At 38.5% G+C, this 57,671-nt stretch carries 54 protein-coding genes and 1 tRNA gene (1 of these 55 only partly in view); 45 read left to right on the plus strand and 10 right to left on the minus strand.

Features of this window, described 5'->3' with window-relative positions; translation table 11 throughout:
• The 3 genes from LG336_RS03960 to LG336_RS03970 all read left to right on the plus strand — a co-directional run.
• Positions 1–835 carry the 3' portion of a TAXI family TRAP transporter solute-binding subunit gene (locus LG336_RS03960; protein ID WP_404331260.1) on the plus strand. The gene continues 170 nt to the left of window position 1, outside the view, so only the last 835 of its 1,005 coding nucleotides appear in the window; its start codon lies beyond the left edge, outside the window; it ends in the stop codon at positions 833–835.
• A 174-nt stretch (positions 836–1,009) separates the two neighbouring features.
• Positions 1,010–1,534, plus strand: coding sequence for a DUF1850 domain-containing protein (locus LG336_RS03965; protein ID WP_404331261.1), 525 nt, complete (start codon positions 1,010–1,012; stop codon positions 1,532–1,534).
• Complete coding sequence (locus tag LG336_RS03970) at positions 1,524–3,482, plus strand: TRAP transporter permease (RefSeq protein WP_404331262.1); 1,959 nt, start codon at positions 1,524–1,526, stop codon at positions 3,480–3,482. Before LG336_RS03965 ends, LG336_RS03970 begins: the two co-directional genes overlap by 11 nt.
• Positions 3,483–3,516: 34 nt before the next feature.
• On the opposite strand, the gene LG336_RS03975 is transcribed toward LG336_RS03970, so the two are convergent.
• Positions 3,517–3,738 carry a WYL domain-containing protein gene (locus LG336_RS03975; protein WP_404331263.1) on the minus strand — a complete coding sequence of 74 codons (222 nt, stop codon included), beginning with the start codon at positions 3,736–3,738 and terminating at the stop codon, positions 3,517–3,519.
• Between the two features lie 207 nt (positions 3,739–3,945).
• Between LG336_RS03975 and LG336_RS03980 the strand changes: the two genes are divergently transcribed.
• The 8 genes from LG336_RS03980 (at position 3,946) to LG336_RS04015 (ending at position 8,344) form a co-directional block, all read left to right on the plus strand.
• Positions 3,946–4,018: transfer RNA gene (locus LG336_RS03980), tRNA-Val, on the plus strand.
• Positions 4,019–4,175: 157 nt separating this feature from the next.
• Complete coding sequence (locus tag LG336_RS03985; protein WP_404331264.1) at positions 4,176–4,469, plus strand: hypothetical protein; 294 nt, start codon at positions 4,176–4,178, stop codon at positions 4,467–4,469.
• Between the two features lie 193 nt (positions 4,470–4,662).
• A complete protein-coding gene (locus tag LG336_RS03990; protein ID WP_404331265.1) occupies positions 4,663–5,043 on the plus strand; it encodes a hypothetical protein in 381 nt (126 codons plus the stop codon).
• On the plus strand, positions 5,043–5,303 hold the full coding sequence (locus LG336_RS03995; protein ID WP_404331266.1) for a metal-sensitive transcriptional regulator: 261 nt from the start codon (positions 5,043–5,045) through the stop codon (positions 5,301–5,303). The genes LG336_RS03990 and LG336_RS03995 overlap by 1 nt, the downstream gene beginning before the upstream one ends.
• Before the next feature lie 92 nt (positions 5,304–5,395).
• Positions 5,396–5,623 (plus strand): sulfurtransferase TusA family protein, encoded by a 228-nt coding sequence (locus tag LG336_RS04000; protein ID WP_404333090.1) that lies wholly within the window; start codon positions 5,396–5,398, stop codon positions 5,621–5,623.
• Positions 5,624–5,692: 69 nt separating this feature from the next.
• Positions 5,693–6,172 (plus strand): DsrE/DsrF/DrsH-like family protein, encoded by a 480-nt coding sequence (locus LG336_RS04005; protein WP_404331267.1) that lies wholly within the window; start codon positions 5,693–5,695, stop codon positions 6,170–6,172.
• A 71-nt stretch (positions 6,173–6,243) separates the two neighbouring features.
• Positions 6,244–6,813 (plus strand): sulfurtransferase TusA family protein, encoded by a 570-nt coding sequence (locus LG336_RS04010; protein WP_404331268.1) that lies wholly within the window; start codon positions 6,244–6,246, stop codon positions 6,811–6,813.
• Between the two features lie 430 nt (positions 6,814–7,243).
• Positions 7,244–8,344 carry an AI-2E family transporter gene (locus tag LG336_RS04015; RefSeq protein ID WP_404331270.1) on the plus strand — a complete coding sequence of 367 codons (1,101 nt, stop codon included), beginning with the start codon at positions 7,244–7,246 and terminating at the stop codon, positions 8,342–8,344.
• Between the two features lie 50 nt (positions 8,345–8,394).
• Here the strand turns inward: LG336_RS04015 and cls are convergent, their stop codons facing one another.
• Positions 8,395–9,843: a cardiolipin synthase gene (gene cls, locus LG336_RS04020; RefSeq protein WP_404331271.1), complete on the minus strand. Its 1,449-nt coding sequence runs from the start codon at positions 9,841–9,843 to the stop codon at positions 8,395–8,397.
• Positions 9,844–10,466: 623 nt separating this feature from the next.
• Complete coding sequence (locus LG336_RS04025; RefSeq protein WP_404331272.1) at positions 10,467–10,889, minus strand: Fur family transcriptional regulator; 423 nt, start codon at positions 10,887–10,889, stop codon at positions 10,467–10,469.
• Positions 10,890–11,178: 289 nt separating this feature from the next.
• Between LG336_RS04025 and LG336_RS04030 the strand changes: the two genes are divergently transcribed.
• Together LG336_RS04030 and aroD are read left to right on the plus strand one after the other, a co-directional pair.
• Entirely contained in the window at positions 11,179–11,727 is a 549-nt protein-coding gene (locus tag LG336_RS04030) for a shikimate kinase (protein WP_404331273.1), read from the plus strand.
• A gap of 57 nt (positions 11,728–11,784) precedes the next feature.
• Complete coding sequence (gene aroD, locus LG336_RS04035) at positions 11,785–12,549, plus strand: type I 3-dehydroquinate dehydratase (RefSeq protein WP_404331274.1); 765 nt, start codon at positions 11,785–11,787, stop codon at positions 12,547–12,549.
• A 278-nt stretch (positions 12,550–12,827) separates the two neighbouring features.
• Here the strand turns inward: aroD and yfkAB are convergent, their stop codons facing one another.
• On the minus strand, positions 12,828–13,943 hold the full coding sequence (yfkAB, locus tag LG336_RS04040) for a radical SAM/CxCxxxxC motif protein YfkAB (RefSeq protein WP_404333091.1): 1,116 nt from the start codon (positions 13,941–13,943) through the stop codon (positions 12,828–12,830).
• A gap of 248 nt (positions 13,944–14,191) precedes the next feature.
• Between yfkAB and LG336_RS04045 the strand changes: the two genes are divergently transcribed.
• From LG336_RS04045 to LG336_RS04070, 6 genes are all read left to right on the plus strand, one after another.
• Positions 14,192–15,214 (plus strand): STAS domain-containing protein, encoded by a 1,023-nt coding sequence (locus LG336_RS04045; protein WP_404331275.1) that lies wholly within the window; start codon positions 14,192–14,194, stop codon positions 15,212–15,214.
• Positions 15,215–15,249: 35 nt separating this feature from the next.
• Entirely contained in the window at positions 15,250–16,080 is an 831-nt protein-coding gene (locus tag LG336_RS04050) for an STAS domain-containing protein (protein ID WP_404331276.1), read from the plus strand.
• A 130-nt stretch (positions 16,081–16,210) separates the two neighbouring features.
• The gene (locus LG336_RS04055; RefSeq protein ID WP_404331277.1) at positions 16,211–17,533 is read left to right on the plus strand and encodes an MFS transporter; all 1,323 of its coding nucleotides are present in this window, start codon (positions 16,211–16,213) and stop codon (positions 17,531–17,533) included.
• A 143-nt stretch (positions 17,534–17,676) separates the two neighbouring features.
• Positions 17,677–19,137: an alanine/glycine:cation symporter family protein gene (locus tag LG336_RS04060; RefSeq protein ID WP_404331278.1), complete on the plus strand. Its 1,461-nt coding sequence runs from the start codon at positions 17,677–17,679 to the stop codon at positions 19,135–19,137.
• Between the two features lie 185 nt (positions 19,138–19,322).
• Positions 19,323–21,104, plus strand: coding sequence for a TIGR04190 family B12-binding domain/radical SAM domain protein (locus LG336_RS04065; protein WP_404331279.1), 1,782 nt, complete (start codon positions 19,323–19,325; stop codon positions 21,102–21,104).
• A 373-nt stretch (positions 21,105–21,477) separates the two neighbouring features.
• Positions 21,478–22,053, plus strand: a complete 576-nt coding sequence (locus tag LG336_RS04070; protein WP_404331280.1) for a M15 family metallopeptidase — start codon at positions 21,478–21,480, stop codon at positions 22,051–22,053.
• 123 nt (positions 22,054–22,176) lie between these two features.
• Here the strand turns inward: LG336_RS04070 and LG336_RS04075 are convergent, their stop codons facing one another.
• On the minus strand, positions 22,177–23,400 hold the full coding sequence (locus tag LG336_RS04075) for an NAD(P)/FAD-dependent oxidoreductase (RefSeq protein WP_404331281.1): 1,224 nt from the start codon (positions 23,398–23,400) through the stop codon (positions 22,177–22,179).
• A gap of 387 nt (positions 23,401–23,787) precedes the next feature.
• Between LG336_RS04075 and LG336_RS04080 the strand changes: the two genes are divergently transcribed.
• The 12 genes from LG336_RS04080 to LG336_RS04135 all read left to right on the plus strand — a co-directional run bounded on the left by LG336_RS04080 (position 23,788) and on the right by LG336_RS04135 (position 38,101).
• Entirely contained in the window at positions 23,788–24,597 is an 810-nt protein-coding gene (locus LG336_RS04080; protein ID WP_404331282.1) for a cyanophycinase, read from the plus strand.
• Positions 24,598–24,599: 2 nt separating this feature from the next.
• Positions 24,600–27,215: a cyanophycin synthetase gene (cphA, locus tag LG336_RS04085; RefSeq protein WP_404331283.1), complete on the plus strand. Its 2,616-nt coding sequence runs from the start codon at positions 24,600–24,602 to the stop codon at positions 27,213–27,215.
• A 159-nt stretch (positions 27,216–27,374) separates the two neighbouring features.
• A complete protein-coding gene (locus tag LG336_RS04090; protein WP_404331284.1) occupies positions 27,375–28,109 on the plus strand; it encodes a protein-glutamine gamma-glutamyltransferase in 735 nt (244 codons plus the stop codon).
• Positions 28,110–28,287: 178 nt separating this feature from the next.
• Positions 28,288–28,392, plus strand: coding sequence for a YjcZ family sporulation protein (locus LG336_RS04095; RefSeq protein WP_404331285.1), 105 nt, complete (start codon positions 28,288–28,290; stop codon positions 28,390–28,392).
• Between the two features lie 38 nt (positions 28,393–28,430).
• Positions 28,431–28,559, plus strand: coding sequence for a YjcZ family sporulation protein (locus LG336_RS04100; RefSeq protein WP_404331286.1), 129 nt, complete (start codon positions 28,431–28,433; stop codon positions 28,557–28,559).
• A gap of 220 nt (positions 28,560–28,779) precedes the next feature.
• Positions 28,780–30,462: an alpha,alpha-phosphotrehalase gene (gene treC / locus LG336_RS04105; protein WP_404331287.1), complete on the plus strand. Its 1,683-nt coding sequence runs from the start codon at positions 28,780–28,782 to the stop codon at positions 30,460–30,462.
• 283 nt (positions 30,463–30,745) lie between these two features.
• Entirely contained in the window at positions 30,746–31,939 is a 1,194-nt protein-coding gene (locus LG336_RS04110; protein ID WP_404331288.1) for a DHHA1 domain-containing protein, read from the plus strand.
• A gap of 139 nt (positions 31,940–32,078) precedes the next feature.
• On the plus strand, positions 32,079–33,656 hold the full coding sequence (locus tag LG336_RS04115) for a peptide chain release factor 3 (RefSeq protein WP_404331289.1): 1,578 nt from the start codon (positions 32,079–32,081) through the stop codon (positions 33,654–33,656).
• Between the two features lie 217 nt (positions 33,657–33,873).
• Positions 33,874–35,268 carry a Na+/H+ antiporter NhaC gene (gene nhaC / locus LG336_RS04120; protein WP_404331290.1) on the plus strand — a complete coding sequence of 465 codons (1,395 nt, stop codon included), beginning with the start codon at positions 33,874–33,876 and terminating at the stop codon, positions 35,266–35,268.
• Between the two features lie 299 nt (positions 35,269–35,567).
• The gene (locus LG336_RS04125; protein ID WP_404331291.1) at positions 35,568–36,035 is read left to right on the plus strand and encodes a hypothetical protein; all 468 of its coding nucleotides are present in this window, start codon (positions 35,568–35,570) and stop codon (positions 36,033–36,035) included.
• 264 nt (positions 36,036–36,299) lie between these two features.
• On the plus strand, positions 36,300–37,058 hold the full coding sequence (gene sigI / locus LG336_RS04130) for an RNA polymerase sigma factor SigI (protein ID WP_404331292.1): 759 nt from the start codon (positions 36,300–36,302) through the stop codon (positions 37,056–37,058).
• Positions 37,055–38,101: an anti-sigma factor domain-containing protein gene (locus tag LG336_RS04135; RefSeq protein ID WP_404331293.1), complete on the plus strand. Its 1,047-nt coding sequence runs from the start codon at positions 37,055–37,057 to the stop codon at positions 38,099–38,101. Before sigI ends, LG336_RS04135 begins: the two co-directional genes overlap by 4 nt.
• 59 nt (positions 38,102–38,160) lie before the next feature.
• Here LG336_RS04135 and LG336_RS04140 read toward each other — a convergent pair whose 3' ends face one another.
• Positions 38,161–38,367, minus strand: a complete 207-nt coding sequence (locus tag LG336_RS04140; protein WP_404331295.1) for a small, acid-soluble spore protein, alpha/beta type — start codon at positions 38,365–38,367, stop codon at positions 38,161–38,163.
• A gap of 395 nt (positions 38,368–38,762) precedes the next feature.
• Between LG336_RS04140 and LG336_RS04145 the strand changes: the two genes are divergently transcribed.
• Entirely contained in the window at positions 38,763–40,115 is a 1,353-nt protein-coding gene (locus LG336_RS04145; protein ID WP_404331296.1) for a TrkH family potassium uptake protein, read from the plus strand.
• Between the two features lie 250 nt (positions 40,116–40,365).
• Here LG336_RS04145 and LG336_RS04150 read toward each other — a convergent pair whose 3' ends face one another.
• Positions 40,366–40,713 carry a DUF3905 domain-containing protein gene (locus LG336_RS04150; protein ID WP_404331297.1) on the minus strand — a complete coding sequence of 116 codons (348 nt, stop codon included), beginning with the start codon at positions 40,711–40,713 and terminating at the stop codon, positions 40,366–40,368.
• A gap of 147 nt (positions 40,714–40,860) precedes the next feature.
• On the opposite strand from LG336_RS04150, the gene LG336_RS04155 reads away from it, so the two are divergent.
• The gene (locus LG336_RS04155) at positions 40,861–41,022 is read left to right on the plus strand and encodes a hypothetical protein (protein WP_404331298.1); all 162 of its coding nucleotides are present in this window, start codon (positions 40,861–40,863) and stop codon (positions 41,020–41,022) included.
• Positions 41,022–41,153, plus strand: a complete 132-nt coding sequence (locus tag LG336_RS04160) for a hypothetical protein (protein ID WP_404331299.1) — start codon at positions 41,022–41,024, stop codon at positions 41,151–41,153. The genes LG336_RS04155 and LG336_RS04160 overlap by 1 nt, the downstream gene beginning before the upstream one ends.
• A 33-nt stretch (positions 41,154–41,186) precedes the next feature.
• Here the strand turns inward: LG336_RS04160 and LG336_RS04165 are convergent, their stop codons facing one another.
• Complete coding sequence (locus tag LG336_RS04165) at positions 41,187–42,923, minus strand: B12-binding domain-containing radical SAM protein (RefSeq protein ID WP_404331300.1); 1,737 nt, start codon at positions 42,921–42,923, stop codon at positions 41,187–41,189.
• Positions 42,924–43,024: 101 nt separating this feature from the next.
• Entirely contained in the window at positions 43,025–44,068 is a 1,044-nt protein-coding gene (locus tag LG336_RS04170) for an acyltransferase family protein (protein ID WP_404331301.1), read from the minus strand.
• A gap of 369 nt (positions 44,069–44,437) precedes the next feature.
• Here LG336_RS04170 and LG336_RS04175 point away from each other — a divergent pair, with 369 nt between their 5' ends.
• The 9 genes from LG336_RS04175 (at position 44,438) to LG336_RS04215 (ending at position 53,336) form a co-directional block, all read left to right on the plus strand.
• A complete protein-coding gene (locus tag LG336_RS04175; RefSeq protein ID WP_404331302.1) occupies positions 44,438–45,451 on the plus strand; it encodes a 2-oxoacid:acceptor oxidoreductase family protein in 1,014 nt (337 codons plus the stop codon).
• On the plus strand, positions 45,451–47,745 hold the full coding sequence (locus tag LG336_RS04180) for a thiamine pyrophosphate-dependent enzyme (RefSeq protein ID WP_404331303.1): 2,295 nt from the start codon (positions 45,451–45,453) through the stop codon (positions 47,743–47,745). The genes LG336_RS04175 and LG336_RS04180 overlap by 1 nt, the downstream gene beginning before the upstream one ends.
• Before the next feature lie 81 nt (positions 47,746–47,826).
• Complete coding sequence (locus LG336_RS04185; protein WP_404331304.1) at positions 47,827–48,336, plus strand: methylated-DNA--[protein]-cysteine S-methyltransferase; 510 nt, start codon at positions 47,827–47,829, stop codon at positions 48,334–48,336.
• A 289-nt stretch (positions 48,337–48,625) separates the two neighbouring features.
• Positions 48,626–48,880 (plus strand): aspartyl-phosphate phosphatase Spo0E family protein, encoded by a 255-nt coding sequence (locus LG336_RS04190; RefSeq protein ID WP_404331305.1) that lies wholly within the window; start codon positions 48,626–48,628, stop codon positions 48,878–48,880.
• A 288-nt stretch (positions 48,881–49,168) separates the two neighbouring features.
• Complete coding sequence (locus tag LG336_RS04195) at positions 49,169–49,996, plus strand: electron transfer flavoprotein subunit beta/FixA family protein (protein WP_404331306.1); 828 nt, start codon at positions 49,169–49,171, stop codon at positions 49,994–49,996.
• Between the two features lie 28 nt (positions 49,997–50,024).
• A complete protein-coding gene (locus tag LG336_RS04200; RefSeq protein ID WP_404331307.1) occupies positions 50,025–51,053 on the plus strand; it encodes an electron transfer flavoprotein subunit alpha/FixB family protein in 1,029 nt (342 codons plus the stop codon).
• On the plus strand, positions 51,046–52,341 hold the full coding sequence (locus tag LG336_RS04205; RefSeq protein ID WP_404331308.1) for an FAD-dependent oxidoreductase: 1,296 nt from the start codon (positions 51,046–51,048) through the stop codon (positions 52,339–52,341). Before LG336_RS04200 ends, LG336_RS04205 begins: the two co-directional genes overlap by 8 nt.
• On the plus strand, positions 52,341–52,625 hold the full coding sequence (locus LG336_RS04210) for a ferredoxin family protein (RefSeq protein WP_404331309.1): 285 nt from the start codon (positions 52,341–52,343) through the stop codon (positions 52,623–52,625). Before LG336_RS04205 ends, LG336_RS04210 begins: the two co-directional genes overlap by 1 nt.
• A gap of 183 nt (positions 52,626–52,808) precedes the next feature.
• A complete protein-coding gene (locus tag LG336_RS04215; protein WP_404331310.1) occupies positions 52,809–53,336 on the plus strand; it encodes a hemerythrin domain-containing protein in 528 nt (175 codons plus the stop codon).
• 52 nt (positions 53,337–53,388) lie between these two features.
• On the opposite strand, the gene LG336_RS04220 is transcribed toward LG336_RS04215, so the two are convergent.
• The gene (locus LG336_RS04220) at positions 53,389–54,621 is read right to left on the minus strand and encodes an MFS transporter (protein WP_404331311.1); all 1,233 of its coding nucleotides are present in this window, start codon (positions 54,619–54,621) and stop codon (positions 53,389–53,391) included.
• Positions 54,622–54,893: 272 nt separating this feature from the next.
• On the opposite strand from LG336_RS04220, the gene LG336_RS04225 reads away from it, so the two are divergent.
• A complete protein-coding gene (locus LG336_RS04225) occupies positions 54,894–55,334 on the plus strand; it encodes a MarR family winged helix-turn-helix transcriptional regulator (protein ID WP_404331312.1) in 441 nt (146 codons plus the stop codon).
• Between the two features lie 36 nt (positions 55,335–55,370).
• Entirely contained in the window at positions 55,371–57,065 is a 1,695-nt protein-coding gene (locus LG336_RS04230; protein ID WP_404331313.1) for a M3 family oligoendopeptidase, read from the plus strand.
• The last annotated feature ends 606 nt before the right edge of the window (positions 57,066–57,671 follow it).

A 57,671-nucleotide genomic window follows, 5' to 3' on the forward strand; every position in this document is an offset into this window, starting at 1 on the left:
TACATACTATCCACTAGGCGGAGCATTCGCTAAAATCGTTACGGATGGAACAAGCATTGATACGACGGCTGAAACAACTGGTGCCTCTGCAGAGAATATGCAGTCTCTAAAAGATAACAAGGCTGAAATTGCTTTCACGCAAACGGATATTGCTTCTTATGCATCCGAAGGGAAGTTAATGTTTGAAGGAAATGCGGTTGACAATATTCAAGCTATCGGTACACTTTACCCGGAAACAATCCAAATTGTTACAACAGAAAAAACAGGTATTAAATCTGTAGAAGATTTAAAAGGGAAAAAGGTTTCAATTGGTGCACCTGGTTCAGGTACCGCTGCGAATGCAGAGCAAATTCTTGAAGTACATGGGATTACATTAGATGATATCCAAAAACAGGATCTTAGCTTTGATGAATCTGTAAGTGGAATTCAGGATGGAAACATTGACGCAGCATTCGTTACTGCTGGTACTCCAACAGCTGCCGTTGAACAGCTTTCAGCAACTGAAACTGTTGTGATCGTTCCTGTTGAAGCAGATAAGGCTGATGCATTAATTGAAAAGTATCCTTACTATACAAAGGATGAAGTTCCTTCTGGAACATACAAACTTGGCGCAGCTGTTCCAACTGTTGCTGTCCAAGCAATGCTTGTAGTAAAATCTGATCTATCAGAACAAGTTGTTTATGATGTAACAAAGTCTATTTTCGAGAACCTTGACCAAGTTACCCATGCAAAAGCCAAGCAAATTAGCGCAGAAAAAGCTCTGAATGGTGTAGGAATTGACGTTCACCCTGGAGCACAAAAGTACTTTGATGAAAAAGGAATTACCGCAGAGTAAGCAAGACCATTGACCGGACATAGAGCCTTAAAGAAGGCTACTATGCCCGGTCAATTCACCTTAAAAGCAATTTTTTATATTTTTACAGTAATAATAGACTTAATTTAACTATGGTCCTTTTTCCTTTATTGAATTATTGCCCTCTTTACGAGGAATTGGATAGGCGGTAGCTATATGAAAAATAGCAAAAAACTCAACTTCGTTCTGTTCCTCCTCACCGTTATAATCATCACCATTTCTGTGGTTATTCCTTATAAACAAGCTCTTGTATTCCTACAAATCGAAAATAATATGGCGATTACCTATATTCCACTGGCAACAGGTGATACCTTTAAGATAAAATATAAACATTCGATTCATTTAACGGATGTCATTGAAAGTTATCAAGCAACACCCCAGGGTAACATTAGGCAGTATGAATTGGAGTATGAAAATTACGCGATTGGTATGCCCTCAGCTGCTTCCGAGGGTGAGGTTTTTGAAGCAAAAAATGGGAAGTACTATATTAAGAATATGAAAAGAGAATTTCCTTCTTTTGTGTTGCGTGTTGGTCAAGTAAGAGCCAACCATACCCTCTTATTTAAAAGCAAAGCATATCCACTAGCGGAATTCATCGAACCAGGAACAAGAGTAATGGTACAAATAAAAAAACTAAACGTTATACAACAATTGAGAGGAGTGAAAATCCTTGACGACTAATGAGGGGACATTGTCGCAGGAAAAACAACAGGAGTTATTAGAAAAATTTGACCCTGAGGCTGCGACAAGGAAATTGAAAGGAATTATGGGTTGGATTGTATTTATAGGCCTGTTGGCGTTTTCGCTATTCCAGCTTTATACTGCTATTTTTGGCGTTTATACGGCCCAGATACAGCGATCGATTCACTTGGGCTTTGCGTTAGCCCTAATCTTTTTGCTTTTTCCAATGAGAAAAAGGAGCCTTCGTAAGGCAAAGGTAGCTTGGTATGATATGGTGTTGGCAGTCCTAGGTGTGGCTGTAGGGGCCTATTGGCCATTAAAGATTGATGAGTTAGTCAACAGGGTAGGTCGTCTGACTGAGGTCGATTACTTTATAGGCTTGGCTGCGATCCTACTGGTCCTTGAGGCAACAAGAAGGACAGTAGGATTGCCGATTACAATCATTGCTACAGTGTTTATGGTTTATGCATTGTATGGACCGTATATGCCGGGATTTTTAGCCCATCGGGGCCTAGACCTGGATACACTTATACACACAATGTTCTTTACAACCGAAGGGATTCTAGGGACACCTCTTGGGGTATCTTCCACATTTATTTTTCTCTTCTTGCTATTTGGTGCTTTTCTCGTTAAAACCGGTGTCGGACAGTATTTTAATGATCTTGCTGTTTCATTGGCTGGAAAAAGAGTTGGTGGACCTGCTAAGGTAGCGATTTTCTCAAGTGCTCTTCAGGGTACCATTAGTGGTAGTTCGGTTGCCAACGTTGTAACATCGGGTTCATTTACCATCCCGATGATGAAGAAATTGGGATATCGAAAAGAGTTTGCTGGTGCGGTTGAAGCTGCTGCCTCCACTGGTGGACAGTTAATGCCTCCGATTATGGGAGCAGCTGCTTTCTTAATGGTTGAGTTTATTGGTGGTGGAATCACCTACTGGGAAATTGCTAAAGCAGCAACCATCCCTGCATTGCTCTATTTTACGGGTATTTGGATCATGGTTCACTTTGAAGCTAAACGAGTTGGCCTTCGTGGCATGACTGACGAAGAGCTACCTGATCGCAAGGAAGTACTTAAAAAGATTTATCTCTTGCTTCCAATTCTTGCTGTTATTTTGTTAATGGTTAGTGGTATGAGTATTATGCGTGCAGCATTATGGTCAATTTTAATTACCATTTTAGTAAGCTTAATTCGTAAGGATACAAGAATTGGCTTTAAGGATGCGATTGATGCTCTGGTTGACGGTGCAAGAACCGCTTTAAGTGTGGCAGCGGCAACTGCGGCTGCAGGGATCATTGTAGGAGTTGTTACTAAAACAGGCTTGGGTCTTAAATTGGCAAATGGATTATTAGACCTTGCTGGAGGGGTGTTAATTCCGACGTTAATGCTAACGATGGTTGCAGCGATTGTCTTGGGAATGGGTTCACCGACAACGGCAAACTATGTTATTACTTCTACAATTGCAGCTCCGGCGATTATTTTACTAGGAGTACCTGATCTTTCAGCTCATTTATTTGTATTTTATTTTGGAATTATTGCTGATATTACCCCTCCAGTAGCCCTTGCAGCCTTTGCTGCTGCAGGTGTATCTGGTGGCGAGCCGTTGCGGACGGGAGTAAACTCAGCGAAGCTCGCCATTGCGGCGTTTATTATTCCGTATATGTTTGTGCTATCACCAGAGCTATTGATGATTGATACTACTTGGTATTATCTGATTTGGGTTGTCTTTACTGCAATTGCTGGAATGATGGCGATTGGCGCAGGTATCATTGGGTACTGGTTAAGACCACTAACCTGGTATGAAAGAATCATTGGTTTAGCTGGTGGATTAATGCTGATTTATCCAGAGGGAATGACCGATATTCTCGGCCTAGGAGTATTTATCCTACTAATTGCCTTACAGTTGATTTTCAAACGAAATAAAAATGGCCAAACACAGCCAGTAAACTAAAAGAAAGAAGTCCTTTTATTAAAGGGCTTCTTTTTTAACCTAATCGTTTATTTGTTTGACGAAGAGGGGAAACGGCTAAGATATCATCTAGCTTAAAAAGCCGAACCTGTTTCCGAAGGAAGCAGAAACCTTTCAGGTGCTTTTCATTGATTTCGTAGGGCCTAACTATTCGCTGGGTAATTTTCTGATTGGCATCAAGATAGATGATTTGAACAAGTTGTTGCTGCTCTATGGCCCTAACTAAGATATTCTGCATAGGGAAGCTCCTTTCTGAGTACTATTCGCATTATATTTGAACATTTGTTCTATTATGCATACGTGAAATAAAAGGGTTTCTATAAAATGGCAACGAAACAGAAAGTACGAAAAAGATACAAGGTTTCGGTTGGTATAAAAAGTGTTGACTTTAAGAGGAAAACAGTATATATTAATAAATGTCTTAAGTAATTAAATTATATATATTGATTCCGTAGCTCAGCTGGGAGAGCGCTACCTTGACAGGGTAGAGGTCGCTGGTTCGAACCCAGTCGGAATCATCAAGAAAACATCACATAATGTGGTGTTTTTCTTTATTTCTGAACAAACATTGCCAGCATGATTAAGATCTATATTGCACATATTTAAAGTATGGAAGGCGAAATGAAAAATGCTTTTCCAAATTACTATTGAGGAAGTGTTTGGATGAACAACCCGATGACCTCGATTTTAAATAGAAAGAAAACGCAAAATTTTTTTAGGATGTTTGGTAAAAAGAAAAACAATAGAGGTATGATAGGTGCATCAATTGTTGGGCTAGGCTTAGCCGGAGCAGCGTTGTTTGGGATGGTTAATAAAAGGAATAATGACACTAATCAGCCAATAAAAAATATTGATGCCTTGATGGAAAACTTGAATTTAGGAAAAAACGGGAAAATGCCCAATTTGGCCACCTTAAATGAATTTTCTAAGGAACTTTTACCAGGTAAAGCAGAAGAACAAAAGAAATAGAGTAAAAATGCCCACATAAAAGTGGGCATTTTTCACTTTAACTATAAAAGTCACTTTAATTTCACCAAAATACTTAGAAGTATATATGATTCTTTGGTAAAATATTGACTAATCTAAGTGAAACTTGACATGATACCTATTGGGGTATATTATATTCTCTGTAAGTCATTATTCAATAAAATGAGGTATGAAGATGTTTTATATGTTATTGTTAATTAGCCTCATTATAGGCTTAGTATATGTCAGATATGTTCCGGTTACAGGAGTACAGTCCACTAGAATGACTGATTTTAATATCCATTCAATTCAAGTTGTAGATATAAGAGAATATAATCAATCCTATAGACACCCAATTCCAAATTCAATCAACATCCCAATTGCCTATTTGAAGAGGAATTATCAAGAAATAGCTAGTAGGAAAATCCATGTTATTGCTTCAGACCATCTCGAAAAAAATATGGGTATCCGTATATTACGAAAAAAAGGATTTAATGTCAGTAGCTATACAATAATAAAAGGCAACGGTAAGCAGCAACAAACAAATATCAGCATAATAGAAAGGAACGGTTTCTGATGGAATATAATGATCAAATCAAGAACAGAGTTAAACGAATGGAAGGCCAGCTTAGAGGAATCTTGAAAATGATGGAAGAAGATAAAAACTGTAAAGATGTCATTACACAATTATCGGCAGTACGATCAGCAGTAGATAGAACAGTAGGAGTAATAGTTAGTTCTAACCTAGTTGAATGTGTGCTTGAGGCTGAGAAAAACGGCGAAAAAACCGATGAATTTATAAAAGAGGCGGTCAACCTTCTCGTGAAAAGTAGATAATTTTCACGGGTTGACTTTCTTTTTTTTATTTAGTAATATACCCATAGGGGTAAAGGTAAAAGATTGGAAAATGAATGGGAGGAATTCACATGATAAATTCACATAAAGTATTAGACGCAAAAGGGTTAGCATGTCCGATGCCGATAGTCAAAACCAAAAAGGCAATGAATGATTTAGAGTCTGGACAAGTATTAGAAATTCATGCAACAGATAAAGGAGCTAAAAATGACCTTGCTGCATGGGCTAAATCAGGTGGACATGAGTTAATGAGGCATGAAGAAGATGCAGGTATATTGAAATTCTGGATTAAAAAAGCTTAATATATTTTTTTGTGATGACAGATACCTATGCGGGTAATTTTAAAAATAATAACTCCTAGGAGGATAACGATGACTGAAAAAAAACGAACGACGATTATATTATTTAGCGGTGATTACGATAAGGCAATGGCAGCATACATCATCGCCAATGGCGCAGCTGCATACGATCATGAGGTAACCATTTTCCATACGTTCTGGGGGTTGAATGCCCTTCGTAAAGATGAGCCACTAGAACTTAAAAAAGGTTTTCTCGAAAAAATGTTTTCAAAGATGATGCCAAGAGGCGCAGACAAAATGGCCTTATCTAAAATGAATTTTGCGGGAATGGGTCCTAAGATGATTAAACATGTAATTAAAAAGCATAATGCGATGCCGCTTCCACAATTAATTGAAATGGCACAAGAACAAGAAATTAAGTTGGTGGCTTGTACAATGACAATGGATTTACTAGGACTGCAACAAGAGGAATTATTGGATAATATTGAATACGCTGGTGTAGCAGCTTATTTAGCAGATGCTCAAGAAGGAAATGTGAATCTATTTATCTAGTAATCTCGCGATAAAATTGTGAAACCTATCTATAAAAAAGTCAAACATACGAGCAAAGGTGGAGAATGAATATGAATGATATTAAAGTGAATGTCGTCTTAGACGCAAAGGGGTTAGCTTGTCCAATGCCTATCGTTAAAACGAGAAAGGCAATGAATAATATAGAAGCTGGTCAAGTGTTAGAGGTACAAGCTACAGATAAGGGATCGGTTGCTGATCTTAAAGCTTGGGCAGGGAGTACAGGTCACCAATATTTAGGTGTGCTCGAGGAAGGCGAAGTGTTAAGACACTACTTGAGAAAGTCTTCAGGTGAGGACACAATCGAGAAGAAGCACCCCAATGTGATTTCAAACGAGGAACTTGAAGGTAAATTGAAAGGCAACAATAATGTTGTTGTTCTCGATGTTAGAGAAGCAGCAGAATATGCGTTTAATCATATTCCTAATGCAATCTCTATTCCTATGGGGGAATTAGAAGACCGAATGACCGAGCTAACTAAAGACCAAGAAATTTATATTGTTTGCCGTACTGGGAGCCGCAGTGATTTAGCAGCTCAGAAATTAACAGAAAATGGATATTCAAATGTCATTAATGTTGTACCGGGGATGAGTCAGTGGTCAGGTGAAACATCTAGACTGTAAAATTTATAAAATCTTACTACTCATTAAAGGGTATTCTTGATTTAAATAAAAGTTGATTGGAGCAGGAATCAACATCCTAGCTAAAGATACACAGGAAAAAAAGAATGTTATCAAAAGGTGAGGGGACCTAATAGGGTTCTCTTTTTTTTTGTAGTTTCAAACCATGAAATCAATTTCAATGAATGTTTTAATTGATATTTGGTAAATTAAAGCTAGGTGGATAGCGAAAGAACAAAAAATACATTGAGTTTAACGTAGTCAAATAGGGGGAAATCCTACTTACAATCAGCAAGTAGATAAAGAGAAAAGGTGGAAACGAATTAATCATTAATTCTCATATTACCTTTTACCTTTTAGAGTGCTTTTAGAAGCAAAGCTGTGTGAAAATTGATATAATGGATTTATCTGTATTAGTAGAAAAGGTGAGAATGTGGCGAAAAAAAACTTTCAGTACTGGGCATTGCAAATTTTAATTATCCTAACAATCATTTATGTTTCTTCGAAGATTTCATTTTTGTTTGAACCGGTAGGTGTTTTTGTTTCAACCTTATTTTTCCCTATCATTATTTCGGGCTTTCTATTTTTTCTGTTTAATCCTTTGGTGAATCTTCTTGTTGCTTGGAAAGTTCCTAGAGTAATCGCGATTATTTTGCTTTATTTGGGGATTGTAGGTTTGATTGTTCTTGCAATAGGAAATCTCGTACCAATTATTTCGAGACAGGTTTTGGAACTAGTGAATGATATTCCAGTGTATGCAAGACAAGCACAAAGATTCTTTAATAATTTTGCTACAACTGACCAATATCAATGGTTAATGACGCAGCAATACGTTACACAAGAGGAGATTATTCAACGTATTACTGAATACGCTAATACCCTTCCTGATCGGTTAACAAATGGTATCTCCAATATTGTTGGCTGGATTGCAAATATTACGATTACAATTGTAACCGTCCCATTTTTGCTGTTTTTTATGTTTAAGGATGGACATAGGTTAAAAGCAGCCATTGCTAAATTCATCCCAGCTGCTTATCGTAAACAAGGTGTAGAGACGCTTGAAAGTACAGCAAAAACCTTATCAGCATACATACAGGGGCAGGTTACGGTTGCATTATTCGTAGGGACACTTTCCTTTATCGGATTTTTAATCGTTGATCTACCATATGCATTAGTCATGGCTTTAATCGTCTCGGTGACCAATATTATCCCATATGTTGGACCAATTATTGGTGGGGCACCTGCTGTGATTGTAGGACTTTTTGATTCACCGGCTAAAGCTGCGCTCGTTCTTGTTGTAATTGTTATTGCTCAGCAATTAGAAGGAAATCTTCTTTCACCGTTAATTCTCGGGAAGTCTTTGGATACACATCCGGCAACCATTATTATTATTTTATTGGTGGCAGGGAATCTTGCCGGGATACTTGGGATGGTGCTTGCAGTGCCGACTTATGCTGTTGCAAAGACTATTATTTTAAACACGGTTCGTTTTTTAAGGCTAAGGAAAGAAGCGAATATTAAAGTAGAAACGTAAACAGGAAAAGAGGCTAAGCACATGCTTAGCCTCTTTTGTTTTTATAACTTTTAAAGAATTGGCGATAAAAGCCTGGAGACCGATTCTTTAAACTGAATCCATCTTGAGCGATTTTGGTATTGCTCCCAGGTGAGCAGGGTAGATTTGGAAACATCATGCTCAAAGGTATTGGATAAGTCCTTGGCAATTTTTTTATCATAGATAAAGGCATTAATTTCGAAATTTAAATTAAGGCTTCTAATGTCAATATTTGCGGTGCCGACAGATGCTATCTCTTCATCAACGACAACGGTTTTTGCATGAAGAAAACCGTTATCATAAATATAGACTTTCGCACCAGCCTTTAAAAGTTCCCCAACATTTGACAACGTAGCCCAGTAAACAAATATATGATCAGGCTTGTTTGGAATCATAATTTTCACATCTACCCCAGAAAGACATGCAATCCGAATCGTATCTAAGAGGCTAGCATCCGGGATAAAATAGGGTGTTTGGATAAGAATTGATTTTTTCGCAAGGGAAATCATTTTAATATAGCCATTTTTAATTTGTGACCACTCAGAGTCGGGACCACTTGTAACAATTTGAATTCCGACATGTCCATTGTTATCTGGTTTAGGAAAAAGGCCAGGGTGATAATCAATATCATGGCTATAAGATGCTTGGTTCCAGTCAAGAATAAAACGTGTTTGAATTGCATGGACAGAGGTTCCTTGGATTCTGAGATGTGTGTCTCGCCAATAGCCAAAGTGAGGATTAAGACCGAGGTATTCATCCCCAATATTGAATCCACCAATGTAGCTGGTTTGGCCATCGATGATTACAATCTTACGGTGGTTTCGATAATTAAGTCTGAAATTAACTAATCTGAATTTTGATGGAAAGAAAATTTCTACCTCTCCACCAGCTTTACGAAGATCCTCAAAGAACCGTCTTGATAATCCTCTCGAACCAAGTTCATCATATAAAACTCGTACCTTGACTCCTTCCTTAGCTTTTTCAATCAGTGTATCTCGAATTCGCTTTCCTAAATTATCCTTTTTTATTATGTAGTATTGGATGTGGATGTGATGTTTCGCTGTTTGAATATCCTTTAGGAGCCGTTCAAATTTTACTCGACCATCTGTAAAAATTTCGACGGAGTTATCCCGCGTGAGTGGAGCATCATTCCCTAATAAGTGTAGAAAAATTAATTCTTGAGCATTATATTCGGATTCCTTACGGTAATGAAAAGTACCAGAGCGTATTTCCTCTAGCTGGTGTGCAATATCCTGCTCAATCCCAATCTTTTGCTTATCTTCCCAACTAAAAAGTCTGGCACGGCTTAAATTTTGCCCCAGAAATAAGTAAAGGAAGAACCCTAGAACGGGTATAAAAGATAAAACGAGCAGCCATGCCCAAGCTGAACTAGCATCTCGACGTTCGCCAAAGACAACGACAAAAGCAAATACAATGTTAAGGATGAGGACCAAACTAAGGAGAATGGTAGTTATATTCATAAATTCCCTTCCTGACAAGTCTTTGATTTCATTATAACTAGATTTTCAATTTACATAAAGCAACTTATTTAAGCAACTATCTTGGATATAAATCTTCTATACTCCAGGTGCATTAGATTTTGGCAAATGCATGGGTAATAGTTAGTTTATATTAACAAGTTATCATAGGGACATACCAGATGACTAGTAAGGGAATATATGAATATAAATTCAAAAGAGAATAATTCAATCAATGAACTGATAAAGATAGTGAACTGGTAGTAATAAATGGAGAAAAAGAAGCGGTGTGGGATAAAAATTAATATCAGGTGGTGGATTGACTTCTGTAGGTGAAATGGTTAAGGAAATTGAGACTGCTCTCCAGTTAATAAGCGATACAAATAAAAAGGTTCATGCTAGTCAGTATGACTTCATGAACCTTTTTCGTATTTACATTCATTTTAATTGGGCTTCCTAGGAGACAATTGCTTTAATGGATTTTAATCTTAAACCACAATTGCAAAGAATACTGTGCTTTAATTGCTTGATTTCTCCCTGACATTTAGGGCATATTTTCTTTTCAGGTATCATATAATCACCCTTTCAACAATTATCCTTACAGTTATCTTATATCTATCTATTTCTTATCCTGCTTCATCCTGGCATGAAGAACAAATACCATAGACTTCAAACTGATGATGTAGAATTTCAAAGTTTGTTAGATTTGACGCTACATGTTCTATTTCTTTAAGATTCGGATAATTAAAGTCAACAATTTTTCCACATCTTTGACATATGACGTGGTAATGCTTTGAATGATTTAATTCATACTTACTTAATCCATTTCCGTACGGTAATTCGTTTAAAATTCCAAGTTTAACAAAGAGCTTAAGATTATTATAAATCGTAGTTAGACTAGTATATGGAATTGATCGATGAATATCTTCAGCTGTTGGATGACCTTCAAAAGAACTAATCGCCTCTAAAATTAATAATCTTTGAGGCGTAATTCTCAGGCCTCTGTCTTTGAGATAGGGGGTCAATTCCAAGGTTTTAGCTTCGTCCAAGATAACCATCCCTTTAAGTTAATTTAAGGAGAGCAAATACAGCCACAAGCTATCTGGAAACACAATGAATGAGAATAGAAAGCTTGAATGAGAATAGAAGGAAATGGTTGATCGCTACATAATGCTCCCTTATAAATGTGGTTTGGGTAACTATAATTATATGATATCATATTTAAGATGAAAATCAATACTAAATTAAAATAATTATAAATAACAATTAACAAGACAAGTTTACCTTGGGAAAATTTTCATCTATAATGTAGCTGTTGAGTTAAGGAGGTTAAGGGAGTTGGAAAATCGACAAGTTCCGCTTAAAGAAAAAAGCATCGTGTTTATCGGGTTTATGGGAGTAGGAAAAACTACGATTGGAAAGTTGGTAGCAAAAAAACTCTACCGTGATTTTGTTGATATAGATGTGGAAATTGAAAAGGAATTTAATATGCCTGTATCCCAAATTTTTGATGAGATTGGGGAGCAGGCATTTAGACAAAGGGAAAAAGAGATTATTATCGAACAATGTAGGCAAAAGCTTCGAATTATATCTGTTGGTGGAGGAGCATTTTTGCAAGAAGAAATTCGTAAAGAATGTCTTTCATCCTGCATTGTCATTTTTCTTGATTTATCATGGGAATCCTGGAAAGAACGAATTAGTATGATTATCGACAGTCGCCCCGTTTTGAAAGGTAAAACAATTGAAGAAATTGAGGAATTGTTTTATAAAAGGCAGGATGTATATTCAGCCCATCACTCGAAAATTCAAACGGATCATCAAGAGGTAGAAGAAGTTGCTGATTATATTGTTAATTCCCTAAAACTTGCTTGGGAGCTGAATGAGTAATTTCCAGTCAGATTTTAAAGCAAGTAATCTATTCTTTTAGGTTTGGTGGTAATCTCAATGAAAAGAACAATAAAGGTAAAGAATGTAACAATTGGTGAGGGTATTCCAAAAATCTGTGTCCCGATGGTGGGAGAAACGGTCGAACAGCTGGCTGAAGAGGCTAAAGCCCTTAAGACTATGGATTTAGATGTAATAGAATGGCGGGTAGATTTTTTTGAGGATGTTGAAGATGTTCCAAAGGTTATCGGAGCACTTAGCGAAATCCGCTCCATTATATCGGGGATCCCTTTGGTGTTCACTTTTCGGACAGCAAAAGAGGGAGGAGAAAAACAGTTAAGCCAAGCAGCCTATAAAACACTATATATAGAAGTGATAGAAACTGGAATGGTAGATTTGATTGATTTGGAGCTGTTTACATCAGAAAGTGACTTGAAGATGCTTATTAAAGAAGCTCATTCTCGGAATGTTTTTGTTATCATATCAAACCACGACTTTCTAAAAACACCTTCAAAAGAAGAAATAGTATCTCGTTTACGAAAGGCACAGGAATTGGGAGCGGATATACCTAAGATTGCTGTTATGCCAACTCATCCTAGGGATGTACTTACTTTACTCGATGCAACGTTGGAAATGGATGAAAACTACGCAGATTGTCCAATTGTAACGATGTCTATGGGAGGAAAAGGGATGGTTAGTCGGATTACTGGCGAGGTGTTTGGTTCAGCATTAACATTTGGAGCAGCAAAGAAAACATCTGCCCCCGGTCAGTTACCAGTTTCTAAGTTAAGAGAGTTTTTAGCACTTATGCATAAAAGTATATAAAAGAGAAGAAGGTACCTTTGTCTAAAATGGACAAGGTACCTTCTTCTTTTAAGGCTCTTTTCTCAAACTTTGTTGCTCTTGGATACAAATTCGGTTGAATTAAGCTTTGTTTCACTTCAAAGTACCCTTTTAATAATGAGAAAAGAGTGCGCAAACTTCTTATCACGTATCAAATAGCTTATCTTGCGTTAAAATCGGCTTTAGGTAGTAAAAATCGGTTTTAAGATTTTTACAATTTTAACGAAAATCTTTACGAAAACAGCCTCTTTTTAGAGCAATTAGTTCATCTCAATGTTGGCCTTTTTTTTCTGAAAATCTATTTCTGGATAATACTTATCTTTTACAAGGATATTTGGACCGAGACACCTTATTTTTGGACAATGACAGCTGAGTGATTTTGCAAGGGCTGTATTTGCCCATACTTGGTAGACATCCTCTAGGCTATCGGTGTGGATATTGCCAAGGGGAGGGGTGTCTCCAAAATCTGTCACAATGACATCACCGCTGAAAATATTAACATTCAGCCTTGACCTGCCGTCAGGATCATTTCGTATTGTAACATTTTTCGCGGAAAATAGACGTGTTAGTAACGCTAAATCTTCAGGGTTATTGCTACAACCATAGAAGGGAAGGGTACCGAAAAGCATCCAGATATTTTGGTTCCTGAAATTAAGTAATTGATGAATCGCTAAACGCAGCTCTTCAAGTGATAATGGCTCGAGTGATGATGCGAAATCCGAAGGGTACATTGGATGTATTTCATGGCGCTGGCACCCCATCTCTTCGGTTATTTGCCGATGGATTTTTTCAAGATATGGCATTGTCCGTTTATTTAGCATCGTTTCCGCGGAAACAAGTGTATTGCTGGCAGATATAGTTCTACTGTTTTCAATAATTCTTCTAAATAAAGCCTCTCGCTGTTTGAATGAGGGCTTCCGTTCCATTCTTGCAAAACCACCCTCAATAAACTCGGTTTCGGTTCCCCAATTATGAGAAATATGTAGTACATCTAGGTAAGGTAGAATCTTTTCATAACGACTGATATCGAGTGTCAAGTTAGAGTTAATTTGTGTGTACACACCTCTTTGATGTGCGTATTTCAACAGAGGAAGAACATAGTTTTCTACTGATTTTCCAGACAACATAGGCTCTCCGCCTGTTATGCTAAGAGAACGTAAATGAGGAATATCCTCCAGACTTTTAATCAGAAGATGAATGGGTAGACCATCTGGGTCCTTGTGGCTTAATGTATACCCCACTGCACAATGTTCACAACGCATATTACATAAGGTTGTGGTAGTTAGTTCAATATTCGACAAAACGGGCTTTTGAAATTGAGTAATATCCAAATAGGCCTCCCAGGGATCATGAGCAGGACTTACTGGTTTCTTCATTGATAATGACAAGTGAACACTCCCTTAATCTTTCTACAAGCGGTATCCCCACAAATCTTTTCATCATGATTCTTATAAAATGAAAAGTGTAGTCTATAGGTTATTAAACCACTTTTTTTATGCATATGCATTAAATCTACAAAACTTGTATGATTAGACAGCTATAGGGAGACAAGGTACACTTGTTATTAGTAGATCCTTTATTCAAAATAATTATAAATAGACAACACAACCAAGGGGGTTTTATAATGACTGAATCTTCCAATTCTAAAATAAAAATAGGTGGTCTCCAGTTTCAGTGGAAATTGGAACAAGGGCAGTTCCTATTTGAAAAGGAAGATGCCATCCTATTTTGGATTTCTTCAGCTATGAAAACATTTTTCGATACAATGGAAGAGATATCAGGGGAAGAGGCAGCGAATATAGTTCTTGAAGCAACCGGCTATCGACAAGGATTAGTGGTTGGAGAGTACTTCAAAAAATTAAAAGTAAATGTGTCGGAGGCTGTGGAGCTTATTCCAAACACTTATGCTTCTGCCGGGTGGGGAAGAGCAATCATAAGCGAAATAGATGAAGAAGCTAAAACCCTTAAAATACATATAAAGGATAGTTGGGTTTATAAAATTAATAAAGCGCAAGAGAAAAGTAAAGCGGGTACCTTTTTGGCTGCACATTATGCGGGAATCTTTACAGGGCTCTTTGGAGAGAACATCTGGTTTAAACTAGTGCAAAGTCAGCTTGAAGGAAATGAGCATGACGAGATTGAATATTTTCCATCTGATATAACCGTTACCAAGAATATTCACAGACTGATTAGAACAAAGGAGTCAGAGGAAATTAGCCGGCTGGAAGAAATGGTTAGAAATCAGACAGATGAGCTACAGCGTCTAGTGAGGGAACTTTCATCTCCAATCATTCCTGTACTTGATGGGATTGTAGTTGTACCATTAGTTGGCAGATATGATAAAAGTCGATCAGATGACATGATTGAAAAGACACTGAACAGTTTACCAACCCATCATACAAGATTTTTAGTGGTGGACATGACTGGATTGCATATAGATGAAGATGCCTATACGGCTTATATGATTGAGAAGCTTGGTGCGGCGGCAGCGCTAATCGGTACGGAGATGATTTTAGTTGGAATTTCAGCAGAACTTGGAGTTCTCATGACTAACTCCGGGTTTAACTTTTCTAACTATCAATGTTTCCAAACATTACAGCATGGAATTTATTATGCTCTGGCACAGGATGGCCATCAAATTATTTAGTTCAAACTTGATTGAATTGGGGAGGGAATAATAATTTGCATAAAAACACTGAGTTGTATCATTTTCTCAAGCAACAAATAAAGGAACTAGCAGATGAATGGTATGAAACACTTGATAAAAGTGACCCGACAGGAATATATGCTTCTTCTGATCCGGAGGTAATCAGCACTTATAAAAGTCAAAACATGGAATTTCATGAACACTTTATTCAAATGTTTAATATGGATCACCAAGAGTTTACAAAAGAATTTACTACTTGGATTCAAAAGATTGCAAGCGATCAACAGCATTTAGAAACGCCATTACAATATATTATCAGGGAATTTATGCGAACAAGACTATTATATTTGAAGTATATTAATCTATTCGCACACAAATTCCCTGAGAAGGTTAAGCTAGGGCAAAGGGAAGTATGGCAAACGATTATCATTGATGTGTTCGATAGTGTTATCCTGAAGTTTACTGAAGAAACCTATAAGTATTCTACGTATCAACTACAGGCTCAGCAAGAGATGATTTATGAGTTGAGTTCTCCAGTTATTTCAATTTCTAATAAAAAAGGATTACTGCCATTAGTTGGGGAAATCGATACAAAGAGAGCGAAAATGATTATTGATAATACGTTGAATCAATGTGTCGATAAAGGTTTCGAACATATATGCATAGACCTTTCAGGGGTTGCTTTAATTGATACAATGGTGGCTAAACAGCTTTTTCAATTAGTTCAATCACTGAAATTAATAGGAGTTAAGACAACACTTTCAGGTATTAGACCTGAAATAGCTTCAACATCTGTGAAATTAGGATTATCTCTGGATGACATAGAGATAAAATCTTCACTTGCTCAAGCACTTTCCTATAAATGAGAAGCTTCGATTCAAATTATAAAAGGGACCAAGGTGAATTTCTTAATTCAGCTGGTTCCTTTTTTGTATGGAATGAGAAAGTTATAGTCGGTAAAAACTAAGCTGGTAATTAGAGTGTGGAGGGGTCGTTGTGAATCAAACGAATTATTGGAATCCAAATGATGTGCCATTTTGGGAAAGTAGAGGGAAGCGTATCGCTAACCGAAATCTTTGGATATCCATTGCTAATTTACTTACGGCGTTTAGCGTATGGCAGATTTGGTCGATATTATCCCTACAGTTAATTGATGCAGGCTTTAATTATACTACTGACCAAGTCTATATGCTTACAGCTATTCCGGCTTTAACTGGTGCGCTGATTCGATTCTTTTATTCAATTGGAGTTACTTATCTTGGGGGAAAGACTTGGACGTTTGTATCATCTATTATTCTGTTAGTCCCGGTGCTTGGGGTGGGATGGGCTTTAACCAACACCAATACACCATATTCAATCATGGTGATCTTAGCTGCACTTTGTGGATTAGGAGGCGGGAATTTTGCTTCATCCATGGCGTCTATTGGTCCATTTTTTCCAAGGGAGAGACAAGGGGCAGCGCTTGGGATAAATGGAGGGCTTGGAAATCTCGGGGTTAGTTTAGCTCAATTTATCATTCCGATTGTCATAACCATCCCTATATTTGGGATGCTTGGCGGTGCCCCGCAAACTATTGAAACTGGAAACGGTCCTGTGCATATCTGGCTTCAAAATGGAGCATATATTTGGGCCATTCCTATTGTGGTATTCTCCCTTTTAGCCTTGTTCGGAATGGACAACCTCCCCCTTGAAAAGCCAAAGTTATCTAGTCAATTAAAGGTGTTCCAAAGAAAACATATGTATTTAATTACAATCTTATATATCATGTCTTTTGGGTCTTTTATCGGATACTCTGCTGCATTTCCTCTCCTATTAAAGGGCGAATTTCCGCAAATAAGTACAATCCAATTAGTTTTTATTGGCCCATTGTTGGGTGCTATGGGGAGACCAGTAGGCGGGTATTTGGCGGACAAATTTGGAGGAGCAAAAGTTTCGTTAATTGATGTATGTATCATGATTCTAGGCGTTTTGGGTGTTATTTTCTTTGTCCAAGAGGGGACAAAAAGCTTTTTAGGGTTCTTTCTATCCTTTTTATTGCTATTTGCAGCTGGGGGTATAGCGAATGGTTCAATATTTACCATGTTTCCAATTATTTTTGGTCCGGTGGAATCTCCTGCCGCGATTGGTTTAGCCTCAGCTATTGGTGCGTTTGGTGGATTCTTTATCCCTAGTATATTCGGTTGGTCGATTGAAGCAACAGGAAATGTCAGCTTGGCTTTATCCATTTTTGTTGCCTACTATCTTCTCTGTGCTGTTATCATCTGGTATTACTATACACGAAAGAATGCAGAAATCCAGATTGGTTCTAAAAGAGTATAAATCAAATTTATCTAATTCCTTTTGGAGTTAGATTTTTTTTGTTAGATTACCTTACATAGCTGAAAATAATGATTGTTTTCTGGAAAGTTTTTGCATATAATTCAAAATAGAAAGAAAATTTAAATTTAAGGGAGGGATTCGGTTTGGAAAATGCAGTTAACTGGCTTAATAGTATTTTGTGGAGTACACCAGTCATTTATATCTGTTTAGGCGTAGGGTTATTATTTTCTATTTTAACGAGATTTTTACAGGTAAGGCATATTAAAGACATGGTAAAGCTGATGTTTAAAGGGAAATCTTCAGCTGCAGGCGTTTCCTCATTCCAAGCATTATCTTTGGCTCTTTCAGGACGTGTAGGAACTGGTAATATTGCCGGTACGGCGACAGCGATTGCTATGGGGGGACCTGGAGCAGTTTTCTGGATGTGGACAATTGCTTTTATTGGGGCGGGTAGCGCCTTTGTTGAATCGACTTTAGGTCAGATTTATAAGGTAAAACAAGATGGAGTTTACCGTGGTGGTCCAGCCTATTATATTGAAAAAGGGATTGGAATTAAATGGTTTGCTGTGTTATTTGCATTAGCTGCTTTGCTGGCTATGAGTATCCTAATGCCAGGGATTCAATCTAATTCAATCGCCTTAGGGTTAGAAAATGCCTTTGGTATTAGTAAGACAGTAACAGGTATTGTTATAGTGGTATTATTAGGTTTAATTATTTTTGGTGGAGTAAAGAGAATTGCACTTGTTGCACAATATGCTGTTCCATTTATGGCCATTGGCTATATGCTTGTCGCACTAATTATTATCGGAATGAATATTACCGAGATTCCTTCTGTATTTGGTTTGATTTTTACTAGTGCGTTTGGAGCCGATTCTATGTTTGGAGGGATCGTCGGAAGTGCAATTGCTTGGGGTGTTAAAAGAGGTATCTACTCTAATGAGGCTGGACAAGGAACTGGACCACATGCAGCAGCGGCAGCAGAGGTCTCGCATCCAGCAAAACAAGGGTTAGTCCAAGCGTTTTCCGTCTATATTGACACATTGCTAGTTTGTTCGGCAACTGCATTTATGATTTTATTTACAGGCTCCTACAATGTTGTTGGTGCAGACGGAGAGACACCTATCGTAGAGAATCTTGCCGGGGTTGAAGCTGGTCCTGGATATACACAGGCAGCAGTTGAATCTGCTATACCAGGATTCGGAGCAGGGTTTGTTGCCATTTCCTTATTATTCTTTGCATTTACCACAATCATGGCTTATTACTATATGGCTGAAACCAATATTGCCTATTTAGCAAGAGGAAAAAATAGTAAAGTAGCCATGTTCCTGTTAAAGATAGTCATTTTAGTGGCAACCTTCTATGGAGCTGTTAGAACAGCTAACCTAGCTTGGGCCTTAGGGGATGTAGGGCTCGGCTTGATGGTTTGGTTGAACTTAATTGCCATTGTAATCTTGGCAAAGCCAGCATTAATTGCGTTGCGAGATTATGAAGAGCAGAAAAAGCAAGGTCTTGACCCTGTATTTAATTCCGTAAAGTTAGGTATTAAAAATGCTGAATATTGGGAAGAAGAATATAAAGAAGGAAAAGATAAAGAAGTTTCATAAGATGAAAGGAAGCTGGGAATTTTCCCAGCTTCCTTTGTTTACTATAGAAGTATTAAAAGCCATTTCTTTGAAATTTCACTTTTGGAAATAGTTTACCTGTTTGTTCACAGACCTCTATACCTAATAAGAAGTATAGTTATTATAGAAGGAACATACTTCTTTATTTTAAAAAAGGGGGTAAAGGGATGTACGATCTCGTACTTTTACATGCTCCAACCGTATATGATTTTCGAAATGAAATGATATTTACTGGTCCTATTAGTGATGTAGTCCCATCTTCACCAGTCTTTGAGATGTATCCTATTGGTTTAACAAGTATAGGAGACTATCTCGAGCGATATGGCCTAAAAGTGAAGATTATTAATATTGCTAACCGTATGTTATTAAATCCAAAATTTGATGTAGAAAAAAAGCTAGAGAAAATTAAAACGAAGGCATTTGGAATCGACCTTCATTGGCTGCCACATGCTCACGGTAGTGTAGAACTAGCAAACATAGTGAAAAAGTTACATCCAGATACACCGGTGATTTTTGGAGGATTATCGTCCACATACTTCCATAACGAACTCATAGAATACCCGAGTGTTGATTTTGTTATGAGAGGTGATACAACGGAAAAACCGCTCCTAATGCTATTAAACCGACTTGAACAGAAACGAGAGGATTTCTTCGATATTCCGAATCTAACTTGGAAAAAAGATGGTCAAAGTCACTTTAATCCAATTACGTATGTCCCTGACACATTAGATGACTTTGCTCTTCCTGGATATCGGTATGTAATCAAATCTGTTTTTAAATATCGTAATTTACTTGACCCACTACCCTATAAGGGGTGGCTAAAATATCCAAATACTGCAATCTTGACTTCAAAGGGCTGTACGTATAATTGCTTAATTTGTGGTGGCGGTAGAGACGCATATGAACTAAATTGCAATCGAAAAAAACTTGTTATGCGTTCACCACAGAAAATGATTGAGGATATCCAGCTTATTCAAAGATTTACTCGAGCTCCAATTTTCCTTTTGAACGATATTCGTCAGGGGGGGCCAGCATACGTTGAAGAATTTTTATCAGGTCTAGAAAAGATCGAGTTAAAAAATGAGATTGTTTTTGAATTATTTCAATCAGCTGAAGATAAATTTTTCCAGCTTTTGCAGAAGGCGATTCCAAAATACAGTATCGAGCTGACATTGGAAACTTCAGATGAGAAGCTCCGGCGATTTAATGGTAAGTTGCCGTGCTCGAATCAGAAGATTATTGATACTTTAAAGAGTGCACTCCGGCACGGTTGTGCCAAGATTGACTTATTCTTCATGGTTGGAATCCCAGGTCAGTCTTATGAAAGTGCCTTAAATAATATTAATTTTTGTGAAGAAGTTCACAAGGAGTGTGATGAAAGTACCAAAATCTCCTATTTTGTTGCACCACTCTCACCATTCCTTGATCCAGGAAGTCCTGCTTATGAGAATCCAGAGAAATTTGGCTACAAAAAGTTTTGCCATAAACTTGAAGATTTCCGGCAAGCCATGCTTCAGCCATCATGGAAATATATGCTTAGTTATGAAACTGACCAGATGACAAGAGATGAAATAGTGAATGCCACATACCATTCCGCACAGCGCTTGAATCAGTTCAAACTTAAATATGGCTTAGTTGATCAGAAAGTATATGAGGATGTCGATAATAAAATTATTAAATCCCTTGAATTTATTGATAGGTTAGATGAGATTATGTTACTTCCGCAGGAGGAACAGCCAAAGGCTTTATTAGAGATAAAATCGGAGGTGCTTGAAGTAAACCGACATAGCATCTGTGGGAAAAATGAATTGAAATGGGAGGTCAAGAAACTCTACGCCAATATTCCTTCTCTAACAAAAATCGGGTTAGATTTGTTAATAGAAGAGATGGCTATGGGAATTAAGTGCAAGCTTGGAGTGGTCGACAGACATAAAGCAACAATTGAATAAATTTTAGAGAAGGAGGCTTAAAACACCTGCTTCTTTTTTAGTCTGCTGAAATTAGAGAGACATAGTAGCCTTTAAATAGTGTGAAACTATTTATCATATTATTCGTTGTATATAGTAGTGGATACTAAATGAAGGCTGTTTTCGTAAAGGTTGTTGTTAAAATTGTCTTAAAGCCGATTTTTCCTACCTAAAGCCGATTTTAACGCAAGATAAGTTATTTCCTACGTTAAAGGAAGTTTGCACGCCCTTTTCTCATAATAAAAGGCTACTTTGTAGTGAAACAAAGCTTAATCCAACCTATTTCGTATACAAGAGCAACAAAGTTTGAGAAAAGAGCCTTGAGAAAAGAGCCTAAATGAAAGAGGATTGAAATGTGAAATTAAAGGTAACTGGTAAACATGTGATTACAATCTGTTTTGTCTTTATCGTAATTGTTTTATATAATCAGTTTTTGAACAAATCGAAGTTAAGTGAAAATGTTCACTTGGTTGAAGGATTGCACCCAGAACTAATTTACTATACTGACCTCTTGGTTCAAATGGCCGGAGAAGATGGAATTAAAGTGGTGATAACGGATGATTTTAGGAGTTTTCACGAACAAGACAAACTCTATGCAAAGGGCAGATCGGGGGAAGGTAACATCGTCACCCATGCGAAAGCAGGTGAGTCGCTCCATAATTATGGATTGGCGGTCGATTTCGCTTTAATCACTCCTGAGGATCAAGTCATTTGGGACCTAAATTATGATGGAAATGGAAATAGCCGTTCAGATTGGATGGAAGTGGTCGAGATTGCTAAAGGCTTGGGCTTTGAGTGGGGTGGGGATTGGAAGCATTTTAAGGATTATCCGCACTTGCAGATGGACTTTGGCCTTAGCCTCCGCGATCTACAAAAGGGCAAGAGACCCCCAGAACACTCATTGACAGCAGGGAAGGAAAAGACAAATTGAAAAGAGAGGCAAATTCCTATTTGGATTGCCTCTCTTTTTATTGTTATAATTTTCGTATTTTGTATATCTGCACAGTAGCTAGGTTTTTATGAACTGCGCTTAAGGAGCTTTTTTTGCTTAGATTTATTTGTTTTGGGATGCAAATACCTGATAGGGCTTCTGCAGTTTAGAAAATTGTTTTATTACCAACATAGGTCCACCGAGGACGAATAAATATCTAGCCTCAACAACTTGTTTCATCAATGCTGCAAATAGGCCGCTTATTTTGATGCCAAATACATTTCCGACAGCTGCTGTATTTCCAATAGAAGCAACCGTTCCTTTATGATGATATTCAAAAGTTTTCAAGCTTTCTCCACGTATAGCAGCAATAAGGTTTGGACCGCAAACTTCGGCTTGTTGTATAGCAACTTGAGCAGTTGGAGGGAGAGCTTCGGTGTCGTTTTTCATAAATCTTGCAGCATCACCAATACAAAAGACGTTTTCTTTCCCTTGTACTCGGAGGTAGGAATCTACTTTCACTCTACTTTTTTCGACTGGTAGATCTAACTTCTCAAGTAATCTGTTTCCGCGTACACCACCAGACCAGATTAGGGTTCTTGCCGGAAGGTCTGTACCATCAGAAAGCGTTAGGCTCGTAGGTGAACATTCCATAATCTTTGTTGAAGTCATTAGTTCAACACCATGTTTTTGCACATAATCAGTGGTAAAATCAATCGCTTTTTTGTCGAACCCAGGAAGAACAGATTCCGAAGCTTCAATATTTATAATACGTGTTTTATTAATAGGAACATCAAATTTTTTGCAAAGTCCTGGTATAGCTTCTACTAGTTCTCCGATCATTTCTACTCCAGTAAAACCCGCACCCGCAACAACAAAGGTTAAGCGTGAAGGGTCTTTGTCTGATTGGTAAGCCTCAAATTGATGAAGCATATGATTATAAATGGCTTTCGTGCTTCTGAAACTTCGAATTTTAAAAGCATTTTCTTCAACGCCAGGAATTCCGAAGGTGTCGACCTCATAACCGAGAGAGAGAAGAAGGTAATCATAATTTACTTTTTCTCCATTCTCGAGATGCACCTGCTGTTGGTTGAAATCTACTGTATCTACAGTCGCTTTTTTAAATGTGATTTTATTTGTCTTTAGAAGCTCAGGGATATGAAGGGTGATTTTATCATCACTTGCTGTCCCAGCCCCTGTTTTATGTAGCTGGGTTGCAATATAATGGTATTCATGTTTATTAATAAGCGTGACTTCAGCTTCATTGTCTTTCAATAATTTTTCGAGTTTCCTACTAGTAATAAGGCCACCGTAGCCTCCGCCAAGAATAACAATTTTCTTTTTCATGTTAATTCCTTCTTTCCGGTTCATTAATTTATGTGAGAGTCATCACAATCAATTTTAAAAAAATGAAAATCTAGGGTTGATAATATGTGAAACATTTCACATTTTGTTATGTCATTAGATTACGATAATTAGGAAGAAAAGACAATGGAATAACGCTAATTATATGTTACGAAATGATGACAAACAAAACGATACTAAAAGGGTTTGAACAGTGCCAATAGTCATTATCAGGGTGAAAATCATGCCGCTTTTGGCATGGGTCCAAGCGTAACCCACAAAAATACGAATGAAAACAAGCATAGTTTGGGTAACCTGTTATAGGAGCAAAATTTGGAAAGCTGGAGGGCCTTTAAAAAATATTTAATTTAAGAAGGGTGAAAGTTAAATATGAATTCAGGCAAATTGCTGATTATTGGAGGCAAGGAAGAAAAGTGCAAGACTGGAGACATTCTCAGTGCCTTCGTTGAACTTTCAAAGGAAAGGAAAGGAGCCATTGGGATATTACCAACCGCTTCATCCATTCCCGATGAGGTTAGTGCGGCCTATATTGATGTATTTAAAAAGCTTGGTGTAGGTGAAATCGAGGTTATCGCTGTAGATTCAAGAGAAAAAGCAGATGACCCAGTCATTCTAGACACTGTATCAGGTCTTTCAGCCCTTTTTATTACTGGTGGGGATCAGAAAAGATTGTCTGATTATATTCGAAACACAAAGCTTCATACGCAACTCACAAATATGTGGAAGTCTGGACTTTTAATAGGCGGAACAAGTGCAGGGGCTTCAATAATGGGTGAGGACATGATTATTTACTCAGAAATGAAAAACAATGAAGAAGAAAGACTTCTGATAGAGATGGGCAAAGGTTTCGGGTTTGAGAAAAACCTTCTTATAGATCAACATTTCTCTCAACGTGCCCGTTTTGGCAGGTTGATTAGTGCAATAGCAGAAAATAACAATTTGGTAGGAATTGGAATTGATGAGAATACAGCAATTCTCGTTAAGGGAGACCGATTCGAAGTAATTGGAGAGCATCAAGTGTTTGTTATAGATGGAAAGAACGGAAGCCTTGTCGATTTTGTAAGGTCTGAAAATGGTGGCGAAGAGTTGACGATTACTGACTTCAAGCTACATGCCCTTACAAATGGTTATTGTTTTAACTTAACCTCCAGGAAAATCATGAAAAGGAAAGAGGCATAGTAATGAAGATCAACCGAGTAAGATATTTGAAGGGTCCTAATTACTTTAGTTATAAACCGATGATGTGGATAGAGCTTGATATAGAAGCATACGAGTTTCAGCCGTCCAACAAAATCCCTGGTTTTTCTAAGGAATTAATCGCATTATTACCTGGACTTAAAATGCATACATGCTCTTTGGGGTATGAGGGGGGATTCATCGAACGTCTTGAAGAAGGCACTTGGATGGGGCATATCCTTGAGCATATTGCAATTGAACTTCAAATAATGGCTGGTATTGAAGTGAAACATGGAAAAACGATAACTAGTGAGCAAAAGGGCATCTATTTTGTTGCCTATGAGTACAAAGAGCCGGAATCAGGTTTATTTGCATTTGAGGCTGCGTTGGAAATTGGAGAGAGGTTAGCTGAAGGGAAAAAGGACATTAGCGTAAATCAATATGTAAATAAAATTTCCTCCCTATTTTATGAGAATAAACTAGGTCCAAGTACGGAAGCCATATATGATGCAGCAATCCAAGAGAAAATTCCAGTCGAAAGACTGAACTCAAATAGTCTACTTCGTATAGGTACAGGGTCAAAGCAAAAGTCCGTACAGGCTACGATTACGAGTCAAACTTCCTGTATGGCGGTAGAAACGGCCTGTGATAAACAAGCGACCAAGGATGCCTTAGCAAGCTGTGGTCTCCCAGTTCCAACGGGTAAAGTTGTAAGGTCATTTAAAGATATATTCAAAGTCGCTGAAAACCTCCAGTTCCCTCTTGTGATTAAACCATTGAACGGGAGGCAGGGACAGGGAGTCATCACAAACATAAAAGACAAGGATGAACTTTTTAATGTAGTGAATTGTATGGACCACCATGTGAAAGAGTTCATTTTGGAGAAGCACTATGAGGGGCATGACTACCGGCTACTTGTCATCGGCGGAAAATTGATTGCTGCAAGTCTAAGGCTCCCTCCATTTGTGATTGGTAATGGCCATGATTCTATCCGCAGATTGATAGAGATAGAGAATAAAAACCCCCTTCGTGGAGAAGGGCATGAAAAACCAATGACGAAAATACCCTTTAATTTTACAGTAACATGCTTCTTGGAGAAGTTTGACCTTCAGATGAATTCTGTTCCGGCCAAGGGGGAAATCGTTCAGGTTGTCGGGAATGCTAATTTATCCACTGGTGGACAGGCCATTGATGTTACGGATGAGGTGCATCCAACGATTAAAGAAATTGCAGAGACTGCAGCAAAGGTAATCGGCTTAGATGTAGCTGGGATTGATTTTATTAGCAAGGATATCAGCAAACCCTATGACCCCCACACCTCAGCGATTATTGAGGTGAACGCTGCACCCGGAATCAGAATGCATCTTTTTCCTAGTAAAGGAAAAAGACGAGATGTCGGGAAGGCTATCGTTGAATCCCTTTTTAAAAATCGAGAGGAGGCTGCGATTCCGGTTATTGCAGTTACGGGAACAAATGGAAAAACAACGACCACAAGAATGATTAAATATTTCCTTGAAACAGAAAATCGTACAGTTGGAATGACTAACTCTGATGGTGTTTATATTGGGAAACATTGTATTGATGAAGGAGATTGTAGTGGCCCTATAAGTGCAAGAAAGATATTAAGCAATCCAATGGTGGATACTGCCGTACTAGAAACCGCTAGAGGTGGAATCCTCCGAGAAGGTCTGGCATTCACTCATTGTGATGTTGGCGTCGTTACAAATGTGGCAGAAGATCATCTGGGTATTGATGGCATTGAAACCTTTGACCAACTGGTGAAATTAAAGAGGTTGATTCCTGAAGTGGTTTTAGAAGGTGGACATTGTGTGTTAAACGCTGACGACCCAGAGGTGGTTAAAATGACATCGTATACGAAAGGAGAAGTTATCTTTACCTCACTTGATGTGAACAACCCCTATATCCAAGAGAAAATAAAGACTGGAGGAACGACTTGGTTTTTAGATTCAACAGGTTGGGTAAGTTACTGTCACAACAGGGTGTATGGAAAGTTTTTACCTGTTGCGGATATCCCGATAACCTTTGGTGGCTCGGCAAAGCATAATGTCTCCAATCTTTTACAGGCACTAGCTGCTGCCTTTGCACAGGGGGTAGATGTTGAATCTTTAAAAGAGAGAGCAGTTAGGTTTACACCTGACTTTCACTATTCAAAGGGTAGATTTAATAAGTTAGACGTTGAAGGAAGGCAGATTATCATTGATTACGCTCATAATTATGCTGGCCTTAAGGCTGTTTTTGAAGCGGTTGAAGCGTTGAAGACAGGGCGTGTCATCACCGTTCTATCTGCTCCAGGTGATCGGCTTGATTCTGATATTGCTCAACTAGGTGAAATCACAGCAGCTAAAACGGATATAATGGTTATTAAAGAAGATGCAGAGTTAAGAGGGAGAAAACCATTAGAGGTTCCCGCTTTAATAAAAAGAGTAGCAAAAAAACGGCTTTCAGAGAGTAATATTCATGTTGTTCCAGTAGAGGTCGAGGCTTTTACTAAGGCCTGGGAATTATCCAAATCTGGGGACCTTTTATTGCTTTTATATGAGGACTTTACTCAGGTGAAATATTTCATTGGAAATTGCATCCAAAAAACCAGGGTGGATTAATCCTAATTGCGAAAAACTCAATCCTGTGGAGATTGAGTTTTTCTTCTTAATATCCTTTGTGTCACATACCAATAAGATAATGAGTTATTTAGCCTTTCGGTAAGATTGGCTGTGCTACTCTTTACGCTTGTATTGTTATTGACGTTTACAAAGGAGGACATGATGATTAAAATACGAATTCCTGGTAGTATCTCGGTACAAAGTTTACAAGGGTACCAGAAAGATATCTATATGGAAATGGAAAAGAGCTATGAGCTATTTGAGTATTTTTCATCAGAAGAACTTCGCTTTGAACTATGGTTAAGAGAAAACACCATTAAAGCGGCCCACGATCTAAATGATAGTGGTGCTTCTTTTACTTCGTTTCAGTATTCGAACTTTAATCCTGCATACTGGGTGAGGGGGAGTAGGGGTTATTTACTTAGACCAGATGTCGTCCCATCAGAAGCGATTCGTGATATTTTCATGAATGGAAAAATGTATGGTTTTGAGTGTTCCACGGCAATGGTTATAGTCTTTTATAAAGCTGTCCTTGATTCGATTCGTAATTCTGCGTTTAATTACTTGTTTAACAACCTACTTGTCTGGAATTGGAATTATGACCCTGACTTACAGATCATTACAAAGAGAGGGGAAGCATATATTCCTGGAGATGTAATCTATTTTGCTAACCCCGATTACAAAGAACCAATCTGGATAGGGGCAAATGCAGTAGTGCTTGGAAGGGATCAGTACTATGCTCACGGAATTGGGATAAAGACAGCGGCAGGGATGGTTGCGGCATTAAACTCATTAAGGAAAGAGGGGGCAACAAGGTCTGCGTATTTACTCAAGCAGCACAGCAGATTGAATGCTAGGTACTTATTTCAATTCTCAAATTTACCAAGGAATTAAAAGGCTGAAATTACATTTCAGCCTTTTTGTTACGGTTATTCACACGTTGCTGAACGGTGCTTGCACTTTTCTTATTTTCGAGGAGATAAGATTGGGCAGAAAATTTTTAGCCAAATCATTGCACAAAACACCCAGCTTGAATAGGATATATTGATAATTTAAAAGGAGGTAGGTATGAATGTCTGAAGTACATGGTGGATACGGTGCAGGTTTCGCCTTAATCGTTGTCTTGTTCATTCTATTGATTATTATTGGAGCATCTTGGGGTTACGGTGGATATTAATCAATCCATTGAGGTTAGAAAATAAAGGAGGTTAGAGTATGCCATACGGATATGGTTACGGTGGGTACGGCTACGGTGGATGTAGTGCTGGATATGGTAGCGGTTTTGTGCTAATCGTTGTCTTGTTCATTTTACTGATCATCGTCGGATGTGCCTGCTACAAATAATTACTTTGACCTATAAATAAGAAAAGGAAGGTGCCTGGTACTCGGGCACTTTTTTTATTGTGCGTCGTTAAAGCTGCTCTAACGCTTTCGTAATATTTGTCTATATATATGGGAAGAATTGAGTAAGTGGGAAGTCTACCCTGTTATATGGGGGTAGATTTTTGTTTTATTTAGTAAAAGGTCTTAGTTAAATTGAAAAATGTGAAATGGAGGGATTAGAATGGTTGAACCATGGTGGAAAAAATCCGTTGTTTATCAAATTTATCCGAAAAGCTTTTATGATACAACTGGGAATGGTGTGGGGGACCTCCAAGGCATAATCTCAAAACTCGATTATTTAAAAGAGCTAGGGATTGATGTAGTATGGTTAACCCCCATTTATGAATCGCCGCAACGAGATAATGGGTACGATATAAGCGATTACTTCAAGATTTATCAAGAATATGGAACAATGGAGGATTTCGATAGGCTACTTAAGGAAGCACATGAACGAGATATTAAAATCATCATGGATATTGTTGTCAATCATTCCTCAACGGAGCATCAGTGGTTTCAAGATGCAAGTAAGTCAAAAGAAAGCAGATATCGTGATTTTTACATATGGAAGGACCCCAAACCTGATGGAAGTGCTCCCACGAACTGGGAATCTAAGTTTGGAGGGACAGCTTGGGAATTCAATGAGGAAACTGGACAATATTATTTACACTTATTTGATGTAACACAGGCCGACCTAAATTGGGAAAATGAACAATTGCGCCAGGAAATTTACGACATGATGCATTACTGGTTCAAAAAAGGAGTAGATGGGTTCCGCTTAGATGTTATTAATTTAATTTCTAAAGTTCAAGAGTACCCTGATGATGATGGTAGTGTCCCTCCAGGTGACGGTCGAAAATTTTATACTGATGGGCCTCGAGTTCATGAGTTTCTCCAGGAAATGAACAAAGAAGTCTTTTCAAAGTATGACCCCATGACAGTAGGGGAAATGAGTTCAACCACGATTGAAAACTGCATTAAATACTCGAACCCTGAACGTAACGAATTAAGCATGACGTTTAACTTTCACCATTTGAAGGTGGATTACCCTAATGGTGATAAATGGACAGTGGCCGATTTTGATTTTCTTGCTTTGAAAAGAATTCTGACTTTATGGCAAGTGGAAATGAATAAGGGTGGGGGGTGGAATGCCTTATTCTGGTGCAATCATGATCAACCAAGAATAGTTTCTCGATATGGAAACGATAAGGAATACCACCGTGAGTCAGCCAAAGCACTGGCAACGACGATTCATATGATGCAAGGGACTCCTTATATATATCAAGGCGAAGAAATTGGGATGACCAATCCCTATTTCGATAACATTGAGGACTATAGGGATGTTGAGTCGTTAAACATTTTTAAGTTAAAAAAAGAAGTAGGGATGACAGAGGAAGAAATTTTAAAAATATTGCAAAGCAAGTCCCGCGATAACTCCCGTACACCTGTTCAATGGACAAGTGACAAGCACGGAGGGTTCACAGAGGGAACTCCCTGGATCAATGTAGCTTCAAATTATCCGGATATTAATGTTGCAAATGCACTTGAAGATCCTAACTCAGTTTTCTATCATTACAAAAAACTCATTGAGCTTCGTAAGAAATATGAGGTCATCACCTATGGAGATTATGAGCTCGTCCATGAAGAACATCAAGAGATATTTAGTTATTTGCGTAATGGGGAAAAGGAGAGGCTCCTTGTTATCTCTAACTTTTATGGTAAGAATACAGAATTTTTGCTACCTGACCATGTAGATGTAAGTGGTTTAAACGCAGAAGTCCTTTTGTCAAACTACTCTGAAACTAGTGCGGATTTTAAGAGAGTTTCATTAAGACCTTATGAATCAATCGTATATCTTTTATCTTAGCTCTGTTAAACGTAGGTGTTCCACTCCAGACACTTCGCTTTCCACGGGCGTGCCGGGAAGCCCTCCTCGGCGCATAAGCGCCTGTGGGGTCTCCCCTGCCCCGTACTCCCGGAGGAGTCTTCGTGCCTTCCGTTCCAATCAACGTATATAAAATCAAAATTGTACTCTAACATAGCCCTTATCTTAAGTACCCGAAAAGTCAGTGGAGCCTCCACTGTCTTTTTTGTATAAAAAAGAGTGATATACTAAGAAAACAGAAAGTCGCAATGGAGGGTATTGATTAATGGAGGGTAAATTATATTATCAGGATCCGTATCTAGTACAATTTTCAACAGAGGTCATTGAACAAGGGAAAGACGAATCGGGAAAGTGGTATGCCATTTTAAAGGAGACGGCCTTCTATCCTACAGGCGGTGGTCAGCCTTGTGATACTGGTTATATCAGTGGCGTTCAAGTTTATGATGTAGAAGAAAAAAATGGGGAAATACTCCATTATCTTGAAAGCCCCTTACCTAATGACGTGACAATAGTGGATTGTCAGCTAGACTGGAACCGACGCTATGATCATATGCAGCAACATTCAGGCCAGCATATCCTTTCGGCAGCGTTCGAGAATTTATTGGGTTTCCGTACTGTGTCCTTCCACCTTGGAAAGGACACACTTACGATTGACCTAGATATCGGCGAGCTCTCAGAAATAGATGCCATGGTTGCAGAAGAGAAGGCCAATCAAATTGTTGCTGAGAGTCGAAACATTGAAACCAAATGGGTTCAACCAAATGAATTATCTCAATATCGTCTTAGAAAACAAGTATCAGTTACAGAGAATATTCGTTTGGTTGTTATTCCAGAATTTGACTATAACGGTTGTGGAGGCACTCATCCAAGAACGACAGCGGAAACGGGGCCGATTAAAATTCTTGGTTGGGAGAAACAACGCAAGAAGATTCGCGTGGAATTTATTTGTGGTGGACGAGTTCTGGCCCACTTGCAGCAAAAGCATACAGTAATTCAACGATTATCAGGATTGCTTAATGCTCCACAAGGGGAATTGGTTCTTGCTGTAGAACGTTTGTTAGATGGGAATAAAAAACTGGTACAGGCTACAGAAGAAGCTAACGATAGGTTAGTACATTATGAGGGAAAGGAAATAATCGAAAATCACCCGGAACAGATGGTCACCGAGGTCTTCCAAAATCGTAGTGTACAAGAACTTCAAAAATTAACCCGTTCAATTATCAGTATGGATGAAGCGAAAATCGTAGTTTTACTAGCTGAGAATGGCGAGAGACTTCAAGTTGTTTGTGCTCGAGGAGAGAAGGTTGAGACGAACATGAGGCAACTTATTGAAAAGATTCTACCTTATATTCAAGGAAAAGGTGGTGGGAGCGAAAGCTTTGCCCAAGGTGGAGGGGCAGCTGTAATCTCAGGGGAAATGCTGATAAAAACGTTGAAGGAAAAAGAAGTTCTCCAATAGGCGGAAATTGGGAGAGAAAAGCAGATTGCAAACTTTTCCCTTAAACTATATGATTAAAGTTATGAAGATTTTTAGCTTATAAATGAGTATGTTTTTAGAATAAATGAACATGTTTGTTGTTGGAAAGGAAATTTTAACCATGAAGAAAATAAAGGATCAAGTTTTATCAAGGAGAACATTTGCAATCATTTCCCACCCAGATGCGGGGAAAACGACGTTGACGGAACAACTATTGCTGTTTGGAGGAGCCATCCGCGATGCAGGGACCGTTAAAGGAAAGAAAACGGGAAAGTTTGCAACGAGTGATTGGATGGAGATAGAGAAACAGCGTGGTATATCTGTAACCTCCAGTGTAATGCAATTTGATTATGATGGTTTTCGTGTCAACATCCTCGACACTCCTGGTCACCAAGACTTTAGTGAAGATACCTATCGTACATTAACCGCTGTAGATAGCGCCGTTATGATTATTGACTCCGCAAAAGGGATTGAGGAGCAGACTCTGAAATTATTCAAGGTCTGTCGCATGAGAGGCATCCCGATTTTTACCTTCATTAATAAAATGGATCGAGAAGGGAAAGCACCACTAGAATTACTTGCCGAGTTAGAAGAGGTGCTGGGGATTGAATCATACCCTATGAACTGGCCAATCGGAATGGGGAAACAATTTCTCGGGATTTACGATCGCCACCACAAGAGAATTGAACAATTTCGCGTTGAACAAGAGGAGAAGTTTATCTCATTAAATTCTGAAGGGGAAATACCTGGGGAACATCGTTTAAAGGAATCGCCACTGTATGAGCAAACCCTAGAGGAAATTATGCTCCTTGATGAGGCAGGAAATGAATTTTCAACAGAACGAGTTCGTGACGGCGAATTAATTCCCGTTTTCTTCGGGAGTGCATTAACCAATTTTGGTGTTCAAACCTTCCTTGAGTCGTATCTGGAATTTGCTCCTATGCCACAAGCACGAAACAGCACAATCGGGAAAATTGACCCGACGTCTGAAGAGTTTTCAGGATTTATCTTTAAAATCCAAGCAAATATGAATCCAGCTCACCGTGACCGCATTGCTTTTCTACGAATTTGTTCGGGGAAGTTTGACCGTGGAATGAACGTAACCTTGCCTCGTACTGGAAAGTCTATTAAGATTACTCAGTCGACTCAGTTTATGGCAGATGACCGAAGTACAGTTGATGAAGCCGTTGCTGGAGATATTATCGGCTTATATGATCCAGGTACTTATCAAATTGGAGATACGCTGGTTTCTGGTAAAGAACTCTTCCAATATGAGCGCCTGCCACAGTTTACACCGGAGCTCTTTGTCAGAGTAACGGCTAAAAATGTGATGAAGCAGAAGCATTTCCATAAAGGAATTCAGCAGTTAGTACAAGAAGGCGCTATTCAGCTGTTCAAAACGGTTAAAACCGAGGAGTACTTACTAGGAGCAGTAGGTCAGCTTCAGTTTGAGGTATTTGAGCATAGAATGCGTAATGAATACAATGTTGAAGTTTATATGGAGGGATTAGGCTCTAAAATTGCTCGTTGGATTGAAAATGAGGATATTAACGACAATCTTTCGAACTCTAGAAGTCTGCTTGTCCACGATCGCTATGAAAAGAAGGCATTTTTATTTGAAAATGATTTTGCCTTGCGCTGGTTCCAGGATAAGAATCCTGATATAAAGCTATTTAACCCAATGGATATAAACCAATAATACTTTAGTAAAAGCGAGAGCTGCCATTCAAGGTAGCTCTTTTTTTTGATAAAAGTTTTAATGCTCTAGGAGGGCGTTTGACAGAGTATCTTAGTGAAAAAATAAAAGGATCTAACAACTATTGACATTTTATTAATATATAAATATAGTATTAACTGTAATGCTTTTATGCGTAAAAGCGTTTAAGTGAAAAAGAATTGAACTAGGGGGATACAACATGCAAGAGCAAAAGTTAGTTAATATTAATCCAATTGAGGCATGTTTTGTGACGATCCTAATGTTAGTAGGAATTGGTTTCAGCATTATTAAATTGGAATTAGTACCCCATATTCCTGTTAGTATCGTCATTCTATTCTTGCTAGTTTACGGTGTAATAAAAAGAGTGAAACTGAAGGATCTTGAATCTAGCTTAGTTGAGGGAGCTAGGTCTGGGGTAGGAGCGGTTTTGATTTTCTTTTTTATTGGAATTTTAATAAGTAGTTGGATGGCGAGTGGAACAATACCAACGTTTATTTTTCTAGCATTTGATATCATATCTGGCAAGTGGTTTTATGCATTGGTATTTGTCATCACTGCCGCTGTTGGTTTAGGTATTGGTAGTTCTCTAACAACTGCTGCAACAATCGGAACAGCCTTTATAAGTATCGCAGGAGCGTTTGGGATGTCTCCGGCTATTGCCGCAGGTGCAATTGTTTCTGGTGCTTTTTTTGGAGATAAAATGTCTCCATTATCTGATACAACAACGCTTGCCTCGTCTACGGCTAAAGTCGATTTATTTGAACACATCAAGAATATGGCATGGACGACAATCCCGGCATTTATAGTATCTTTATTATTATTTTTTATTCTTTCACCGGCTGACGCTGGAATGGATTATCAGGAAGCCAATCTTATCAAACAAGAATTGTTGGCTATGAACCTGGTCCACTGGTACTCATTAATTCCGTTTGGGGTCCTCGTGGTTATGGCCTTAAGGAAAATACCTGCAATTTTTACAATTGGAAGCAGTGCATTAACAGCTTTAATGATTAGTTTAGTGATTACCGAAAAGGAAAAGTGGACAGATATCCCATCTATTTTGTATTCAGGTTTTCATCCAGAAACAAATATTGAAGTTGTTGATTCACTGTTATCTAGAGGCGGGATTGAAAGTATGTTGTTTTCCGTCTCTCTTGTTTTACTTGCCTTATCAATGGGCGGACTGTTATTCGGACTTGGAATTTTGCCTGCAATTATTTCCTTATTTATTAAAGGTGTGGAAAAGGCATCTGTACTGGTTTGTTCAACGGCTGCGTCAGCAATTGGAATTAACTTCATCATTGGTGAACAATATTTATCGATTATTTTAACTGGTAATACATTTGAAGCATATTTTCGTAAGGCAGGTCTCCATCCTAAAAATCTTTCGAGAATTCTAGAGGATGCTGGTACGGTGGTAAACCCACTTGTTCCGTGGAGTGTGTGCGGCGTATTTTTAGCTGGGGTGTTGGGTGTCCCAACAGCTGAGTATGCTCTCTTTTCGTTTTTCTGCCTAGCCTCTCCAATACTAACGATTTTGGCTGGACTTTTTAATGTTTCAATCACAAAGGATGGAGAAAAAATCGCTGTTTAGGGGTAAAGATGGTTCCGAGGACAAGAATGAATAACATTGTGACAGATAAACCCTGCCTTTTTATGGCAGGGTTTTTTATTATAGAGAAATCCAAGGTCAGCGGGAGATTAAGCTATTTGAGCAATAAGAGCAATATTTGGTATAACAAAAGCACACTATTTCCAATTTAATGGTAATATTTTTCGTATTTAGGGTAATTATAAAGAGGCGGTGAACTCCATTAATTCGTAATCATTTAGGACATGATGGAAGTTCCGTTTTAAGAAAAATTATATGTTATAAAGGAATGACATCATGCTATGAGGCGACTAAGTAAACTTGAAGCAATTCTATGGTCTATTGCCCTTCCTGGTTTCCCACAACTATTATCAGGACAATTCCTCAAAGGGGCATTACTTGTATTGCTTGAATTTGTTATTAATGTAAACAGTAATTTTAACCAAGCAATCATGTATAGCTTTTTATGGGAAATTGAGAACGCCTTTGCGGTAATCGACTATCAATGGTTGATGTTCTATCCTTGTGTTTATATGTTTTCGATGTGGGATGCATATCGTCATACATTAGACGAAAAAATTAATGGGAACTATTTGCCCTTTGTGTTTGGGGCCTATTTTATAACTGTAGGTTTAATGCTCTCTCCAAAAATAAAGTTATTTAATGTTTCACTAGGACCTGTATTTTTGCCAATGCTCTTTCTGGTACCAGGACTTTTAATTGGCTATATAATAAGAGAAATTTTAAATAAATTTCGAAGAAAAGAGTGATGATTGTGTATTATTTTGTACAGGCATATGGTTAGAAGGTTTCTAAGTAAGTTTGGCTTTCCTCAAAATTCCATTATAAAACCCCCAAAAATTTATCGTCCACTCCGTAGGATTTTAGTGAAAGAAAAAATCTAAAAAACTATTAAAATAGTCGCATAATATAGGGAAAATTATGTGGGTTCTTCCATTAAACTAAAGCATAATCAACCTCTCTCCTCAACCATCCTAATTGACAGGATATGATATACTTTTGAGAGAAATGAGGTGAGACTAATGCTAAGTTTATTGTTCATGGCAAAGAGGAAACAAGAAACGCTCGAAGAAAAAGTTCTTTTAATCCAGCAAGGAAATGAAAAGTTACGTGAAGATTTAATTTATGCATACAAGCCATTTATTGCGAAAGCTGTTTCCACTGTTTGCAAAAGGTATATTAATGAGAACGACGATGAATTTAGCATTGGACTCATCGCTTTTAATGAAGCAATTGAAAAGTATGCTTCAGATAAAGGTAACTCCTTGCTTAGTTTTGCGGATATTCTAATTAAAAGGAAAGTAATTGATTATATCCGTCAGCAGGCTAGGGCTCCGCAGACTGTATCGGTAAATTTCGAAAGCGAGTACCTAGAAGAAGAAGCAGTACGTTCGACGATCGAGGATGAAATATCAATAGAGGACTATCGGAAAAGGACGGAAGAACAACAAAGAAGGGATGAGATTGTCCAATTTCAGCAGGTTCTTCTTGAGTTTGGCTTGTCCTTTGATGATATTGTGCAGCAATCCCCTAAACATGCAGATGCTAGAAAAAACGCCATTGAGATTTCAAAGATTATTATAGAGAATGAGGATTTAAAACAACAGCTGTTGGATAAAAAAAGATTGCCTATTAAACAACTAGAGAAATTAGTAAGCCTAAGTCGGAAAACCATCGAGAGAAATAGAAAATACATCATCGCCATATCATTAGTTTTTATGGGGGATTATATGTATTTAAGGGATTATTTAAAAGGAGTGCTGGAGGAATGAAAAAGGGAGTAATCCTAGAAATTAAAGAACGTTATGTTACTTTATTAACACCCGATGGCGAATTTATGCGGACCCGTAAGCTCCAACAGGACTATCAATTAGGTGAGGAATTATATTTTTATCCTATGGAAGCAGAGGCAGGAAAGACCGCGAAAGTGTTAACAAGTCTTAAAGGAATGAAGGGGAGACTAATCCTCCTATCTCTAGTTATGTTTCTAGCTGTGGTCCTTTTTCCTGTTTACGAAAGTCGCCAAGCCTATGCTTACATGTCTATTGATGTAAATCCCAGTATTGAGTTGGGTTTGAATGAGAAACTCCTTGTTATTAGTATGGAAGCATTTAATCAAGAAGGCGAAGAAATAATAGATAACATGACGGATTGGAAACAACAAAGAGCAGTGGTTGTAGCTACACAAATACTGAATGAAATGGAAGGGATGGGTTACCTAAACCAAGAAAGGGAGGTGCTCATTTCAACTGTTAATTCTGAGAATCAATCAGTTGATATCGAACTCGAAGAAACTGTAAAGGAAATACAAAAGGTAACAGTTGAGGAAGAGCTTGTAGTGACGGTCTTAACGGCGACCCCTGAGGAAAGGGAAAATGCGGTTAAACAAGGGATATCAGCGGGTGTGTATAAACAAAAACAAGAACCTAATAATAAAAATTATACTAGGGATAAAGATGACCTTGAAAAAGATAAAGTAAACAAGCCAGAAACTGTTGAAAAAGGAAGTTCATCGGAAGAACATCCGTCAACTAATGGACAGAAAAATGAAAAAGGTCGGAACAATGAACAGGACCAAAAGAAAGCAGAGAAAGAACTAGAAAAAGAAAAAAATAATGAAAAGAAAAGCAATAACGGTGACAGAAAAGAGAACAGCAATAATCCAAAACATCATAATGACAAGCAGAATAAGGACCACCAGAATAATGGTAACACAAATAAAGGTAATCAGAATAATGGTAACCCAAATAAAGGTAATCAGAATAAAGAAGAGAAACATCGCGGTAACGGTAACGCCGCAAATGGTAAAAATTGAAATGAGTCCGGCATCGTATTGCCGGACTTTTTTCCATGCAGCTGTTTAGTTTTTAGTTGTTACGATTGATTCTGGTTTCTACCGGATAATTCAGCTTGTGCCTGTTGAACTAGGCGCTTTGTGATTTCTCCGCCAACTGAACCATTTGATCTTGAAACTGTATTTGCCCCAAGTTGAACACCAAATTCCTGAGCGATTTCATACTTAACTTGATCAAGGAACTGCTCGACTCCTGGAACAAGTAGTTTGTTTGAGTTTCTAGCCATTTCGTCAACTCCTTGCTGTGTTTGCAGTTATTTTAAAAGATAAGAAAGTATAAAGGTTTTAACCTATAGAAATGTCCAGCTTCAGCACCCTAGCGGCTAGTGTCCTTCGCTCTCCGCCCTACGATAAGTCAACATCGAATCGCCTCCGGCTCTTCGTGTTTCCTTTATCTCAGTTGGAGTGCTCCAGGCCATACGCCGCTGACCAGGGTGCTTACGCTTTTCTTATCTGCAGTATTATTTTTTTCATTTTCCGTCATTCTATGTATGGAAATCTTTTCTTACTCAAAAATACCTTGTAAGTACGTTTACTGGCGGTTTACCTGTTTACTTCTTCCCTTTGCTTTGATATTTTATAGGGTAGGACTTAGAGGTTGAGGAAAGAAAGGACAAATTTGATGTTTAACAATCTAAGAAAAAAACTAAGTAGACTGACACCTGCACAAATGATTGTTGTTTATTATTCGATGGCTGTGTTGGTTTCAGTAAGTTTACTTAGTTTACCATTAGCAATCCAAAAAGGAGTCAGTTTCACATTTATGGATGCTCTTTTCGTCGCAGTTAGTGCCGTAAGTGTTACAGGACTCACGACTGTTAATATTAGTGAAACCTTTACAACAGCAGGGAGTTATATCCTAATGTTTGTTTTTCAATTTGGTGGAATTGGAATTATGGCTTTAGGAACTTTTTTTTGGTTAATTATTGGGAAGAAAATAGGGCTTAAAGAGCGTCAATTGATTATGGCAGATCAAAACCAAACTGGCTTGTCTGGTATGGTCAAAATGCTAAAAGGTATCCTTTTAATCATTACAATTATTGAGTTATTCGGTGCTTTGCTGTTAGGCACCCATTTTCTTAATTATTATCCAACTTGGCAAGAGGCTTTTATGCATGGACTATTTTTGTCTGTAAGTGCTACGACCAATGCAGGCTTTGACATCACAGGCGCGTCTATGATTCCGTATGCAAACGATTATTTTGTTCAAATTGTTACTGTTATGTTAATGACCTTGGGGGCTATTGGATTTCCAGTATTGATGGAAATAAAAGAATATTTTATCCAAAGAAATAATCATTTATTTAGATTTTCGTTATTTACAAAAATTACAACCGTTACTTTTTTAGGGTTATTGATTTTTGGAACGTTCATTATCCTTCTTTTAGAACACAATCATTTTCTTGCAGGTAAAACCTGGCATCAGTCCTTTTTCTATGCTCTTTTCCAATCTGCAGCTACTAGGAGTGGCGGACTTGCCACACTAAATATTAACGACCTTACAGAGTCGACGCTGCTGGTAATGAGTTCTCTCATGTTTATCGGTGCGTCTCCTAGTTCGGTTGGTGGGGGGATTCGAACAACGACTTTTGCTCTTAACTTGTTATTTCTCTACCATTATGCCAGAGGAAATCGTTCAATTAAAGTTTTTAAAAGGGAACTTACAAATGAAGATGTTACGAAATCGCTTGTGGTCACAACTTTGGCTATTTTAATTTGTTTTACAGCAACAGTTATTTTGAGGGTGACAGAAGAACATGAATTAATTGCCATTCTTTTTGAGGTTTCTTCTGCCTTTGGTACCAGTGGGCTATCAATGGGGATTACTCCGGAACTAAGCACAATCGGAAAATTTGTTATTATTATTTTAATGTTTATTGGCCGGGTTGGGCTTGTTATCTTTTTATTATTTATCGGTGGAAAAGGAGATAAAACGCAAATTCATTATCCTAAGGAAAAAGTAATCATTGGATAATGATCATTAAGTAATAAGGACTTAATAAAAAATCCGGGGAAACCCCGGATTTTTTTAGAAGATAAGAAAGGATAAAAGTTGTAACTTAGAGAATTGTCTAGCTCCAGCGCCCTAGCGGCTAGTGTCCTTCGCTCTCCGCCTTACGATAAGTCAAGCACGAAATGCGCCTCCGGCTCTTCGTGTTTCCTTTATCTCAGGCGGAGCGCGCCAGGCCATACGCCGCTGAACAGGGCGCTTACGCTTTTCTATTTTAGTCTTGCCCCTTGCTTACATCAATCGTTGGGTGCATGAATGGATAGGCTTGAGGCTTCCGCTGTTCTTCGAGTAATTCTTGGTTTTCAGCAGTGTTCCAACCGATATCATTCGTAGGGTGAACCCATTGATCACCTGACATGACGGCAGGGTCTGTGTCTTCACTCCAATTCTCCAATGGTGAATTCGGGGAAGCATAATGACTGTCCCCAATAATCACTCCTTGCTCGTTTTTAAAAGGAGGCTGAATCGTCATTCCGGTACCTTTAAAACTAGGGGCATTGATTTGGTGTGGCAAGGTATTGTCAATATCAAGCTTTGGTGTTCGCTTTCTTTCTTTACCCATTTGCTCTCACCCCTTTTGCTATATTTTCTGTCGAACATGTCAATTTATGATGGTTTTCCTCAAGTAAAATTAGGAAGAACTCCATATACATAAACAAAATGAAAACGTGAAAAATAAGACTGCTTCATTCATTGGAGGTGGGTTCAAATGGCTAAGCGAAAAGCAGAAAGAAATGCTGTTGAAAAATATTCAAAAACACCGCATAAGAACAACCATGAATCAGAATTTTCTGCTGAATTTTCAAATGGAGAAGATGCAGGGAAATTTGCAAACCGTAATTCAAAGCAAGGTAGGGAGGGGAGAGTCTAATGAATAAGAGGAAACAAAAAGAACTGAAGGAAACGGCAAATGTTGAATTTGGTGTGGAATTCGGTGACTTAAACGCAGCAAAAATGTACGAAAGACCTTTCCCTCAAAAAAAGAATAAGACCAAAAAGTAAGAAGACATAAAAAAAGCCGGCTTTTGCCGGCTTTTAATTTTGATTCCGATAGGAATACACTGAAGCTTGATCAAGGGAAGGATGAAAATAAACGAGTAAAATGGAAGGAACTGTATCTACTTCTCCGGTTGTTAAATACTTATCAAGGTCGAAGGCAATCTCTTCTATCACTGAATATTTATATAAATCTTTTTCGAGGATGTTAAGCTGCTCCGGTATTATTTCTCCTGCAATCACTTGTTTATACAATTCAGCTCTTTCTATTTTATCCTTATCTAGCTCCCACCAAGGCTTTCGTGGCTTTTGCTTTTTACCTGACAAATAATCATATTTCATTAAGCCTTCAATGACCATCAGATTCTCCGTGTTCCGATCCTTAAGAAATTGATAGAGTCGACGAAACAAATCCTCAAGTTGATGGCCGATTCGTGACCATCCTTGTTTCTCCCAATAAGCCCCAAAATCCTGAAAGAAATCAAATGGAGTTGCAAAGGTTTGCGTGACTAAAAACTCAATTGTCGTATTCATTCTATGGTCATTCCAATATTTTTCTAAAACATCCTCCACTTGTTTAATTCGGATGATGTCATCAAAAGATAGAACGTTATTGCCAAGAATTTCATACGGAGAATGATCCATATAAATATAATCATGCTCTTTAGCCCGAAGTCTTAGGCCAGTACCCCGAAGCATTTTTAAAAAGCCAAGCTGTAACTCTTCCGGACGCATAGCAAATACGTCATTAAAGGTCTTTTTAAAAGAAGAATAGTCCTCCTCAGGAAGGCCAGCGATTAAATCGAGGTGTTGGTCAATTTTATTTCCTTCTTTTACCATGGTGACCGTTCTTTTTAGTTTTTCAAAATTTTGTTTTCGCATCACTAGCTCATTTGTATAGTCATTCGTCGATTGAACACCAATTTCAAACCTGAACAAACCGGCGGGAGCATTTTGGTTCAAGAATTCTATAACTTCAGGTCTCATGATATCCGCGGTAATTTCAAATTGGAAAACGGTACCTGGGAGGTGCTCATCAATGAGAAATTGAAACATTTCCATTGCGTAGCTCCGGCTAATATTGAACGTACGATCAACAAATTTAATTGTTTTCGCCCCATTTTTCATTAAATATCGAATATCTTTTTTGACTTTCTCACGATCGAAGTATCTAACGCCAACTTCAATTGAAGAAAGACAAAACTGGCAGCTGAATGGGCACCCACGGCTAGTCTCAATGTAGATTACACGTTTGGACAAATGGGGGATATCTTCCTTAAATCTGTGTGGCGATGGAAGCTCTTTTAAATCAAGCTTATTCAGCTGGGGATTTAATTTTACAAGACCTTCTTCACGATAAACGATCCCATTCACTTCTTCCATTCCATGCTTGGTATCAATCGCAGTTAGAAGTTGTTTAAAGGTGTGTTCCCCTTCACCAATGACAATGTAATCAAATTCATTTACTTGATTCATCCAATCGATATAGTCATAAGTGACCTCTGGCCCACCAACGACAATCGTAATCGAGGAATCAATTTTTTTTATCATTTTAATCACTTTTATGGTTTCTTCAATATTCCAAATGTAGCAGCTAAATCCAATCACCTGTGGTTTTTTTTGAATTAAATCTGATACGATATTGATGATGGGGTCCTTAATCGTATACTCTGCAAGGACGATATCATATTCAGGCGCTGCATAGGCCTTTAAATAACGAATCGCGATATTTGTATGGATATATTTTGCATTCAATGTTGCACAAATAATGTTCATCTAATTTCTCCTTCATTATTGGGTACCAAAACAACATATCATTATACCCCATTCTTTCCTAAATACAAAGGGCCCATCCATTTGGATAGGGCCCTTAAAAACTACTGGCTGAACATTTTATTCTTATACAATTTGATCCGCCCCCGTACGCGGTCTTTATACTTTGCAAGAAGTGTTACCTTTAATTCGATGAAGGGTTGAGCAAGTGCTGTTGCAAACCGGCTTGCAAGAAATAAAGTGAGTAGGAAAGAAGCCATCGCAAGTAGGAAAAAATTCTCTGTTTCACTGAAATAATTGGATATATTACTTTCTCTAAATACCCTGACAAAAAAGCCATGGAGTAAATAGACATACAAAGTGTTTTTTCCAAGATTCGTAAAGAAGTACTGATTCCTAGGTACAATGCTTAGGAAACTGAAAACCATAATGGTGCTTAAAAGATACAAGCTTAAGCGGATAAACATTCCTATTACAGCAGATGAGTTCAGGCTGCTATAAGACTTAGACCCAAAAAGCCACTGGTAGTTCATATCAGGTAGAAAGTAATAAAATACAAATGCAATTATAAACGGGACAATGGTTATAATTTTTATAGTTGGCTTTTGCAAAAAGTGAATATGTTCTCTTGTTAAGTAGTAACCAAGGAGAAACATTGGGAAAAATACAAAGGTTCTTGATAAGCTGAGATAATTGGACACCCAATCAATGTAGCCAACTCCAAGTCCAATGATAACCGCAAGTGTGAGTCCTATAAGCGGCTTTAAACGTGAAAAGCCCAGAAGCATCAAATGCCAGAAAAATAGACTGATTAGAAACCACAAGGACCAATGTGGATTAAGGGGATCTATTGAGAATTGAGATTTGTTAAATAGAAAAAAGTAAAAAATAGAATAGACTAGCTGAAAGATTAAATAAGGGATAATCAGTTTTTTTGCAATCTTTTTTATATAGCCTTTATCGTAAATTCCCCGAGCAAAAAAACCCGATATAAGGATAAATGCCGGCATGTGAAAAGTATAAATTACTTTATAAAGAGTGTGGATTATTTCGTTGTCTTGAATGAAAGACTGAAGCAAGTGTCCGAATACAACAAAAAATATCAGAATAAATTTGGCGTTATCAAAATAGTAATCCCGCTGTGTCATACTTCCTCCTTCTTTGATAGCCCCCGTTTACCATTTACCCATTGTAACGAAAAGAAAACTAGGCTGATAGTAGAGAGTTCATATTGTAATTCAAAAGTAAACAAATGCTAAACCTTTGTAATTTTCCCCTCTTTTTTGTAATAAATTTTATATTGATTACTTATTCCTGTTATATAAAAGGGGTATTTCTGTTATATAATTTTTTTTATAACAGTTTTACCTTGGTAAGATAGGGAAATCAACTCTTTTATAAAACTGTACTAGTAAAATTTCGATACTATGATATATATCACAGCGAAACTTTTCCAACAAGCATAAAATAAAGGAAGTGTTTGAAATCCTTTACATATCAAGTACAGGGGGGAAAGTATGTCTATCTTACCGAAAAAGAATGAATTAGGATTTTATGAGATTAGGCTGGAATCAATTGGAGGATTAGGAGCCAACCTTGCTGGAAAGATGCTTGCTGAAGCAGGCGTGTTTGGACTAGGTTTGAATGCTTCTAACTTTGCTTCCTATGGATCAGAGAAAAAGGGATCCCCGGTTAAAAGTTTTATCCGCTTTTGTGACCCAGAAACAGAAATACGTGTACATAGTCCGATCGAGGAGCCCCATGTCATTGGAATCTTTCATGAAGCCTTATATAAAATGGTGGATGTAGCTAGCGGACTTGGACCTGATGGCATTCTTCTTGTTAACTCAACGAGAAGTTTTGATGAAATTAGAGCCGATTTAAACATTAAATATGGAACCCTCGCGACGGTTGATGCATTAGGAATTGCCGTTGAGGAGAAAACAAAGGTTAATACAGCTATGCTCGGTGCTCTCTTTAGGGTTTGTGATTTCCTTGACCCTGAGGCAATGAAAAACGTGATTAAACGAACTTTTGAAAAGAAATATCCTCATTTAGTTGAACCGAATATACGAACTTTTGAACGCGGCTACCATTCTGTGCAGTTTAAAACCTATGAAATGGAAGAGGACGCAAGTGGCCTGGGATTTTCTCGACCACTGCCTCAACTAGGGTTTAAAACACAGGAACTAGGTGGTGTGTTAATCGCCCAAGCAAATAGCATTGAAAAAGATCTAAGTGGCTCAAGGCAAGGATTTCTTCCTAAGTTTGTAAAGGAAGAATGCATACATTGTGCAGCCTGTGATACGGCATGTCCAGACTATTGCTTTGTTTGGAAAGAAGGAGAAGACAAGCGTGGCCGGAAGCAAATGTTTTTACAGGGAATTGATTATCAATACTGTAAAGGTTGTTTGAAATGTGTGGAAGCTTGTCCAACGACAGCATTAAGCGACTTGCGTGAGACAATTGGTTACGCAGATTCTCATCAAGTGAAACATACCTTTCCATTAGTGACAGGAGGACTTTCGTAATGGCGATACTTGAAGAAACTTTACAAGCAACCGACTCGGCCAAGCAAGTCTCTACCTTTGAATCAGGGAACGAAATGGCTGCGATGGCTGCTGCTCAAATTAACTATCATTTAATGGGTTATTTTCCAATTACCCCATCCACTGAAGTGGCCCAATATTTGGACCAAATGAAAGCTAGAGGCGAACATGATATCAAGTTGATTCCAGCGGATGGTGAACACGGATCCGCTGGAATATGCTATGGTGCAGCGGCAACAGGTGCACGAGTCTTTAATGCAACCAGTGCAAATGGTTTGATGTACATGTTAGAGCAGTTGCCGGTTCAATCTGGAACCCGTTTTCCAATGGTCATGAACCTTGTAACAAGGGCGATTTCTGGTCCACTCGACATTCGTGGAGATCACTCGGACTTGTATTTTGCCTTGAACACAGGTTGGGTGATTCTAACGGCGAGAACTCCTCAAGCTGTTTACGATATGAATATCATGGCACTGAAAATTGCGGAACATTCGGATGTGCGGTTGCCAGTCATGGTGGCATATGATGGGTTCTTTACTTCTCACCAAAAGCGGAAAGTTGATTATTTTAAGGATCGAGAAATTGTACAACAATTCGTTGGTGAATGCCCTGTTGATTATCACTTTGCTAGGGATCCGAAAAAGCCAGTAACGATTGGGGCCCATATGAATGGGGATGATTTAATCAATAATCATTTCCAACAATCAGAAGCAATGTACAAAGCAGCGGATGTTTATAAACAGGTTGCAGCTGAATACGCAATGCTTTCTGGTAGAGAATATAGCATCCTAGATTTATATAAAATGGAGGATGCTGAAGTTGCGCTCTTTCTCTTGAATTCCGCAGCAGAATCTGCGAAAGATGTTGTCGATAAACTTCGTTCTCAAGGAGTTAAGGCTGGAGTGATTAGTCCCAATATCATCCGTCCTTTCCCAGCTGCTGAAATTAGAGAAGCACTTAAAAACGTCAAAGTGTTGCTTGTTGGTGAACGTGCAGATTCTTATGGCGGTCATGGCCCTAATTTAACGAACGAAGTGAAAGCTGCTCTTAAAGAAGATAAGTTCAACCAAACCATCGTTTTAAGTCGTGTATTTGGACTTGGTGGGAAGGATTTTTATGCAGATGATGCAGAAGCCTTCTTTAATATGACGATTGAGGCCATGGAAAAGGGCTATGCAGAAAAGCCATTCGATTATTATGGTCATGTTCCTGGAAGTCCAGAAAAAATTCTGAAGCCTGTTATCGAACCGCAACACGGTGATGTGTTTAACTCTGGTTTAATTCAAGTTTCGATGAATGAGGAAACCAATAAGCTAAAGGTGAAAATTCCACCGTTAAGAGCTTTGACATCTAAGCCAAAAAGGATTGCTTCTGGACACGGAGCTTGTCCTGGTTGTGGTATTTTTGGCGGGCTAGAAACATTCTTTAAAGGAATTGAAGGCGACATCGTTGTCCTTTACCAAACAGGATGCGCGTATGTGACAACGACAGCTTATCCATATACATCTCATAAACAAACGATGATCCATAATCTTTTCCAAAATGGAGCGGCAACCTTGTCTGGGACTGTTGAAGCTTTCATGGAACTAAAACGCCGTGGAGAAATCGATGTCGCAAGTGATGCAACCTTTGTTATGATCACAGGCGATGGTGGTATGGATATTGGAATGGGCTCTGCGATTGGTACCGCCTTGCGCAATCATAACATAATTATCCTTGAGTACGACAACGAGGGCTATATGAATACCGGCTCACAAATGTCTTATTCTACTCCTCTTGGCCATATGACAAGTACAACAAATGTTGGCAAGACACAAAAGGGAAAAGCCTACCATCATAAAGATACTGCTCAAATAATGGCGTCAACTAACATTCCCTATGTATTTACTGGAACGGAAGCTTTCCCTCAAGATCTTGTTAAAAAAGCAGCGAAAGCTCAGTGGTATGCTCAAAATGTTGGCATGGTTTATGGGAAAATTCTTATCACCTGTCCGCTTAACTGGAAGTCCGAGGATCGCTTTGGACAAACCATTATTGAGGCGGCTGTAAATTCAAACTTCTTCCCGCTTTATGAAGTAGAACAAGGTGAAACGATCATTACCTATGACCCAGAAGCGAAGAAGAAGAAAATTCCACTTTCTGACTGGCTAAAATGGATGGGCAAAACAAAGCATTTATTAAAAGAAGAAAATAAAGACCTATTGATTGGGTTTGAAGAAGAAGTTGAACGTAGATGGCAGCGTTTGAAAGCAAAGCATGAGAGCCCATACCTGTAGAATACAAAAGAAGCAAAGGGATGATTCCCCTTTGCTTCTTCTTTTTTATCACGTATATTAATAAAGAAGGGAATGAGGTCTATGCGGATTTATACAGTAGTAGAAACCGAAATTGGAAAGCTTTTTATCGTTGCTGAGAACCAAAGGCTTTCAGCCGTCCATATAGGGGAAGAGGATTTTCATACAAATGAAGACATTTCGCTTACACGTAAAGAAATGGAAGACCCATTATTGACTGAGAGTGTGAAACAGGTCAAGGAATACTTTGCTGGTGATAGAACGACCTTTAACCTTCCTCTAGAGCGGGACGGTACTGTCTTTCAGGTAGATGTGTGGAAGAAACTTGAAGAAATCCCGTATGGGAAGACAAAGAGTTACCAGGAGATTGCTCAAGCAGTTGGAAGACCCAAAGCCGTTAGGGCAATAGGACAGGCAAATAAGGCTAATAAGCTACCAATTATCGTTCCTTGTCATCGAGTAATTGGTAAGAATCAAACCCTCACAGGATACGCTGGTACACGGACAGAAATAAAAGATCGCTTGCTTACCCTCGAAGGTGCTCCATTTAAAGCTGATAAGCGAAAAGCATAAATCCCTTGTGGATTTATTTTTTTTAGATAATACCCAAGAATGAAAGCGCTTTATTAACGAAATATGTATTTGTTTCCAAAAAACAACCATTGCGTAGACGTAGGTGATTTTGTCAGATTGCTAGATTTTTCATTTCTGAAAAGTGTCGAAGGGGAATTATTATTTAAGAAAAATGTCTAATTTTGCGAATCTATTTACATTAAATTAAATATCTGTAATACTGCTTTAGTAACCAGATCATTCTATTAATAGAGTGAAGGGAAAGGGATCGGATTAGGGGGAATGGGAAGTGCGGGAGAACAATAATCCTTTACTTGTGCAGATTCAAACAAAAAAAGAAGAGATGTTTGCTTGTGCACAGCAAACAGGATTTAATAGCATGGAGACCATTAGCTGTAGTCAAGAACTAGATAAATTAATTTATGAATACCAAATCTCGATGCAAGCACCACTTACGAATAAAGCGAAGGATAAGATTCAGTTTCGTAACTTTTTATGGTTTTTTCATAAACCACAAAAAGCAGCAGGTAGCTTTGATTCGTAAGTTGTTTCGTAATAGTATATTCTTTTTTCGATGACCACTGATTATCCTATCAGTGGTTTATTTTTATTTACCCACAAACAATGAAAGCTAAACCAATAAAAATGGAAAAGAGTGATTTTTATCATAGATTAAATTCAAATATTTTTTATATTCTTAACTTAGTAGAATTTTTTAGGTTATTTTATATTGGAATGTTGGTTTGGTATGTTAAACGATTTTCTTAATCGTATTTGCATTTTTTTTATTACCTTTAGTAAACGCTTTCATTATAAAGGGGGAATAGTGTTTATGCATATTGTTGTCTGTATCAAACAAGTACCTGACACGAAAATTATTAAAATCAATCCCAAAACGAATACCTTGGACCGGCGTAGTGCTCCAGCCATTCTGAATCCTTATGATGCTCATGCTGTACAAGAGGCAGTTAGAATCAGAAACAAGGTAGGTGGAACGATATCGGTTTTATCGATGGGGCCACCGCAGGCAGTAGCGATTATTAAAAAAAGCATCGAAATTGGAGCGGATAGAGGATATTTGATTTCTGACCGAGCATTTGCAGGTGCGGATACACTAGCAACAAGTTATGCCCTTTCAAAAGCACTTGAAAAAATTAAACTAGAAACCCCAATTGATATGGTTGTTTGTGGCAAGCATGCAATTGATGGTGATACTGGTCAAGTAGGCCCAGGAATTGCTAGACGTCTTGATATTCCTCCCGTTACCAACGTAATAGAAGTCATAGAAGTAAACGACAGAGAAAAAAAAGTGGTAGTAAAGAGAAAACAAATGGATGGTTACCAAGTAATTGAAGCAGGACTCCCTTGCTTACTGACAGTTGAAAAAGAGGTAAATGAGATTGAATATGCTCCGATGCCAAATATGATTCGGGCAGCCCGGTATGAGCCGGTCATTTGGTCGGTGAATGACCTACATGATGTTGATAAAACTCAGTTGGGATTAAAGGGCTCTCCAACAATTGTAGGCAAGATGTTTGCCCCACCCAAACCTGAAGGTGGGAAGCGGTTGGAGGGAAATACGGATGAACAAGTAAAAGAACTAGTTAGTCTATTATCGGAGAAGAAAAGTCTTTTTAATTTCAGCCTTAAAAACTTGTAAAAGAGCGTTGGGAGGAGGAGGGTAAGGCATGGAAGATTATCGTGGAGTTTGGGTATTTATTGAAGTAAATGATGAAAAAAATATAGAAGGCGTTTCATTAGAATTATTAGGTGCAGGGCGGGAACTGGCCGATAAGTTGAATGTTCCACTTGCTGGTGTTCTGCTCGGAGATGAGATTAGTGGTCTTGCAAACCATGTTATTTATTCTGGTGCGGACATTGTTTATATGGTTGACCATCCAGTTTTGAAACAATACAGAACCGAAGCGTATATGAAAGCAGTCACTTTGCTCGCAGAAAAGTATAAACCCGAGATTTTCCTATACGGGGCAACACCGAATGGCAAAGACCTTGCAAGTGCCATTGCAACGGACTTGAGCACCGGGCTGACTGCCGATACAACTATGCTTGATATTGATCTTGAGAAGAGGTTATTGGAGGCGAGCAGACCTGCTTTTGGTGGAAATATTATGGCCACCATTCTGTGTAAAAAACATCGTCCACAAATGGCAACCGTACGACCGAAGGTAATGAAAGCATTAGATCTCGATTATAGTAGAATTGGTCAAATCATTGAGGAAGAACTCATCATACGAGAAGAGGATATGCGGACAAAAGTGCTCGAGGTTGTGAAGGATGTAACAAAAAGAGCAAATCTATCTGATGCTCACGTGATTGTCGCAGGTGGGAAAGGCCTTGGCGATATGCACGGTTTTCAGTTAATCCATGAGCTAGCAGAAACGATTGGTGCAAGTGTTGGTGGGACTCGAGATGCAATTGAGGCAGGATGGCTACCCCATGAACTACAAATTGGTCAAACAGGAGAAACCGTGACTCCTAAGGTTTATTTTGCTATCGGAATCTCTGGTGCTATTCAACATGTAGTAGGGATGAAGAATTCGGAAATCATTATTGCGATTAATAAGGATTCTAACGCACCCATTTTTGATGTGGCTACATACGGGATAGTTGGGGATGCGCATGAAGTCATTCCGAAATTGATAGAACAATTTAAAACGATGAGCGAGCAAAAAGGGGGGGACTTGAGCTATGTCTGAAAAGTTTGATGTCATCGTAGTGGGTGCTGGACCTGCTGGAACGGCTTGTGCTTATGTATGTGCGAAGAAGGGGCTTAATGTCCTGTTAATCGAAAGGGGAGAATACCCAGGGAGTAAGAACGTGATGGGCGGTGTCCTATACAGGAAACAACTAGAAGATATTATTCCGGAATTCTGGAAGGAGGCACCACTGGAACGACCTGTTATTGAACAGCGGTTCTGGATGATGGATAAGGAGTCAGTTATTCAGTTTGGTTATAAGGGTCTTGAGTGGGGGGAAGAGCCTTATAACAATTTTACCGTCTTAAGAGCACAGTTTGACCAGTGGTTTGCCAAAAAAGCGGTTGAGGCAGGCGCTCTGCTTATTAATGAGACGGTGGTTAAGGAATGTATTGTGGAGAATGGAAAAGTAATCGGAGTAAGAACAGACCGACCAGACGGAGAGTTATTTGCGAACGTGGTTGTACTTGCGGATGGGGTCAATTCTCTCTTGGGAAAACAATTAGGGTTCCATAAGGAGTTTCGTCCCGATGAGGTCGCCTTGACTGTCATGGAAGTAATAAACTTGCCAAAGGATAAAATCAATGACCGGTTTAATCTAAGTGAAAACCAGGGCTGTACCATTGAAATTTTCGGTGATTCGACCAAGGGAAATCTAGGAACGGCCTTCCTTTATACAAATAAAGAAAGTTTGAATATAGGCGTAGGTACGACACTTTCTAGTATGACAAAAGCAAAACTTAAACCTTATGAGCTCCTTGATTATTTAAAAACTCACCCTATGGTAAAGCCGTATCTTGAAGGAGGAGAATCGTCTGAGTATCTAGCACATTTAATTCCCGAGGGAGGATATCGATCTGTACCTAAAGTAGCGGGTAATGGCGTTGTGGCAATTGGAGATGCGGCTCAACTCGTTAACGCGATACACAGAGAAGGTTCCAATATGGCAATGGCATCGGGCAAGATGGCTGCAGAAACAATTATTCTGGCCAATGCAGAAGGGAACTTCAGTGAATCAAGCCTCAATCGATACCGTGAGGCCCTTTATGAAAGCTTTATTATCAAGGATTTAGAGAAATACAAAGATGCCGCCCATACCTTCGAGAAACATCCTCAGTACTTTAATGATTATGTGCCGATGATGAATCGAGCTGCAAGTAAGTTCTTTACGGTTGATGGGACACCTAAACGAGAGAAGCAAAAGGAAATCATGCGGAGCATTACGAAAGAAAAGGGGAGCATCAAAGTGCTACAAGACCTTTATCGAGCGTGGAAGGCGGTGAAATAATGTCTACGAAAACGATTGAAGAAAAACAGTATCTCGTTCGGTTTAAGTGCGACACAAAATCCCACCTCACAATCATCAATCATGATATATGTAATACTAAATGTGAAGATAAGCTATGTACGCTTTTTTGTCCAGGAGAAGTGTATAAATGGGAAGGAACAAGAATGCAGGTTGGATATGAGGGGTGTCATGAATGTGGAAGCTGTAGAATTGCCTGTCCACATGATAACATTAAGTGGGAATACCCAAAAGGAGGGCACGGAGTCATCTTTCGACTTGCCTAAGAATGGTCTAGTACAGACCATGCACTAAAACCCTTTAATTGGAAATCGTGATGAAGTTGGGGAGTTTGTTAAAGATTTGTGAATCAATATGAGCAAACCATCATCCTGTGATAAAGGTCACTACGTATAGGTATCTAAGCTACTATACTCTAACTATACTTAAAGTGAAAAGGGGCAGGGAAAATGGAAGCTTGTATGAGTTCAATGCTAGGGAATACACCAGTACAATTAAGTGAGGGGCTACAGCAATTAAAAAGTGAGCATCCTCCATTATTAAAGAAACTTGATGAATTATTGGGGCTTTGCCTTAAAGTAGAAAATGGGGAGAATGCAAGTGAAAGCTTTGCTATGCTCCGACCTTCTGTTATTGAATTTTTTGATGAACTAGCTCCACATTCAGAAAGAGAAGAAGGCGTATTGTTTGAAATGATGGCAGCCTATATCGGAAGAGAAGCTGGTCCTATTGCTGTTATGGAATATGAGCATGATCGAGCAAAATCCCTTATCGGTACATTCCTCAAAAACACTGAAAATGGTTTAGAAGGCTATACGGAAGAGAAAATGAAGCAGGACGTTGCACTGGTTAAAGAGGCCAATTATACATTAGTGGATCATTTTTCTAAAGAAGAAAATGTTTTGTTCCCGATGGCTGAAAGAATGCTCAAGGACGAAGAAAAACAAGAGCTTTTAGAAAGAATAAGTAAAATTTAATAGGATTTAAATAAGGAGAGACGATTGTCTCTCCTTTTTATTGATTCCTCGTCTACTGATGCCAAGATGTAAGAGTTTTATCAGATGGCAAGAATAGGGTCAATAACCCTAATAACGGGAGAAAACCTGTGAGCATAATAGTCTGAGTTAATCCGATTAAATCTGCCAAATAACCTAAACCTATTGATCCAACAGCCCCCATCCCAAACGCAAAGCCGACAGTTAATCCGGCCATCGTACCAATTTTTCCTGGAATAAGTTCTTGAGCGTAAACAACGGTTACCGAGAAGCTTAACATCAAGATAAAACCTGCGACTGAAAGCATAATAAAAGCTGCAATACTAGGGACAAAAGGAATGAAAGCAGAAAGAGGTGCCGCTCCTAGCATGGAAAAAAAGATGATATTTTTTTTCCCGAAGCGGTCGGCAAGTGGACCGCCAAAAAATGTTCCAAGTGCACCAAAAACCAGGAATGCAAATAAAAACATTTGCGATTCTTTAATAGACAAAGCATATTTTTCAATCGCATAAAAAGCATAATAATTTGTTATACCTGACGTATACCAAGATCTAGCGAAAATTAAAAATAAGACTAAAATTAAGGCTGACTTAATAGATCTAGAAACTCGATTGTCTAGCGGTTTAACGGCTCTTTTGACTTTTGTTTGAGTTTTGGAGTCTTGAAGCTTTTTAGAATACCAGTTTGCAATATAAATTAATAGCCCTACAGCAAGTGCAGCCACAATGGCGAACAAAGCTGCCCCTCTTTGTCCAAGAGGAACCAGGATAAGCGCGGTAATGAGCGGAGCAAGTGCTTGCCCAGAATTCCCGCCAACCTGATAAATGGACTGAGCAAGTCCTCTGCGTGATCCCGCAGCCATATAGGCAACACGAGAGCCCTCAGGATGGAAGATAGCAGACCCTAGACCGATTAGTAGTACTGAAATGATAATCAATTCGTACCTTGGTGCAAAGGCTAATCCTAGAATCCCAATCAATGTAAAGGTCAGTCCAATCGGAAGGGCAAAGGGTAAGGACTTTTTGTCCGCAACCATCCCTATAACTGGTTGCATAATAGAAGAGACGATATTTAAAGAAAAGGCTATGAGGCCTAATTGGGTAAAGGACAGCCCCATCGATTTTTCAAGAACCGGAAACATCGCTGGTATTACGGATTGAATGGAGTCATTTAGTAAATGACATAGGCCAATAATAAATAATATTTTGTAGGCTGTTGTCTCTTCCTGCTTTGGGGTTGTCTGGACAACTGCAGCGCTTTGGTTCAATACAATCGCCTTCTTTATTCAAAATTTAGATACATATGTTATCTTACCAAAATTCAAGCTAAGAGTGGAGTTGGATTGATAAAATCATTCGAATTTTATTAATTAGAAAAAGCTAAATTCCACCATGGATTTATTAAAAGTTAATTGTAGTGGAAATCAATACCTACGTTTAGCAGAGCTATTAATTAAAACTCATAAAAATAGAATTGCTGTTAAAACCTGTATTTTCGTTTATAATTAAGTATCAATAGTGATAAAGGACTGAATAAATCATGAAAGATGAACAAATAAATCAATCATTGAAGCTGTTTATAGTACTATCTAGAGCCTATCGTGCATTGAACGAGGAAGTAAATAAGGTTATTCAACAAAGAGGGTTAAACCCAACTGAATTTGCTGTCATGGAGCTACTGTATCATAAAGGTGACCAACCCTTACAACAAATAGGTGGGAAGATTCTTTTGGCTAGTGGTAGCATCACCTATGTCGTTGATAAACTTGAACAAAAGGGGTATCTAAGGAGAAACGGTTGTCCGAAGGATCGAAGAGTCACATATGCGCAAATCACTGATGAAGGGAAGGCTTTAATTGAGGAAATTTTCCCTGAGCACAGTCAGCGAATCAATGAGCTAATGGATGTTCTTTCAACTGAAGAAAAACAAACAGCTATCGACCTACTGAAAAAATTAGGGTTGTCAGTCGGGAAGTATTAAATATTGATTGGATAGATAAAAGAGTGGAGGGTTTCGATGCGATTTGAAGAGTATACATACAAACGACCAGATTTTGAGGTGGTAAGTACTGCGTTTGAAAATGCGCTCGAGAAATTCAGTTGTTCCCAATCCGTTAGCGAGCAAAGTGAAGCAATGAGTGAGCTAAATAGGATTCGGAATGAAGTCGATACAATGTTTAATATCTGCTATATCCGTCACTCTATCGATACGAATGATGAGTTTTATAAAGCGGAACAAGACTATCTTGATGAACTTGCACCAAATGTAGAAGGGCTAGTTACAAGATATTATGAGGCCTTGCTACATTCTCCTTTTCGTAATGAGCTAGAGGCAAAATGGGGAAAGCAGTTATTTGCGCTTGCTGAGTCACAGTTGAAAACCTTTAAGCCGGAAATCGTGCCTTTGCTTCAAAAAGAGAATAGACTTTCATCCGAGTATACGAAGCTAGTGGCGTCAGCAAAAATTCAGTTTGAGGGTGAGGAACGAACTCTTGCACAACTCGAACCTTTCGCACAGTCAAAAGAACGAGCTATGCGTAAGAGGGCATCAGAAGCCAGGTTTGGCTTCTTTGCAAATCATGAAGCAGAGTTCGATCGCATCTATGATGAACTTGTTAAGGTTCGTCATGAAATTGCTCTAAAATTGGGGTACGGTAATTTTGTTGAGCTAGCTTATAATCGGTTGTATAGAACCGATTATAATGCAGAAATGGTTGCAAACTTTAGGAAGCAAGTGGAGAAGTATATTGTTCCAATTGCCTCTCAGTTGAAAGAAAGACAGCAAAAACGCATTGGCGTCGACCGCCTGACTTATTATGATGAGCCGTTTAATTTTCAAACAGGGAATCCAGCGCCAAAGGGAAGTCCTGAGTGGATTATTGAAAATGGGCAAAAGATGTATGATGAGCTATCACCTGAGACTGGAAGGTTCTTCTCGTTTATGGTGGAAAACAACTTAATGGATTTGGTTGCGAAAACAGGTAAAGCAGGCGGTGGTTATTGCACATATGTCGAGGATTATAAAGCACCGTTTATTTTCTCTAACTTTAACGGTACCTCAGGTGATATCGATGTATTGACTCATGAGGCGGGGCATGCGTTCCAGGTCTATTCTAGTCGTCATTTTGATATTCCGGAATACTACTGGCCAACCTATGAGGCTTGTGAGATTCATTCAATGAGCATGGAGTTTTTTACATGGCCATGGATGGAGTTGTTCTTTAAAGAGGATAGTGATAAGTATAAATTTGCCCATTTAAGTGATGCACTCCTTTTCTTACCATATGGTGTGTCTGTTGATGAATTTCAGCACTGGGTTTATGACCATCCTGAGGCTACGCCAGCTGAAAGAAAGCAACAATGGCGTGAAATTGAGAAAAAGTATTTGCCTCATAAAGATTATGACGGTAATAGTTACCTCGAAGCGGGAGGATTCTGGCAACGGCAAGGGCATATCTACAACGACCCTTTTTATTATATTGATTATACGCTTGCACAGATTTGTGCTTTCCAATTTTGGAAGCGTACGAGGGAGAATAGAGAAGCGGCCTGGGAAGATTATCTAAGTTTATGTAAGCTTGGGGGCAGTCTGCCGTTTACTGAGTTAGTTAAAGAAGCAAACCTGATTTCACCATTTGAAGATGGTTGTGTTCAGTCTGTTGTCGGCGAGATTGAAACATGGCTGAACTCGGTTGAGGATAAAAAACTATAAAGTGAACATTGGCTAGTAGCCATCTTCGCTAGAATTGAAAAGAAACGCCCGTTCATTGAATAACGGGTTCTGTTTTGAAGTACAAAATACGAATGAACATTGCTTTTCGTATAGTAATTCGCACTAGAATTAAAAAGCAATTTGGCAAGTACATCAGCAAAGAAAAATGCTTGGAGACATATTGCTCCAAGCATTTTTTATCCCAAGATAAGCACCGGTTCAGCGATTTCCAAATCTTCAAGAATTGCCAGGAAATAAGCTACTAAAATAAGGGAAGAAATTCCTCTTATTGGGGAAATAGCACGAAAAATAGATGAAATAGAGGGAAAGATTCCCCCTATTTACTCGAAAAACATGAAAATAGACCATTTTCCTTGGCCTTAACGGGAAAAACTCCCCTTATATCCCCCGAACCGAGCCCTATTCTGCAGGTTAACGGGAAAACTCCCCTTATTTAAACAATCAGAGCTTACTCAATTAAGGATAAGAAAGAATGGCTGCTTCATTTATCTGCCTCTCAGACATCAACCTTCACCCACCCCCAGCAAGTTAAATATCATTTGTAGCACACCAGTTGGTACAACAATTAGCATGCGAATTTTCATG

Origin of the sequence: Mesobacillus maritimus, from assembly GCF_044803185.1 — a bacterium.
Classification (GTDB): Bacteria; Bacillota; Bacilli; order Bacillales; family Cytobacillaceae; genus Mesobacillus_B; species Mesobacillus_B maritimus_B.

Coding starts and splice junctions, on each gene's coding strand:
- LG336_RS03965 (WP_404331261.1), top strand. CDS start 1,010: ATGAAAAATAGCAAAAAACTCAACTTCGTTCTGTTCCTCCTCACCGTT.
- LG336_RS03975 (WP_404331263.1), bottom strand. CDS start 3,738: ATGCAGAATATCTTAGTTAGGGCCATAGAGCAGCAACAACTTGTTCAA.
- LG336_RS03985 (WP_404331264.1), top strand. CDS start 4,176: ATGACCTCGATTTTAAATAGAAAGAAAACGCAAAATTTTTTTAGGATG.
- LG336_RS03990 (WP_404331265.1), top strand. CDS start 4,663: ATGTTTTATATGTTATTGTTAATTAGCCTCATTATAGGCTTAGTATAT.
- LG336_RS03995 (WP_404331266.1), top strand. CDS start 5,043: ATGGAATATAATGATCAAATCAAGAACAGAGTTAAACGAATGGAAGGC.
- LG336_RS04005 (WP_404331267.1), top strand. CDS start 5,693: ATGACTGAAAAAAAACGAACGACGATTATATTATTTAGCGGTGATTAC.
- LG336_RS04010 (WP_404331268.1), top strand. CDS start 6,244: ATGAATGATATTAAAGTGAATGTCGTCTTAGACGCAAAGGGGTTAGCT.
- cls (WP_404331271.1), bottom strand. CDS start 9,843: ATGAATATAACTACCATTCTCCTTAGTTTGGTCCTCATCCTTAACATT.
- aroD (WP_404331274.1), top strand. CDS start 11,785: ATGAAAAGAACAATAAAGGTAAAGAATGTAACAATTGGTGAGGGTATT.
- yfkAB (WP_404333091.1), bottom strand. CDS start 13,943: ATGAAGAAACCAGTAAGTCCTGCTCATGATCCCTGGGAGGCCTATTTG.
- LG336_RS04045 (WP_404331275.1), top strand. CDS start 14,192: ATGACTGAATCTTCCAATTCTAAAATAAAAATAGGTGGTCTCCAGTTT.
- LG336_RS04065 (WP_404331279.1), top strand. CDS start 19,323: ATGTACGATCTCGTACTTTTACATGCTCCAACCGTATATGATTTTCGA.
- LG336_RS04075 (WP_404331281.1), bottom strand. CDS start 23,400: ATGAAAAAGAAAATTGTTATTCTTGGCGGAGGCTACGGTGGCCTTATT.
- LG336_RS04080 (WP_404331282.1), top strand. CDS start 23,788: ATGAATTCAGGCAAATTGCTGATTATTGGAGGCAAGGAAGAAAAGTGC.
- cphA (WP_404331283.1), top strand. CDS start 24,600: ATGAAGATCAACCGAGTAAGATATTTGAAGGGTCCTAATTACTTTAGT.
- LG336_RS04090 (WP_404331284.1), top strand. CDS start 27,375: ATGATGATTAAAATACGAATTCCTGGTAGTATCTCGGTACAAAGTTTA.
- LG336_RS04095 (WP_404331285.1), top strand. CDS start 28,288: ATGTCTGAAGTACATGGTGGATACGGTGCAGGTTTCGCCTTAATCGTT.
- LG336_RS04100 (WP_404331286.1), top strand. CDS start 28,431: ATGCCATACGGATATGGTTACGGTGGGTACGGCTACGGTGGATGTAGT.
- treC (WP_404331287.1), top strand. CDS start 28,780: ATGGTTGAACCATGGTGGAAAAAATCCGTTGTTTATCAAATTTATCCG.
- LG336_RS04110 (WP_404331288.1), top strand. CDS start 30,746: ATGGAGGGTAAATTATATTATCAGGATCCGTATCTAGTACAATTTTCA.
- LG336_RS04115 (WP_404331289.1), top strand. CDS start 32,079: ATGAAGAAAATAAAGGATCAAGTTTTATCAAGGAGAACATTTGCAATC.
- nhaC (WP_404331290.1), top strand. CDS start 33,874: ATGCAAGAGCAAAAGTTAGTTAATATTAATCCAATTGAGGCATGTTTT.
- LG336_RS04125 (WP_404331291.1), top strand. CDS start 35,568: ATGAGGCGACTAAGTAAACTTGAAGCAATTCTATGGTCTATTGCCCTT.
- LG336_RS04135 (WP_404331293.1), top strand. CDS start 37,055: ATGAAAAAGGGAGTAATCCTAGAAATTAAAGAACGTTATGTTACTTTA.
- LG336_RS04140 (WP_404331295.1), bottom strand. CDS start 38,367: ATGGCTAGAAACTCAAACAAACTACTTGTTCCAGGAGTCGAGCAGTTC.
- LG336_RS04145 (WP_404331296.1), top strand. CDS start 38,763: ATGTTTAACAATCTAAGAAAAAAACTAAGTAGACTGACACCTGCACAA.
- LG336_RS04150 (WP_404331297.1), bottom strand. CDS start 40,713: ATGGGTAAAGAAAGAAAGCGAACACCAAAGCTTGATATTGACAATACC.
- LG336_RS04155 (WP_404331298.1), top strand. CDS start 40,861: ATGGCTAAGCGAAAAGCAGAAAGAAATGCTGTTGAAAAATATTCAAAA.
- LG336_RS04160 (WP_404331299.1), top strand. CDS start 41,022: ATGAATAAGAGGAAACAAAAAGAACTGAAGGAAACGGCAAATGTTGAA.
- LG336_RS04165 (WP_404331300.1), bottom strand. CDS start 42,923: ATGAACATTATTTGTGCAACATTGAATGCAAAATATATCCATACAAAT.
- LG336_RS04170 (WP_404331301.1), bottom strand. CDS start 44,068: ATGACACAGCGGGATTACTATTTTGATAACGCCAAATTTATTCTGATA.
- LG336_RS04175 (WP_404331302.1), top strand. CDS start 44,438: ATGTCTATCTTACCGAAAAAGAATGAATTAGGATTTTATGAGATTAGG.
- LG336_RS04180 (WP_404331303.1), top strand. CDS start 45,451: ATGGCGATACTTGAAGAAACTTTACAAGCAACCGACTCGGCCAAGCAA.
- LG336_RS04185 (WP_404331304.1), top strand. CDS start 47,827: ATGCGGATTTATACAGTAGTAGAAACCGAAATTGGAAAGCTTTTTATC.
- LG336_RS04195 (WP_404331306.1), top strand. CDS start 49,169: ATGCATATTGTTGTCTGTATCAAACAAGTACCTGACACGAAAATTATT.
- LG336_RS04200 (WP_404331307.1), top strand. CDS start 50,025: ATGGAAGATTATCGTGGAGTTTGGGTATTTATTGAAGTAAATGATGAA.
- LG336_RS04205 (WP_404331308.1), top strand. CDS start 51,046: ATGTCTGAAAAGTTTGATGTCATCGTAGTGGGTGCTGGACCTGCTGGA.
- LG336_RS04210 (WP_404331309.1), top strand. CDS start 52,341: ATGTCTACGAAAACGATTGAAGAAAAACAGTATCTCGTTCGGTTTAAG.
- LG336_RS04215 (WP_404331310.1), top strand. CDS start 52,809: ATGGAAGCTTGTATGAGTTCAATGCTAGGGAATACACCAGTACAATTA.
- LG336_RS04225 (WP_404331312.1), top strand. CDS start 54,894: ATGAAAGATGAACAAATAAATCAATCATTGAAGCTGTTTATAGTACTA.
- LG336_RS04230 (WP_404331313.1), top strand. CDS start 55,371: ATGCGATTTGAAGAGTATACATACAAACGACCAGATTTTGAGGTGGTA.